The organism is Devosia equisanguinis (assembly GCF_900631955.1).
GTDB lineage: Bacteria > Pseudomonadota > Alphaproteobacteria > Rhizobiales > Devosiaceae > Devosia > Devosia equisanguinis.
Window position 1 is genome coordinate 57672 of the sequence record NZ_UZWD01000035.1, and the last position, 56003, is coordinate 113674.

The 56003-nt window shown below is 63.1% G+C and carries 54 protein-coding genes and 1 tRNA gene (2 of these 55 cut by a window edge); 28 read left to right on the forward strand and 27 right to left on the reverse strand.

What is annotated here, in order from left to right; all coding sequences use genetic code 11:
• Positions 1 to 528 carry the final stretch of a ribosome biogenesis GTPase Der gene (gene der / locus DEVEQU_RS14205; protein WP_126151261.1) on the forward strand. 942 nt of this gene lie to the left of the window's left edge, so 528 of the gene's 1470 nt are visible here — the last part of the coding sequence; the start codon falls outside the window, past its left edge; its stop codon occupies positions 526 to 528.
• A 132-nt stretch (positions 529 to 660) separates the two neighbouring features.
• Positions 661 to 1947, forward strand: coding sequence for a hemolysin family protein (locus DEVEQU_RS14210; protein WP_126151262.1), 1287 nt, complete (start codon positions 661 to 663; stop codon positions 1945 to 1947).
• Positions 1948 to 2387: 440 nt separating this feature from the next.
• Here DEVEQU_RS14210 and DEVEQU_RS14215 read toward each other — a convergent pair whose 3' ends face one another.
• The 12 genes from DEVEQU_RS14215 to DEVEQU_RS14270 all read right to left on the reverse strand — a co-directional run bounded on the left by DEVEQU_RS14215 (position 2388) and on the right by DEVEQU_RS14270 (position 14484).
• A complete protein-coding gene (locus DEVEQU_RS14215) occupies positions 2388 to 2981 on the reverse strand; it encodes a GNAT family N-acetyltransferase (RefSeq protein WP_126151263.1) in 594 nt (197 codons plus the stop codon).
• A 2-nt stretch (positions 2982 to 2983) separates the two neighbouring features.
• The gene (locus tag DEVEQU_RS14220; protein ID WP_126151264.1) at positions 2984 to 3718 is read right to left on the reverse strand and encodes an SDR family NAD(P)-dependent oxidoreductase; all 735 of its coding nucleotides are present in this window, start codon (positions 3716 to 3718) and stop codon (positions 2984 to 2986) included.
• On the reverse strand, positions 3718 to 5208 hold the full coding sequence (purF, locus tag DEVEQU_RS14225; protein ID WP_386849521.1) for an amidophosphoribosyltransferase: 1491 nt from the start codon (positions 5206 to 5208) through the stop codon (positions 3718 to 3720). The genes DEVEQU_RS14220 and purF overlap by 1 nt, the downstream gene beginning before the upstream one ends.
• A gap of 147 nt (positions 5209 to 5355) precedes the next feature.
• Positions 5356 to 5982, reverse strand: a complete 627-nt coding sequence (locus tag DEVEQU_RS14230) for a CvpA family protein (RefSeq protein ID WP_126151266.1) — start codon at positions 5980 to 5982, stop codon at positions 5356 to 5358.
• Between the two features lie 111 nt (positions 5983 to 6093).
• Positions 6094 to 7494 carry a DNA repair protein RadA gene (gene radA / locus DEVEQU_RS14235; RefSeq protein ID WP_126151267.1) on the reverse strand — a complete coding sequence of 467 codons (1401 nt, stop codon included), beginning with the start codon at positions 7492 to 7494 and terminating at the stop codon, positions 6094 to 6096.
• Positions 7495 to 7509: 15 nt separating this feature from the next.
• Positions 7510 to 8094 (reverse strand): DUF1697 domain-containing protein, encoded by a 585-nt coding sequence (locus tag DEVEQU_RS14240; RefSeq protein ID WP_126151268.1) that lies wholly within the window; start codon positions 8092 to 8094, stop codon positions 7510 to 7512.
• Between the two features lie 379 nt (positions 8095 to 8473).
• Entirely contained in the window at positions 8474 to 9601 is a 1128-nt protein-coding gene (alr, locus tag DEVEQU_RS14245; RefSeq protein WP_126151269.1) for an alanine racemase, read from the reverse strand.
• 2 nt (positions 9602 to 9603) lie between these two features.
• Positions 9604 to 11088: a replicative DNA helicase gene (locus DEVEQU_RS14250; protein ID WP_126151270.1), complete on the reverse strand. Its 1485-nt coding sequence runs from the start codon at positions 11086 to 11088 to the stop codon at positions 9604 to 9606.
• A gap of 233 nt (positions 11089 to 11321) precedes the next feature.
• Positions 11322 to 11888 carry a 50S ribosomal protein L9 gene (rplI, locus tag DEVEQU_RS14255; RefSeq protein WP_126151271.1) on the reverse strand — a complete coding sequence of 189 codons (567 nt, stop codon included), beginning with the start codon at positions 11886 to 11888 and terminating at the stop codon, positions 11322 to 11324.
• A 193-nt stretch (positions 11889 to 12081) separates the two neighbouring features.
• Positions 12082 to 12336: a 30S ribosomal protein S18 gene (gene rpsR, locus DEVEQU_RS14260; RefSeq protein WP_067450285.1), complete on the reverse strand. Its 255-nt coding sequence runs from the start codon at positions 12334 to 12336 to the stop codon at positions 12082 to 12084.
• An 18-nt stretch (positions 12337 to 12354) separates the two neighbouring features.
• Entirely contained in the window at positions 12355 to 12759 is a 405-nt protein-coding gene (gene rpsF / locus DEVEQU_RS14265) for a 30S ribosomal protein S6 (protein ID WP_126151272.1), read from the reverse strand.
• Between the two features lie 240 nt (positions 12760 to 12999).
• The gene (locus DEVEQU_RS14270; RefSeq protein WP_164550416.1) at positions 13000 to 14484 is read right to left on the reverse strand and encodes a sensor domain-containing diguanylate cyclase; all 1485 of its coding nucleotides are present in this window, start codon (positions 14482 to 14484) and stop codon (positions 13000 to 13002) included.
• A gap of 168 nt (positions 14485 to 14652) precedes the next feature.
• Between DEVEQU_RS14270 and fabD the strand changes: the two genes are divergently transcribed.
• The 8 genes from fabD (at position 14653) to DEVEQU_RS14310 (ending at position 22341) form a co-directional block, all read left to right on the forward strand.
• On the forward strand, positions 14653 to 15603 hold the full coding sequence (gene fabD / locus DEVEQU_RS14275) for an ACP S-malonyltransferase (RefSeq protein WP_126151274.1): 951 nt from the start codon (positions 14653 to 14655) through the stop codon (positions 15601 to 15603).
• 48 nt (positions 15604 to 15651) lie between these two features.
• Positions 15652 to 16389 (forward strand): 3-oxoacyl-[acyl-carrier-protein] reductase, encoded by a 738-nt coding sequence (gene fabG, locus DEVEQU_RS14280; RefSeq protein ID WP_126151275.1) that lies wholly within the window; start codon positions 15652 to 15654, stop codon positions 16387 to 16389.
• 218 nt (positions 16390 to 16607) lie between these two features.
• Positions 16608 to 16844 (forward strand): acyl carrier protein, encoded by a 237-nt coding sequence (locus DEVEQU_RS14285; RefSeq protein WP_046103861.1) that lies wholly within the window; start codon positions 16608 to 16610, stop codon positions 16842 to 16844.
• Between the two features lie 28 nt (positions 16845 to 16872).
• On the forward strand, positions 16873 to 18135 hold the full coding sequence (gene fabF, locus DEVEQU_RS14290; RefSeq protein WP_126151312.1) for a beta-ketoacyl-ACP synthase II: 1263 nt from the start codon (positions 16873 to 16875) through the stop codon (positions 18133 to 18135).
• 159 nt (positions 18136 to 18294) lie between these two features.
• Positions 18295 to 19410, forward strand: coding sequence for an endolytic transglycosylase MltG (gene mltG, locus DEVEQU_RS14295; protein WP_126151276.1), 1116 nt, complete (start codon positions 18295 to 18297; stop codon positions 19408 to 19410).
• Positions 19407 to 20297, forward strand: coding sequence for a YicC/YloC family endoribonuclease (locus tag DEVEQU_RS14300; RefSeq protein WP_223214237.1), 891 nt, complete (start codon positions 19407 to 19409; stop codon positions 20295 to 20297). Before mltG ends, DEVEQU_RS14300 begins: the two co-directional genes overlap by 4 nt.
• Positions 20298 to 20306: 9 nt before the next feature.
• Entirely contained in the window at positions 20307 to 20945 is a 639-nt protein-coding gene (gmk, locus tag DEVEQU_RS14305) for a guanylate kinase (RefSeq protein ID WP_223214238.1), read from the forward strand.
• Between the two features lie 166 nt (positions 20946 to 21111).
• Positions 21112 to 22341 carry an MFS transporter gene (locus DEVEQU_RS14310; RefSeq protein WP_126151277.1) on the forward strand — a complete coding sequence of 410 codons (1230 nt, stop codon included), beginning with the start codon at positions 21112 to 21114 and terminating at the stop codon, positions 22339 to 22341.
• 32 nt (positions 22342 to 22373) lie between these two features.
• Here the strand turns inward: DEVEQU_RS14310 and rsmA are convergent, their stop codons facing one another.
• From rsmA to DEVEQU_RS14335, 5 genes are all read right to left on the reverse strand, one after another.
• Entirely contained in the window at positions 22374 to 23216 is an 843-nt protein-coding gene (gene rsmA, locus DEVEQU_RS14315) for a 16S rRNA (adenine(1518)-N(6)/adenine(1519)-N(6))-dimethyltransferase RsmA (protein WP_126151278.1), read from the reverse strand.
• Complete coding sequence (gene pdxA / locus DEVEQU_RS14320; protein ID WP_126151279.1) at positions 23213 to 24214, reverse strand: 4-hydroxythreonine-4-phosphate dehydrogenase PdxA; 1002 nt, start codon at positions 24212 to 24214, stop codon at positions 23213 to 23215. The genes rsmA and pdxA overlap by 4 nt, the downstream gene beginning before the upstream one ends.
• A 94-nt stretch (positions 24215 to 24308) precedes the next feature.
• A complete protein-coding gene (locus DEVEQU_RS14325; RefSeq protein WP_126151280.1) occupies positions 24309 to 25205 on the reverse strand; it encodes a peptidylprolyl isomerase in 897 nt (298 codons plus the stop codon).
• Positions 25206 to 25305: 100 nt separating this feature from the next.
• A complete protein-coding gene (locus DEVEQU_RS14330) occupies positions 25306 to 26376 on the reverse strand; it encodes an LptF/LptG family permease (RefSeq protein ID WP_126151281.1) in 1071 nt (356 codons plus the stop codon).
• Complete coding sequence (locus tag DEVEQU_RS14335) at positions 26373 to 27440, reverse strand: LptF/LptG family permease (RefSeq protein ID WP_126151282.1); 1068 nt, start codon at positions 27438 to 27440, stop codon at positions 26373 to 26375. Before DEVEQU_RS14335 ends, DEVEQU_RS14330 begins: the two co-directional genes overlap by 4 nt.
• A 146-nt stretch (positions 27441 to 27586) precedes the next feature.
• Here DEVEQU_RS14335 and DEVEQU_RS14340 point away from each other — a divergent pair, with 146 nt between their 5' ends.
• On the forward strand, positions 27587 to 28033 hold the full coding sequence (locus DEVEQU_RS14340) for a DNA polymerase III subunit chi (protein WP_126151315.1): 447 nt from the start codon (positions 27587 to 27589) through the stop codon (positions 28031 to 28033).
• Positions 28030 to 28647, forward strand: a complete 618-nt coding sequence (locus DEVEQU_RS14345) for a YitT family protein (protein ID WP_126151283.1) — start codon at positions 28030 to 28032, stop codon at positions 28645 to 28647. The genes DEVEQU_RS14340 and DEVEQU_RS14345 overlap by 4 nt, the downstream gene beginning before the upstream one ends.
• A 78-nt stretch (positions 28648 to 28725) precedes the next feature.
• Here DEVEQU_RS14345 and DEVEQU_RS14350 read toward each other — a convergent pair whose 3' ends face one another.
• The 4 genes from DEVEQU_RS14350 to DEVEQU_RS14365 form a co-directional block, all read right to left on the reverse strand.
• On the reverse strand, positions 28726 to 29547 hold the full coding sequence (locus DEVEQU_RS14350; protein WP_126151284.1) for a DUF4344 domain-containing metallopeptidase: 822 nt from the start codon (positions 29545 to 29547) through the stop codon (positions 28726 to 28728).
• Between the two features lie 31 nt (positions 29548 to 29578).
• Positions 29579 to 30442, reverse strand: a complete 864-nt coding sequence (locus DEVEQU_RS14355; RefSeq protein ID WP_164550417.1) for a DUF4344 domain-containing metallopeptidase — start codon at positions 30440 to 30442, stop codon at positions 29579 to 29581.
• 74 nt (positions 30443 to 30516) lie between these two features.
• Complete coding sequence (locus tag DEVEQU_RS14360) at positions 30517 to 30939, reverse strand: cupin domain-containing protein (RefSeq protein ID WP_206437856.1); 423 nt, start codon at positions 30937 to 30939, stop codon at positions 30517 to 30519.
• Between the two features lie 5 nt (positions 30940 to 30944).
• Positions 30945 to 32822, reverse strand: a complete 1878-nt coding sequence (locus DEVEQU_RS14365; protein ID WP_126151287.1) for an ABC-F family ATP-binding cassette domain-containing protein — start codon at positions 32820 to 32822, stop codon at positions 30945 to 30947.
• Positions 32823 to 33016: 194 nt separating this feature from the next.
• Between DEVEQU_RS14365 and DEVEQU_RS14370 the strand changes: the two genes are divergently transcribed.
• The 4 genes from DEVEQU_RS14370 (at position 33017) to DEVEQU_RS14385 (ending at position 37488) form a co-directional block, all read left to right on the forward strand.
• Positions 33017 to 33433 (forward strand): hypothetical protein, encoded by a 417-nt coding sequence (locus tag DEVEQU_RS14370; protein WP_126151288.1) that lies wholly within the window; start codon positions 33017 to 33019, stop codon positions 33431 to 33433.
• 178 nt (positions 33434 to 33611) lie between these two features.
• On the forward strand, positions 33612 to 34796 hold the full coding sequence (locus DEVEQU_RS14375; protein WP_126151289.1) for a GGDEF domain-containing protein: 1185 nt from the start codon (positions 33612 to 33614) through the stop codon (positions 34794 to 34796).
• Between the two features lie 93 nt (positions 34797 to 34889).
• Positions 34890 to 35312 carry a nucleoside-diphosphate kinase gene (ndk, locus tag DEVEQU_RS14380; protein WP_126151290.1) on the forward strand — a complete coding sequence of 141 codons (423 nt, stop codon included), beginning with the start codon at positions 34890 to 34892 and terminating at the stop codon, positions 35310 to 35312.
• A 235-nt stretch (positions 35313 to 35547) separates the two neighbouring features.
• Positions 35548 to 37488 (forward strand): DEAD/DEAH box helicase, encoded by a 1941-nt coding sequence (locus tag DEVEQU_RS14385; protein ID WP_126151316.1) that lies wholly within the window; start codon positions 35548 to 35550, stop codon positions 37486 to 37488.
• Between the two features lie 57 nt (positions 37489 to 37545).
• On the opposite strand, the gene DEVEQU_RS14390 is transcribed toward DEVEQU_RS14385, so the two are convergent.
• Positions 37546 to 38157, reverse strand: coding sequence for a MarR family winged helix-turn-helix transcriptional regulator (locus DEVEQU_RS14390; protein WP_126151291.1), 612 nt, complete (start codon positions 38155 to 38157; stop codon positions 37546 to 37548).
• Between the two features lie 140 nt (positions 38158 to 38297).
• Here DEVEQU_RS14390 and DEVEQU_RS14395 point away from each other — a divergent pair, with 140 nt between their 5' ends.
• On the forward strand, positions 38298 to 39881 hold the full coding sequence (locus DEVEQU_RS14395; protein WP_126151292.1) for an MDR family MFS transporter: 1584 nt from the start codon (positions 38298 to 38300) through the stop codon (positions 39879 to 39881).
• A 52-nt stretch (positions 39882 to 39933) separates the two neighbouring features.
• Here DEVEQU_RS14395 and DEVEQU_RS14400 read toward each other — a convergent pair whose 3' ends face one another.
• Complete coding sequence (locus DEVEQU_RS14400) at positions 39934 to 41805, reverse strand: flotillin family protein (protein ID WP_206437854.1); 1872 nt, start codon at positions 41803 to 41805, stop codon at positions 39934 to 39936.
• Complete coding sequence (locus DEVEQU_RS14405; protein WP_164550418.1) at positions 41805 to 42443, reverse strand: YqiJ family protein; 639 nt, start codon at positions 42441 to 42443, stop codon at positions 41805 to 41807. Before DEVEQU_RS14405 ends, DEVEQU_RS14400 begins: the two co-directional genes overlap by 1 nt.
• Before the next feature lie 348 nt (positions 42444 to 42791).
• On the opposite strand from DEVEQU_RS14405, the gene DEVEQU_RS14410 reads away from it, so the two are divergent.
• Both DEVEQU_RS14410 and DEVEQU_RS14415 read left to right on the forward strand, forming a co-directional pair.
• Complete coding sequence (locus tag DEVEQU_RS14410; RefSeq protein ID WP_126151294.1) at positions 42792 to 43412, forward strand: hypothetical protein; 621 nt, start codon at positions 42792 to 42794, stop codon at positions 43410 to 43412.
• Between the two features lie 203 nt (positions 43413 to 43615).
• Complete coding sequence (locus tag DEVEQU_RS14415) at positions 43616 to 45706, forward strand: molybdopterin-containing oxidoreductase family protein (RefSeq protein WP_126151295.1); 2091 nt, start codon at positions 43616 to 43618, stop codon at positions 45704 to 45706.
• Between the two features lie 83 nt (positions 45707 to 45789).
• On the opposite strand, the gene DEVEQU_RS14420 is transcribed toward DEVEQU_RS14415, so the two are convergent.
• Positions 45790 to 46560, reverse strand: a complete 771-nt coding sequence (locus DEVEQU_RS14420; protein WP_223214239.1) for a sulfite exporter TauE/SafE family protein — start codon at positions 46558 to 46560, stop codon at positions 45790 to 45792.
• Between the two features lie 277 nt (positions 46561 to 46837).
• On the opposite strand from DEVEQU_RS14420, the gene DEVEQU_RS14425 reads away from it, so the two are divergent.
• Together DEVEQU_RS14425 and DEVEQU_RS14430 are read left to right on the forward strand one after the other, a co-directional pair.
• A complete protein-coding gene (locus tag DEVEQU_RS14425; protein WP_126151296.1) occupies positions 46838 to 47278 on the forward strand; it encodes a glyoxalase superfamily protein in 441 nt (146 codons plus the stop codon).
• 133 nt (positions 47279 to 47411) lie between these two features.
• Positions 47412 to 48050 carry a glutathione S-transferase N-terminal domain-containing protein gene (locus DEVEQU_RS14430; protein ID WP_126151297.1) on the forward strand — a complete coding sequence of 213 codons (639 nt, stop codon included), beginning with the start codon at positions 47412 to 47414 and terminating at the stop codon, positions 48048 to 48050.
• A gap of 36 nt (positions 48051 to 48086) precedes the next feature.
• Here DEVEQU_RS14430 and DEVEQU_RS14435 read toward each other — a convergent pair whose 3' ends face one another.
• Positions 48087 to 48584 (reverse strand): DUF2147 domain-containing protein, encoded by a 498-nt coding sequence (locus DEVEQU_RS14435; protein WP_126151298.1) that lies wholly within the window; start codon positions 48582 to 48584, stop codon positions 48087 to 48089.
• Between the two features lie 221 nt (positions 48585 to 48805).
• Here DEVEQU_RS14435 and DEVEQU_RS14440 point away from each other — a divergent pair.
• Both DEVEQU_RS14440 and DEVEQU_RS14445 read left to right on the forward strand, forming a co-directional pair.
• A tRNA-Ser gene (locus DEVEQU_RS14440) sits at positions 48806 to 48895 on the forward strand.
• Positions 48896 to 49032: 137 nt separating this feature from the next.
• Positions 49033 to 49320 (forward strand): PRC-barrel domain-containing protein, encoded by a 288-nt coding sequence (locus DEVEQU_RS14445; RefSeq protein ID WP_126151299.1) that lies wholly within the window; start codon positions 49033 to 49035, stop codon positions 49318 to 49320.
• An 89-nt stretch (positions 49321 to 49409) separates the two neighbouring features.
• On the opposite strand, the gene DEVEQU_RS14450 is transcribed toward DEVEQU_RS14445, so the two are convergent.
• A complete protein-coding gene (locus tag DEVEQU_RS14450; RefSeq protein WP_126151300.1) occupies positions 49410 to 50303 on the reverse strand; it encodes an N-acetylmuramic acid 6-phosphate etherase in 894 nt (297 codons plus the stop codon).
• Between the two features lie 225 nt (positions 50304 to 50528).
• Here DEVEQU_RS14450 and DEVEQU_RS14455 point away from each other — a divergent pair, with 225 nt between their 5' ends.
• The 5 genes from DEVEQU_RS14455 to DEVEQU_RS14475 all read left to right on the forward strand — a co-directional run.
• Positions 50529 to 51317 carry a GntR family transcriptional regulator gene (locus DEVEQU_RS14455; RefSeq protein WP_126151301.1) on the forward strand — a complete coding sequence of 263 codons (789 nt, stop codon included), beginning with the start codon at positions 50529 to 50531 and terminating at the stop codon, positions 51315 to 51317.
• Positions 51314 to 52342, forward strand: a complete 1029-nt coding sequence (locus tag DEVEQU_RS14460; protein WP_126151302.1) for an SIS domain-containing protein — start codon at positions 51314 to 51316, stop codon at positions 52340 to 52342. The genes DEVEQU_RS14455 and DEVEQU_RS14460 overlap by 4 nt, the downstream gene beginning before the upstream one ends.
• Positions 52339 to 53499 (forward strand): N-acetylglucosamine-6-phosphate deacetylase, encoded by a 1161-nt coding sequence (nagA, locus tag DEVEQU_RS14465; RefSeq protein ID WP_126151303.1) that lies wholly within the window; start codon positions 52339 to 52341, stop codon positions 53497 to 53499. Before DEVEQU_RS14460 ends, nagA begins: the two co-directional genes overlap by 4 nt.
• Before the next feature lie 460 nt (positions 53500 to 53959).
• Positions 53960 to 55402 carry a porin family protein gene (locus DEVEQU_RS14470; RefSeq protein WP_126151304.1) on the forward strand — a complete coding sequence of 481 codons (1443 nt, stop codon included), beginning with the start codon at positions 53960 to 53962 and terminating at the stop codon, positions 55400 to 55402.
• A gap of 231 nt (positions 55403 to 55633) precedes the next feature.
• Positions 55634 to 56003, forward strand: the 5' portion of a protein-coding gene (locus DEVEQU_RS14475; protein WP_164550419.1) for an OmpA family protein. The gene runs 1058 nt beyond the window's last position; only the first 370 of its 1428 coding nucleotides appear in the window; its start codon is at positions 55634 to 55636; the stop codon falls past the right edge of the window.

Genomic DNA, 56003 nt, shown 5'->3' on the forward strand with positions numbered 1-56003 from the left:
GACCTGGCGCTGGCCGATCTGGTCGAGCGCGAGGGCAGGGCCATGGTCATCGCCCTCAACAAGTGGGACCTGATCGAGGACAAGAACAAGGCGCTGTCCGAGCTGCGCGAGGCCTGCGAGCGCCTCTTGCCGCAGCTGCGGGGCATCCCGCTGGTGACCCTGTCGGGCCTCACCGGCAAGAATATCGACCGGTTGATGGACGCCATCTTCGCCATCGAGCGCAGCTGGAACGCCCACGTTTCCACCGCCCGCCTCAATCGCTGGCTGGCCGGCATGCTCGAGAGCCATCCGCCTCCGGCCGTTTCCGGCCGCCGGCTCAAGATGCGCTACATGACGCAGGCCAAGACCCGTCCGCCCAGCTTCATCATCTTTGCCTCGCGCCCCGATGCCGTGCCGGCCTCGTATCAGCGCTACCTCGTCAACGGCCTGCGCGAAGCCTTCGACCTGCCGGGCACGCCCATTCGCCTGTGGATTCGCGGTAATACCAAGAACCCCTACGACGACAAAAACGCGCGCCGCATCGGTTGATCTCGGGGGAGGGGCGGTGCGCAGGCGCTGTCCCTTCATCCTTATGGTCTCTTTACGTGTTTCCGCTTTGCCCTATAGTGCGCGCCACTGAAACACCCGCCATGGGTTGCGGCGTGTAATTGAAGCACTTTGGTGTTAGAAGAAATCCTTATCGTCGTCGTTCTGATTATCGTGAACGGCGCCTTGGCCATGTCCGAACTGGCCGTTGTTTCCTCCCGTCCCGCGCGCCTCAAGGCGCTGGCCGATCAAGGCAATAAAGGGGCGGCCACGGCCATCAAACTGGCCGAAGACCCGGGCAAATTCCTGTCCTCCGTGCAGATTGGCATCACCCTGGTCGGCATCCTGTCGGGCGCCTTCTCCGGCGCCACTCTGGGTGCGCGCCTCAGCGAGGGTCTGAAAAGCATTGGTGTTCCCGTCAACATCGCCGATGTCGGCGGCGTGGGCCTGGTGGTCGTGGTCATCACCTATTGCTCGCTGATTTTGGGCGAACTCGTGCCCAAGCAGATCGCCTTGCGCAATCCGGAAGCCGTCGCCTCCCGCGTGGCCCAGCCCATGGCCATTCTTGCGCTCATCGGTACCCCGATCGTCTGGTTCCTCGATATCTCGGGCAAGCTGGTGCTGCGCCTGCTCGGCCAGACCGGCCAGAGCGAAGAGTCGGTGACCGAAGAAGAAGTGCGCACCATCATTGCCGAAGCCACGACAGCCGGCGTGCTGGAAACCGGCGAGCATTCGATGATCTCCGGCGTCATGCGCCTCGCCGATCGTTCGGCACGCGGCATCATGACCCCGCGTCTCGACGTCGAGGTCATCGACGTTCAGGACAGTTTTGTGGACAACCTGCGCATCATCCTCAACAGCACCCATTCGCGCCTGCTGGTGCAGGATGGGGACGCGGATTCCATTCTCGGTGTGCTGGCGCTTTCCGACCTGCTGCCCGATCTTGCGGCTGGCCAGCAGCCTGACCTGCGCAAGTTGGTCAAGCCGGTGCCTGTTGTCATGGAGCATTCCGACGCGCTGGACGTGATGGAATCCATCCGCAAGTCCAAGGTGCAGATGGCGCTGGTGGTCGACGAATACGGTCATTTCGAAGGCATCGTGACTTTCGGCGACGTGCTTGAAGTCATCACCGGCGTCTACAACGAAGAACCGGGCGACGATCCTGTCGTGGTGCAGCGCAAGGATGGCTCCTGGCTGGTCGCCGGCTGGATGCCGGTCGACGATCTCAGCGAGCGCTTCAAGATCAGCATCCCCAAGGACGCGCGTTACGAGACCCTGGCCGGCTTCATCCTGGCCAATCTCAACCACCTGCCGGCCGTGGGCGAAACCTTCGACCGCGAGGGCTGGCGCTTCGAAGTCGTCGACCTCGACGGTCACCGCATCGACAAGGTGCTGGTATCCTCCCTGGTCGTCCCGAGCTGATCGTGACCTAGTCGCCTGTCGACGCTCCCCTTTCGGGGAGCGTTTTTGTATGGGGCAGGGCGCGTTATCGCCCTCCTGGCCTTCCCAAGCTCGGCGGGCGCGAATTGGAGCTGCCTGATGGCACACCGCCTCCGCCCCCACCGTTCCGCCCTCGGGCTCGTTGCACGTGTCGCGTCGAAACCGAGATCATTGCAACTTTGAGGTGGACTCTGGGCGCTCCCCCCAAGGGGACGTGTTCATTTGATCGCGTTGGGAGGCACGGAGCCCTCGGCTCCTGCTCTCCCTCCCCCTTCTACAGGGGGAGGCTAGGTGGGGGTACCGCGGGTTCAGCAAACCCCCATGAACGAACGGATTCCCGGATAGTTCAGCACCCCCACCCCGGCCCTCCTCATCAAGGGCGAGGGAGCGATGGAGCCGCATCAACCAGAACGTGAACCGCCCTAAATATCCATCCCGAACCAGGCCGTGGTCCCCACCACCTGCTGTTCGATGAACCCGCCGCTTTTCCAGAAGGCGATACCGCCGCTATTGCCTGAATTGGCGCCGAGATGGATGCCCGGCACGCCGGCGGCACGGGCCTCCTCCACCCAGCGCTGCAACAGCCGTGTGCCGACTTTCTGCCCGCGGAGGCGCGGCAACAGGTTCATGTGGATATGGGCGGGAAAGCGCGCCACCAGCTCGGCTGGTGTCCTGTGTGGCTTGATGATGGCGGCGACGCGGCGGCTATCGGCCTCTGTCAGGTCCTCAACCGCTGCATATTGCGCGCGCAACGCCGGCCACCACTGGTCTTCGAGCTTTTGGGCAAAGCGGTCGGTGTCATAGGTGCCCACGATATAGCCGGCCACGCCCAGATCGTCTTCGGCCACCAGCACCTGATCGGGCTCGATAACCGCGTAAGGCGCGGCATAGAGATGCCCGATCAACTTGGGATGGTTGTGCAGCGGCGACGCATCGCGACCGGAATCGCCGGTCACGAGGCAGATATGGTAAAGCGCCTCGAGGTCGTCGGACCGGTAGGGGCGCAGCTCCACCATGGTCAGAGGTCGCCGAACTTGCCGCTGGGCATGTCGAAGAGCCGCCCGTTTTCGGTGAGCGTGGGGCTCAACAGGTCGATCAGCTTCGGCGCGATCTCGGTCGGCTGCGGCAGGGTTTCCGGGTCTTCCCCCGGCATGGCCTTGGCCCGCATCGCCGTGCGCACGGCACCGGGATAGAAGATGTTGGCGCGGGCCTTGCTCTGCTCCAACTCGCCGGCATAAGACTTCACCAGCGCATCCAGCGCCGCCTTGCTGGCGGCGTAGAGCCCCCAGAACGGGCGTGCCGAGCGGGCAGCAGACGACGACACGAAGACCGCGCGTCCGGCCTCGGACTGGCGCAGCAGCAGGTCGAGCGAGCGCAGCAGGCGGTAATTCGCCGTGACGTTCACAGCCATGACCTTGTCGAACTCGTCGGGCTTGATGTGGCTGACCGGGCTGAGCACGCCCAAAAGGCCAGCATTGGCAACGAGCCCATCGAGATGTCCCCAACGCTCATAGATCGCGGCGCCGACGCGGTCGATGGCGTCGCCGTCGCGCAGGTCCAGCGGTACCAGCGTTGCGCTGGAGCCGAGCTCCTGAATGGCGTCGTCGAGTTCCTCGAGACCGCCGACCGTGCGGGCGACAGCCACCACATGGGCGCCGCGACGTGCGGCTTCCAGCGCCGCCGCATAGCCAATGCCGCGCGACGCGCCGGTGATCAATACGACCTTGCCGGCCAGTTCCTTGTTTTCAGCCATCAGCCCGCTTCCCTCAGCATCGAAATCTGCTTGGGGTCGTTCATGGTCCGGCCATTGAGGTCGGTCAACTGTGTCGGATAGTCGCCGGTGAAATAGTGGTCGGTAAACTGCGGCGCCTTGGGATCGCGCTTCTTGCCGCCCACCGCTTCGTAGAGCCCGTCAATGGACAGGAACTGCAGCGAATCCGCGCCGATGAACCGGCACATGGCCTCGATATCGGCATATTGGTTGGCCAGCAGCTTGTCGGGATCAGGCGTGTCGATGCCGTAATAATCGGAGTGGAAGATCATCGGGCTGGCGACGCGGATATGCACTTCCGTCGCGCCGGCATCGCGGATCATCTGCACGATCTTGAGCGAAGTGGTGCCGCGCACGATGGAATCGTCGATCAGCACCACGCGCTTGCCGGCGATCTCGGCCCGGTTGGCCGAATGCTTGAGGCGCACGCCGAAGGCGCGGATCTGCTGGGTTGGCTCGATGAAGGTCCGGCCCACATAGTGGTTGCGGATAATGCCCAGCTCGAACGGGATGCCGCTCTGCTGCGCAAAGCCGATAGCCGCGGGCGTGCCGCCGTCGGGCACCGGCACCACCACATCGGCTTCGACCGGGGCTTCCTTGGCCAGGTTGATGCCGGCATTCTTGCGCGCCTTGTAGACGCTGCGGCCGGCCACCATGCTGTCGGGGCGGGCGAAATAGACATATTCGAACAGGCATGGCCGCTCGGGCACCTTGCGGGCCGGCTTACGGGCATCGATCGAAATCGAGCCGTCCGGCTGGATTTCGCAGATGATCACTTCGCCATTTTCGACATCGCGCACATATTTGGCGCCGATAATGTCGAGGGCGCAGGTTTCCGAACAGAAGATAGGCTTGCCGTCAAGCTCGCCCATCACCAGTGGGCGGATGCCCACCGGGTCGCGCGCCGCGATCAGCTTGGTGCGCGTCATTGCCAGCATGGCATAGCCGCCTTCCATCTGGCGCAGCGCGTCGATGAAGCGGTCGCTGGTCGAGGAATGGCGCGAGCGGGCGATCAGGTGCAGCACCACCTCGGTATCCGACGTGGACTGGCAGATGGCGCCGGTGGCGATGATCTGGCGGCGCAGCGTCAGCCCATTGGTAAAATTGCCATTATGGGCAATGGCGATGCCCCCGTCTTCGAGTTCGGCGAATAGCGGCTGCACATTGCGCAGCGCCACTTCGCCGGTGGTCGAATAGCGGGTATGGCCGATGGCGATGGTCCCGGGCAGCTTGGCCAGCACGGCGGGGTCCGTATAATGGTCGCCCACCAGCCCCATATGCTTTTCCTGGTAGAACTGGCGGCCGTCAAAGCTGACAATCCCGGCTGCTTCCTGGCCGCGATGCTGCAGCGCATGCAAGCCGAGAGCGGTCAGTGTCGAGGCGTCGGTGTGCCCCAAAATGCCGAACACGCCGCACTCTTCATGCAGCGTGTCCCCAGAGAGATCGAAATCGTCATCGCTCGGATGGGTCACCTGGGTCTCCATGCCAAAAATCATGTCCGCTGGGGCGGCGGGCCTATCGCCTGGCCGATTGCCAACGCCAATAGCGCAAAATCCTGTCGGCCACCACGGATAAGTGTGTCCGGCAGACTTGAACGGGGCGCAAGCTCCCGTCCGAGATCAGCTTCGTGTTTGCACTTCGTCGACCGGATCGGTCGGATCGACGGTGCCGTCGAGCGTCGGGTCGACGCCATCGAGACCGGCAGCCGGAGCCTGTGGATCCTCGGTCAGATTGGCGCCGCCGCCCTTGATGACTTCGGTGACCTTCTGCTCCAGCCCATCGGGCAACATCGAGATCAGCGTCTCGCCCATGCTGCGCAGCTGCGGCAGCGACTGCGAATTGCGCGCCCAGTCCGGCAGGTTGCTGCCCAGCAGCCACAGGCCGAAAATGGTGATGACAATGGCAATCAGCACGCCGCGCAGCACGCCGAAGACGAAGCCCAGCGTCCGGTCGATCGGCCCGATGCGGCTATCGACGACAAAGTCGGCGATGCGCATGGTCAAAAGGTGCAGCACGATGAGGGCGACGATGAAGGTCACCACCACGGTGGCGATATTGGCCACCAGCTCCTCGGCGATATATTGCTGCGCGATTTCGGGGTGGTAGAGATACATATAGACGGCGATCGCGGCCGAGCCGGCCCAGGTGGCCAGCGACAGCACTTCGCGGGTGAGGCCCCGCGCCGTCGCCAGGATCGCTGAAATCAGCACCAGTACGCCCACACCAACGTCAAATGCAGTCAGCATATATCTTCGCCTAGTTTTACTTGCGCCCCGGCCTTGAGGGGACCATTAGCCGCTTTGATCGCCCCTGCCAAGGGCAGCGGTCGCGCTTGCATGAAAACTCTTTGTTAACTTTTACCACCCTTCCGGCTCTGGCATGGGCTTCTTGCCATTGGCGGCGATGCGGCTGACCATGTCGCTGAGCTGGGCATATTCGGTGACCTCGAGCCCCGGCGCCTTGTCGGCCGCCCCCAGCCGCCCCGTCGCCACCGAACGGAAGCCCAGCTTCTGCGCCTCGCGCAGCCGCAGCGCCCCATGCACCACCGGCCTGACGCCGCCGGCCAGCGAAATCTCGCCGAAATAGACCGCTTCCGCCGGCAGGGGCGAACCGGTCAGCGAAGAGATCAAAGCCGCCGCAACCGCCAGATCGGCCGCTGGCTCGTTGATTTTGAGACCGCCCGCCACATTGAGATAGATGTCATTGGCCCCGATGCGCACGCCGCAGCGCGTTTCCAGCACCGCAAGCACCATGGAGAGGCGCGAGGAATCCCAGCCCACCACGGCGCGGCGGGGCGTGCCGAGTGGCGAGGGCGCCACCAGCGCCTGGATTTCGATCAGCAGCGGCCGCGTGCCTTCCATGCCGGCAAAGACGGCGGAGCCCGCTGCGTCCTTGTCACGCTGGTCGAGAAACAGGGCAGAGGGGTTGGCGACCTGTTCCAGCCCGCGCTCGGTCATGGCAAAGACGCCGATCTCGTCGGTGGCGCCATAACGATTCTTCACCCCGCGCAGGATGCGGAAAGTGTGGCTGCTGTCGCCCTCGAAATAGAGCACAGCATCCACCATGTGCTCGACCACGCGCGGCCCGGCGATCTGGCCGTCCTTGGTGACATGCCCCACCAGCACCACCGCCGCGCCGCTCTTCTTGGCCATACGCGTCAGCGCCTGCGCTGAAGTGCGCACCTGCGTCACCGTGCCCGGTGCCGAGTCCACTCGGTCGGTCCACAGCGTCTGGATCGAATCGATGATGACGAGATCAGGCGGGGGCCCGCTTTCCAGCGTGGCGAGAATGATCTCGACATTGGTTTCGGCCGCCAGCAGCACGCCGGCCTCGCCCAGGCCCAGCCGCTGCGCCCTCAGGCGCACCTGCGCCACGGCTTCTTCGCCCGACACATAGATGACCCGCTTCCCCTTGGCCGCCAGCGCCGCCGCCGATTGCAGCAGCAGCGTCGACTTGCCGATGCCGGGATCGCCACCCACCAGGAGTGCAGAGCCCTTCACAAACCCGCCACCGGTGACCCGGTCAAGTTCGGCGAGCCCGGTCACCACGCGCGCGGCGCTTTCGGTCTCCCCCGATAGCGGCACCAGATTGGCCGGCCGCCCATTGGACTTGGCGGCTTTCGGCCCCGCGCCCACGCCGGAATCCACGATCTCCTCGACCATGGAATTCCACTCGCCGCAGGCATCGCACCGGCCCTGCCAGCGTGTCGAGACAGCGCCGCAGGACTGACAGATGAATTGCGATCGATTCTTGGCCATGGGTCGTTTCGTTCTCTATTCGTCGCCGCTGGCGGCATTGGTGTTCTGGCGGGTCGCTCGGTCCCGCGCCTTGGCGGCGACCTTGCGCATGCTGCTCCAGCTGCGCGCAGTGTTGAGGCCGCAATGCTTGTCGATGAGCCGGATCAACCGCGAGGACTTCGCCACATCCCGGGTGAAGTCGACAATCAGATGGTCCGAGACCACATGTGTCTTCTCCGGGCCGTCATGGTCGCCAAGCCAGGCAAAGTCCAGCTTGTCCGAGGCGAAGAAGAACACAGCGGTTTCTGCCGGACGATCCTTGGCCGCAGCGGCGATCGGATCAGCCGCGATCAGCGTCTCCAGCAGGGCAGGGCGCCGCACGATCGGGGCAACATTCTCTCCCAGCCCGAACCCGCGCAGCACCACGCGCATCGCCTGTCGGGTGGCAGTCGCATCCCCTGCGAAATCGGCCACCATATTCCCGGTGTTGAGCACTGTTTCCGGCGCCATGAACCCCGCCGCTTCAGCAGCCTCCCGCCACTGCGCCATCCCCATCAGCCGATGCGTCGCCGGCCCAATGGCGCGCAGCAGGATGACATAGGGGTGGGCTTGATGAGGCAAAAGTAGGATCTCTCAGCACGATGCCGGACGCTATCACCGTGCCTGTTTCGCATCAAGAACAAAAAGAGAACTTTGTTGTGGATACATTCTGGAATGACCCGAACTGACCTGTGGGTAAGAGGGTTCTGCCTCGACAGGCACAACGATCACTGGTCCGCCCTCGGGCTCGACCCGAGGGCCTGTCAGCGCGCCACCAGAGTGGCACTGACGCGCGTGGGGCTTGGCCCTCGGGTCGAGCCCGAGGGCGGTGTGGTGGGTGGGACGCCGCCTGCCCGCGAGATAGAGCGAGGAACCAACAGCACTCTCTGCGCCATGGTTCGTCACCTCTGCTCCGCCCCCTGTTTCAGGACGAGGCCGGGTGGGGGGCTAGACAGCACCCCTATTCCGGCAGCCGTCCGTCCCCGACATAGTTCCGGTTATACCGCCCCTTGAGGCTGGTGAGCATCTCATAGCCAATGGTGCCCGCGGCGTCGGCCTGGTCGTCCACGCTCACATGCGGCCCGAACACCTCCGCGCCCTCGCCCGGCATCGGCAGGTCCGATCCCAGTTCGGTCACGTCGATGACGGAAATATCCATGGAGATGCGGCCCACCACCGGGCAGAGCTTGCCGCGGATATAGACCTTGCCACCCGGCCGCTGATTGGTGCCCGAGAGCGAGCGGAAGAAACCATCGGCATAGCCATGGGCGATGATGGCCAGCTTGGAATTGCGGTTGAGCGTATAGGTGGCGCCATAACCCACCGATTCTCCGGTCCGCCCCTCGGTCACCTGCAGGATCGGCACATGCAGCGTTACCACTGTGCCCATGGGGTTCTTCCGGCCCGCCACGGCGCGGCCGCCATAAAGGGCAATCCCGGGCCGTACCATCTGGAAATGATAGTCGCGCCCGGTCATCAGGGCGGCCGAATTGGCCAGTGACGCGGGGATGCCGGGAAACTGCGCCATAACCGAACCGAACAGCGCCAGCTGGGTACGGTTCTTTTCGTGGCTTGGCTGATCGGCACAGGCCAGGTGGCTCATCACCATTTGCGGGGCATAGCCCAGCCGCTCAATGCGCTCGCGCACCAGCGCCGCCTCGTTGAGGCGGAAGCCCAGCCGGTTGATGCCGGTGTCGAAATGGAAGGCGCTGGGATAGGCCTCATTGCGCTCGATGCACTTGCCCAGCCATTCCTCCAGCATCGCCATCGAGCCGATGACCGGCATCAGGTTCTGGCGGATATAGAGATTTGCGGCGCCCGGATAGAGGCCGCCGAGAATGAAGATATGGGCATCGGGCAGGGCGGCGCGCACCGTCATGCCTTCGTCCGGCGTCGCCACGAAGAAGAAGCGGGCGCCCGCGGCGTGCAGCGCCTTGCTCGACATTTCGATACCGGTGCCATAGGCGTCGGCCTTCACCACGGCGGCAGTCAACGCGCCGGCGCTCACCTTGTCGAGGGCGCGCCAGTTGCGGGCCAAAGCGCCCAGATCGATGCTTAATTGCCCGCCAAGGCCAGAGGTCAGCGTCATGCCTATTCCATGCGTTCGGGCAGGTAGTCTGCCCGAGCAAGGTTACCAAAGCGGGTAAATTGCGCCTCGAAGCTGAGCTGCACCGTGCCGGTGGGACCGTGACGCTGCTTGGCGATGATCACTTCCGCCTTGCCGTGCACTTTCTCCATTTCCGCCTGCCAGGTCAGATGTTCGGGCGTACCCTCCTTGGGCTCCTTGTTCTTGAGATAGTATTCTTCGCGATACACGAACAGAACCACGTCCGCGTCCTGCTCGATAGAGCCCGATTCGCGAAGATCCGCCAGTTGCGGATGCTTGTCGTCGCGGGCTTCCACCTGGCGGGAGAGCTGGGACAGCGCGATGACGGGCACTTCCAGCTCCTTGGCCAGGGCCTTGAGCGTGGTGGTGATCTCGGTCAGTTCCTGCACGCGGTTCTGGCTCGAGGCTTTCGAGGAGCCGGACAACAGCTGCAAATAGTCGACGATCAAAAGGTCGAGCCCCTTCTGCCGCTTCAGCCGCCGCGCCCGCGCCGCCAGCTGCGCCACGCTGAGACCGCCGGTATCGTCGATATAGAGCGGCACCTTGCTCATGATGTTGGACACATCGACCAGCTTGGTAAACTGGCTGTCATGGATACGGCCGCGGCGAATGTCCGAGGAGGAAATTTCCGCCTGCTCGGCCAGAATACGCGTGGCCAGCTGTTCCGAACTCATTTCCAGGCTGAAAAAGCCGACAATGCCGCCATCGACGGTCTTGCTGTGTCCATCGGCGGTCACGTCGCCGCGCCAGGCTTTTGCGACATTATAGGCGATATTGGTGACGAGCGAGGTCTTGCCCATGGCGGGGCGGCCGGCCAGCACGATCAAGTCCGAGCGCTGCAATCCGCCCATCTGCCTGTCGAGGTCGTGCAGGGCCGTGGCGACGCCGGAAAGCCCGCCATCGCGCTGAAAGGCTTCGCCAGCCATCTGGATGGAGGCGGTCAGGGCGCTCGAAAAGCTCTGAAAGCCCCCGTCATAGCGACCCTTTTCGGCCAGCTGGAACAGCTCGCCCTCCACCTTTTCGATCTGCTTGACCGGCGTCATCTCGACATCCGATTCATAGGCGACCGACACCATTTCCTCACCCACGAGGATCAGGCTGCGGCGAATGGCCAGGTCATAGATCGCCTGCCCATAGTCGGCGGCGTTGATGACCGTAGTTGCCTCGGCGGCGAGGCGCGCCAGATATTGCGCCATGGTCAATTCGGGCAACAGTTGGTCGGGCAGGTGTGTCTTGATGGTGGTCGGGTCGGCCGATTTGCCGGCGCGGATGATTTTGCCGGCAATCTCGTAGATATTGCGATGCACCGGCTCGTAGAAATGTTCGGGCATCAGGAAGTCGGCGACGCGATAGAAGGCGTCGTTATTGATCAGGATCGCGCCCAGCAGTGCCTGTTCGGCTTCCACATTGTGGGGCGCGAGGCGGAAGGACTTTTCTTCGGCGATAGGCAGCCTAGCAATCTCGGCCATGACGGTTCCTGGGGTGTTAACCTTTCTTAATCACGCGACTCGGGCATGAGTCTTGGGCTAACGGCGCGCCGGTTAAGTTAGTGCGAATGGCGACTGTGATCACTGGGGACAACGGGGAATGTGATCGCCCGGGCTTGTGCCGCTTTCGCGCCGATTCTCTGTCCGTCTTGCCCTCGAAAAGCAAAAGGCCGGGCGCTGAGCCCGGCCTTTCGAATGCAGTTTGGCGTCGAAGACTACTCTTCGAAACGGTCGTCCTGGGCAGCGTCGGCCTGGCCGGCAGCGAAGTCGCCGCCTTCGTCAGCTTCGAACGTGTGCACGGTGACGTCTTCACCGGCAGCCTGACGCTCCGCTTCGTCACCCGAACGGGCGACGTTGACGGTGATCGAGACGGCAACGTCGGCATGCAGCGACAGCGACACGGTGTGGACGCCGACCGACTTGATGGCGTCGGGCAGGTCGACCTGGTTGCGCTGGATGGTGAAACCGTCATTGGCCAGGGCCTCGACGATGTCACGAGCAGCGACCGAACCATAGAGCTGGCCGGTTTCACCAGCCTGACGGATCAGCACGACGGCATGGCCGTTGAGACCTTCGGCAATGCCGGCAGCGGCGTTGCGGCGCTCTTCGTTGCGCTGCTCGATGTGAGCACGCTCGTTTTCGAAACGCTTGCGGTTGGCTTCCGTAGCGCGCAGGGCCTTGCCCTGGGGCAGAAGGAAGTTACGGGCAAAGCCGTCCTTGACGTTGACTTCGTCGCCGATCGTGCCGGTGCGGCCGATGCGCTCGAGCAGAATGACTTTCATGTCTTTTATCCTTTGGCTGTCCCGCCTCTGGGGCGGTTAGGAGCCGCGAACCATTCGCGACCCCAGCTTTGGTGGAGGCAAACTGGATGCCACCACCATCGTCACCACCCGGCTTGACCGGGTGGTCCATACTTCCGCGCCGCTGGATTGCCCGGTCAAGCCGGGCAATGACGGCAATCATGAAGTCTGTGTTTTACTGCACTGCGTAGGGCATCAGGCCGATGAAGCGGGCGCGCTTGATGGCACGAGCCAGTTCACGCTGCTTCTTGGCAGAAACGGCGGTGATGCGGCTCGGCACGATCTTGCCGCGCTCGGAGACGTAGCGGCTCAGCAGGCGCACGTCCTTGTAGTCGATCTTCGGCGCGCCTTCACCCGAGAACGGGCAGGTCTTGCGACGACGCTGGAACGGGCGTCGGGCCTGGGAAGTGGTAAGGTCTTTAATAGCCATTTTTACTCGTTCCTTATCTTAGAAGCGGCGCGGACGGCGTTCGCCGGAGAAGCCACCGCGGTCGCCACCGGGACGGCCACCGCCATCGCGGTCATCGCGATCGCGCTTCTGCATCATCGCGGACGGGCCTTCTTCCAGCTCGTCGACGCGCACGGTCATGAAGCGCAGGATGTCTTCATTGATGCGCATCTGGCGTTCCATCTCGGCAATGGCAGCAGCCGGAGCGTCGAGATTGAGCAGGGTGTAGTGCGCCTTGCGGTTCTTGCGGATGCGGTAGGAGAGACCCTTGAGACCCCAATATTCGTTCTTGGTCACCTTGCCGCCGCCCTGAGCCAGGATGTCGGTGAGGGCCGTGGTCAGTTCTTCGACCTGCTGCTGGGACACGTCCTGGCGCGCGAGGAAGATATGTTCGTAGAGGGCCATTGATGCGCCTTCCTTTCGAGTTTCACTCAGCAATGCCTGGCGCGGAGCCCCTTCGAAGCCGGAAAGGCGTCAAAGCAGTCTTGCAAAGAGCGGGAACACGGGAGGCCGGGTTCGAAGAACCCTATCTTTCCCAAAGCAAGGTTCGGAGAACCCCGTCTGCCAAAGGAAAAACCCTCCGTTCAGCCCCCGGCCAAACGAATTGCTGGCGTCGCTATAGGGGAACCGGCCCGGTCTGGCAAGTCACATTGTCCGTCTGATGACGTTGCGACGCCGCGGCGCTGATGGGTTTGTTTTCGGCGCTTCGGTAGGCCGGTGCGTGCAAGGAGCGGCGCTGACGACGAGGTTTCGCCCGCCATGTTTGGCGGCGTAGAGGGCCGCGTCGGTGACCGCAAGCAGTTCGGTCTGGTTGCAGCCAGACGTTCCCATGCCGACGCCGATGCTGACCGTGGCATGGATTGCTACCCCGTCCGGCGTCAGGATCGCGGTGGCGGCTATCGCCGAGCGCAAAGCCTCGGCTGTCGCAAGATTGGCCGCATCATCGGGTCGGGCGAGAATGGCGGCAAATTCTTCGCCGCCAAGGCGACCGATGATGGCCTGCTGCGGCAGCGCCTGACGCATCACCTCCGCCAGGGTCCGCAGCGCATTGTCGCCTGCGGCATGGCCAAAACTGTCATTGATCGCCTTGAAGTGGTCGACATCGAGCATCAGCAAGCCGAACGCGCCGTTTCGGCCGCTGACCTGCTGATTGAGACGGGTCAGGAAAGCGCCGCGATTGAGCACGCCGGTCAGCGGATCGTGGGCCGCCAGGTGCCGCAACTCGGTATTCATCCCGCGCCAGGCGCTGCTGATCGCCGAAACTGCAAAGGCGCCCATTGCCATCATGCCGATCGAAAGCCTGAAGGATGTGACTTCGGCCGGGGTCACCAATTCATAGGGCAGGCGGAAATAGCCCAGCGGTACCGCAATCAATATCCAGGTGCAGGTCGCCGCGGTCAGGATGGCACTGGCGAATGGCCGGAAAACGATGGCGCACCACAAAAGACCCGGCACCACATAGGTCGGTGCGCCCGGACCGCCAATGCCGCTCATCGACAGGATGAGTACGGAAAGGCATGCCAGTGCCCCATATTGGTGCAGCCTTTGCTGGCTGCTGCGGGACAGGAAGCGCAAGGAGCCGGAGGCGGCAGCCAGCACCAGTGGCAAATAGAGGGCGTAATTGACAAATTCCGCCGCCAGCCAGATGCCGAAAGCGCTCCCCGCCGGCATTCCAAACAGGATGGGGCCGCTGAGCCCGCCGGCCACTGCAGTGGTCACCGAAGCCACGGCAACGACGACAATGGTCATCACCACGTCTTCGGGCGATCCCAGCCGCAGCGGGGTCACGCCGCGCCATCGGGCGAGCGTGAAGCCGGCCGCAATGCCCACCAGATTGGCGCCATTGAGCAGGACAATGCTCAAAAGGCTCGAACCCGCATAAAGGTCGCCCAATCCATAACCGATGATCGCGCCGATCCAGACGAGCAGCCGATTGGCGCGCGGCCGCACCAGCAGCCAACCCAGCAGCAGCGCATTGGCAGGCCAGATGCTGGCCAACGAGAACAGAAAGCGCGAGTGAATGCCGACGAGGCAGGCCGCCAAAACCATGACGCACACGACAAAGGCTTCGACCAGCGGTATGTCGAGATCGATTTTCCAACGGTGGCCCTGACTTGGCCCTTTCAGCATCGTATCCGTTCTCCTCGCCAGAGCCTCGCGCACATCCCCTAAGAAAGTGTGCGTTTGGCCCATGGGGGTTTACGCGCCTTGACTCTGCCACAACCAGACTGCAAAGCCGCAGGTAAGCGTGCGCTCAGTTAACGAAGTGGCGCATTGAGGTCTTTAGAGGGGGCGCAGATGTCCGTTACAGCATTCACTTTCCCGGGGCAGGGCAGCCAGGCCGTGGGCATGGGCAAGGATCTTGCCGCCGCCTATGCCGAGGCTCGCCAGGTCTTTCAGGAAGTCGATGAAGCCTTGGGCGAGCGCCTGTCGGCCACTATGTTCGAAGGCCCCGAGGACATTCTGCGCCTCACCGAAAATGCCCAGCCGGCGCTGATGGCTGTCAGCATGGCCGTCATCCGCGTGCTCGAAGCGCGCGGTGTCTCCATCAAGGACCACGCCAAATTCGTCGCCGGCCACTCGCTGGGTGAATATTCCGCCCTCTGCGCCGCTGGCACTTTCACCATTGCCGATGCCGCCCGCCTGCTGCGTACCCGTGGCCAGGCCATGCAGAAAGCCGTCCCCGTCGGCCATGGCGCCATGGCTGCCCTTCTCGGCCTTGATGTCGAAACCGCGCGTCAGGTGGCGGCTGAAGCCGGGCAGGGCGAGGTCTGCGACGTTGCCAATGACAACGCGCCCGGCCAGGTCGTCGTATCCGGCGCAACCGGCGCCGTCGAACGCGCCGTCGAAATCGCCAAGACCAAGGGCGCCAAGCGCGCTCTTCTGCTGCCGGTCAGCGCCCCTTTCCACTGCTCCATGATGCAGCCGGCCGCAGACGCCATGGCCACTGCCCTCGCAGAAGTCAGCATGCAGGCGCCGGTGGTGCCGCTGGTCGCCAATGTGCTGGCTGCGCCGATTTCCGACCCGGCCGAAATCCGCCAGCGCCTCGTCGAACAGGTCACCGGCGTCGTCCGCTGGACCGAGAGTGTCTCCTGGCTCACCACGACCGGGGGCGTCACCAACCTGGTCGAACTCGGCTCCGGCAAGGTGTTGACTGGCCTCGCCAAACGCATTGCGCCCGAAGCCACTGCCCAGGCCATCGGCACTCCGGCCGATATCGATGCTTTCGTCGCCCAGCTCGGTGCTTGATTCACCATCTGAAGTGCTTGACTCTGTTTCTCTTCCAAGAGGCCCTAAATGTTTGATTTGACTGGTAAACGCGCACTCGTCACTGGCGCCAGCGGCGGTATTGGTCGCGAGATCGCCAAGGCCCTGGCCGCAGCAGGGGCCACTGTTGCGCTTTCGGGTACCCGCATTGGGGCGCTGGAAGATACGCAGAAGGAAATCGGCAAGGACTGCCCGATCCTGACCGCCAACCTTTCCAAGCTCGAGGAAGTCGACAAGCTGGTCCCGGCTGCCGAAGCGGCCATGGGCGGGCTCGACATTCTGGTCAACAATGCCGGCATGACCCGCGACAACCTCTTCATGCGTATGAAGGATGAAGAGTGGGACGAGGTCATCGCCGTCAACCTCACCGCCGCCTTCCATCTCAACCGCGCCGTGCTCCGCGGGATGATGAAGCAGCGCTGGGGCCGCATTATCGGCATCTCCTCGGTCGTGGGCGTGATGGGCAATCCGGGGCAGGGCAACTATGCCGCCTCCAAGGCTGGCCTCATCGGCATGAACAAGGCGCTGGCCCACGAAGTGGCCAGCCGCAACATCACCGTCAACTCCATTGCTCCCGGCTTCATCGCCTCGGCCATGACCGACGAGCTCAACGACAAGCAGCGCGAGTCGATCCTCTCCAGCGTGCCGGCCGGTCGTCTCGGCACGGCCCAGGAAATCGCCGCATCGGCCGTTTTCCTGGCCAGCGATGCAGCCGCCTACATCACCGGACACACGCTGAATGTGAACGGCGGCATGGCCATGATTTGACTTCCAAAGGCCAAAAGCCTTGGAAACCGGGCAGAACGCGGTTGGCTATTGCGTATGAAACGTGTTACGTCGCGCCGCGTTTACCCTTGCCGGTCTGCCTTGCAGGCGCCCATCGGGCCGCTTACACTGCCTCCGAGCAAGCCAACACAGCTTGAAGAATTGGCGATCCGCCAATAAGAAGCGAAACGAAACGTCGATTTCTAAAAGGGAAGTCAAATATGAGCGATGTCGCTGATCGGGTCCGCAAGATCGTTGTGGAACACCTCAATGTGGATGCCGAGAAGGTCACCGAAAAGGCCAGCTTCATCGACGATCTGGGTGCAGACTCGCTCGATCAGGTCGAACTGGTCATGGCTTTCGAGGAAGAATTCTCGGTCGAGATTCCCGATGACGCCGCCGAGTCCATCCAGACCTTCGGTGATGCCGTCGCTTTCCTGACCAAGGCCACCAGCTGATCTGGGGGCTAGGCCGCTGACCATGGAATTGCGCCGAGTCGTCGTCACCGGATTGGGACTTGTCACGCCTCTTGGGTGTGGCGTTGAGCCTACCTGGGCCAACATCCTTGCCGGTAAGAGTGGTGCCAAGCGTATCGACGACTTCCAAGTCGACGATATCGCGTGCCAGATCGCCCACCGCCTTCCATTGGGAGACTATGCCGATGGCAAATACAATCCCGATGAATGGATGGAGGTGAAGGAACAGCGCAAGGTCGATCCTTTCATCGTCTATGCCATGGCTGCGGCAACGCAGGCCATTCAGGATGCCGGCGTCGAACCCAAGACCCAGGAAGAACAGGAACGCACTGGCGTCCTGATTGGCTCTGGTATCGGCGGTGTCGGCGGCATCTATGATGCGTCGGTGACCCTGCACGAAAAGGGTCCGCGCCGCATCAGCCCGTTCTTCATCCCCGGCCGGCTGATCAACCTTGCCTCCGGGCAGGTGTCGATTCGCTTCGGCCTTAAGGGACCGAACCACTCCGTCGTCACTGCCTGTTCGACCGGTGCGCATGCTATTGGCGATGCGGCCCGTCTGATCGCGCTGGGTGATGCGGACGTGATGGTTGCAGGCGGTGCGGAAAGCTGCGTCAACCGGCTGTCTCTGGCCGGCTTCGCTGCTGCCCGTGCTCTGTCCACCGGCTTTAACGACAACCCCACCGCGGCTTCGCGTCCCTATGACAAGGATCGCGACGGTTTCGTGATGGGTGAAGGCGCCGGCATCGTCGTGCTCGAGGATTACGAGCGCGCCAAGGCCCGCGGCGCCAAGATTTATGGCGAAGTGATCGGTTATGGCCTGTCGGGCGATGCCTATCACATCACCGCCCCGTCGCCCGATGGCGATGGTGGTTTCCGCGCCATGAGCGCGGCGATCAAGCGCGCCGGCATTTCGGCCGCCGACATCGACTACATCAATGCCCACGGCACCTCGACGCCGCTTGGCGACGAGATCGAACTGGGCGCGGTGACCCGCGTTCTGGGCGATGCTGCCCCCAAGACGGTGATGAGCTCCACCAAGTCGGCCGTTGGCCATCTGTTGGGTGCTGCCGGTTCGGTCGAGGCCATCTTCTGCCTGCTCGCCATGCGCGACGGCATCGCGCCGCCGACGCTGAACCTCGATAATCCCTCGGTCCAGACCGAGATCAATCTTGTGCCGCACAAGCCGCTCAAGAAGGAAATCAATGTGGCCCTGTCCAACAGCTTCGGCTTTGGCGGAACCAATGCCACGCTGGTCATGCGCAAGGTCAGCTGATTTTTCCACCTTTTGTGAGGGGCACATCGCGTCAACGCGCGATGTGCCCCTTGTTTTTGTCGCGCGTCATGCAAACAATGCAGCCGCTTCGCCATAGTTTGGCGCAAAAGATAATGAAACAAGGCCGCAACAAGGCCTTTTGCGAGTGAAGCCGATACCATGAACGACCGCAGGACACGCCGCCGCCGCCGCTCGGGCAACGCCTTGATCGACGTCTTGAACGGCATGTTGACACTGCTGGTCATCGGTCTCGTCGTCGTGGGCGGCGGCTTCTTCTACGTCGCTTCGCAGTATTACGGCGCCGGTCCGGTCCAGGAAGAACGCATCTTCCGCGTCGAATCCGGCAACACCCTGACCACCACCGCCAATCGCCTCGAGGAGCAGGGCTTTATCTCCAACGCGCTGATTTTCAGCCAGTTCGGCGGCAGGGTCGAGAAGAACACCGTGGTCAAGGCCGGCGATTTCAGCATTCCCGCCCAGGCCAGCATGTCCGACATTTTGCGCGAGCTGACCGAGGGCAACCCGATCCGCTACGCCGTCACGATTCCCGAAGGCTGGACCGCCTGGCAGGTGCTGCGCCGCCTTGCCGACGATGACCGGCTGACCGGCGAAATCACCACTCTGCCACCGGAAGGCTCGATCCTGCCCGGAAGCTATGATTACACTCCCGGCGATACCCGCCAGTCGGTGCTCGACAAGATGCAACTGGCCATGACCCAGGCGCTTGCCACCGTGTGGGAGGGCCGTGTCGCCGACCTGCCGCTCAAGTCACCAGCCGAGTTGCTGATTCTGGCGTCCATCGTCGAGAAGGAAACCGGCGTCGCCTCCGAGCGTCCCGAAGTCGCTGCCGTCTTCGTCAATCGCCTGCGCACCGGCATGCGCCTGCAGTCCGACCCGACAATCATCTATGGCATTACCCTGGGTCAGAGCACGCTCGATCGCGGCATTCGCCGCTCGGAAATCGAGCAGAAGACAGCCTACAACACCTATCAGATCGACGGCCTGCCGCCGACGCCCATCGCCAATCCGGGCATCGAGGCCCTGCGCGCCGTCGCCAATCCCGACACCCACAAATATCTCTACTTCGTGGCCAAGGGCGCAACCCCGAGCGAGGGTCACGTCTTTGCCGAGACCTATGCCGAGCACCAGACCAATGTGGCCCGCTATCGTGCCATAGCCGCCGAGGCTGCGGCACAGGCGGAGGCCGAGGCCGAGCAGGCCCGCCAGGCGCTTGAGGCCGAGCAGGCCGAAGAAGCCCAAGACAGCGCACAGTGAGCAGCTCCATTGCCAGCATGACCGGTTACGCCCGCGCCGAACGCGCGGACGGGCCGCAGAGTGTCCGCCTTGAGATCCGCTCTGTAAACGGCCGCAATCTCGACATGCGGTTACGCCTGCCGCCCGGTTTCGATGCGCTGGATATTCCGCTGCGCCAGGAAGTCTCCCGGGCCCTGTCGCGCGGGTCGGTCAATCTCGTCGTCACCGTCGAGCGCAACAGCGTTGGCGGCAGCGTGAGGGTCAATCCTGCAGCGCTGGAGACGGTGCTCGCGGCCATGGAAACACTTTCCGCCCGCATCTCCCCCAGCACCCCGCCGGCGCTCGAAAACATCCTCGCCTTGCCCGGCGTGCTGGTCCTCGACCAGCCGACCCTGTCTGATGATGAGGACGGCATCGCCGCCCTGGTCATGACCTGTGCCGCCGAAGCCATCGAGTACCTCTGCGCCATGCGTGTTGAAGAGGGCAGGGCCACCGCCATGATTCTCAACCGTGTGCTCGACAGCATCGAGGCATTGGTTTCAGACGCCCAGGATCATCCGGCGCGCGCGCGCGAGCACGTCGAAGCGCGGCTGCGCGCCCAATTGGCCAATCTTGTCGCCGATGCCGGCCTGCCGCCGGACCGGCTGGCCCAGGAGGCGCTGCTGCTCGCCACCAAAGCCGACATCCAGGAAGAGCTCGATCGCCTCCGCGCCCATATCACGGCGGCCCGCAAGCTCATTGCCGATGGCGGGCCGGTCGGCCGCCGCCTCGACTTCCTCGCCCAGGAATTCAATCGCGAAGCCAATACGCTCTGCGCCAAGGCGAACGCAGTGGAGCTCACCGCGATCGGTCTTGACCTCAAGGCGGCGATCGATCAACTACGCGAGCAGGTTCAGAACATCGAATAGAGTGCTCAGATGGAATTTCAGCGCCGCGGCGTGATGCTGGTGATTGCTTCCCCTTCCGGCGCCGGAAAGTCATCGATTTCGCGCTCTCTGTTCCAGCAGGACCCCAATATCCGTCTGTCCGTGTCGGTGACCACGCGCGCGCGGCGCAGCGATGAGGTGGAGGGCACGCACTATTATTTCGTTGATGTACCCACCTTTAACCGCATGAAGGCCGAGGGCGGCCTGCTTGAATCGGCCGAGGTGCACGGCAATTTCTACGGCACCCCGCGTGCCAAGGTCGAAGAGCAACTCGCCGCCGGCAAGGATATCCTGTTCGACGTGGACTATCAGGGCACGCTGCAGCTCTATGAAAAATGCCGCGCCGACATGGTGACCGTGTTCATCCTGCCGCCCACTATCGAAGAGCTCCGCGCCCGGCTCGAGCGCCGCGCCCAGGACAGCGTCGGTACCATCGAAAAGCGCCTGCGCAATGCCCGGATCGAGCTCGATCACGCCGGCGAGTATGACTATGTCATCATCAATCGCGATCTCGAGCAGTCGGTGCAGAACGTCCGGTCAATCCTCGCCTCGGCCCGGCTAAAGCGCGAGCGCCAGCTGGATTTGACCAGCTTTGTCAAAGACTTGCAGCAGCAGATCGATTCTCTTTGAGAGAGTGAAGTGCAGTTATTCCAAGGCCCCCGATCGTCACCCTCGGGCTTGCCTCGAGGGACCTACACTTTGCGAGGCCGCAGGACGTAAAGGCCCCTCGGCTCAAGCCCGAGGGTGACAAAGTAGGCGCGGAAATGATCGTGCTTGTCGGCTTTCGGTGCCAGTCATGACCAGCCTTGCCATTCGGCGCGGCACGCCGGCATTTATTCGCGCCAATGTGGCCTTCTTCCTTTCGGCCTTCTCCGTTTTTGCTTCGCTCTACTCCGTGCAGCCGCTGCTGCCCATGTTCGCGCAATATTGGGTGCGCGATGCTGGCACCGCCTCTCTTGCCCTGTCCGCAACCACGGCGACCATGGCGCTTGCGCTTATCCCCGCGAGCCTCCTGGCCGATCGTCTCGGCCGTCGCACGCTCATTGTCGGTGCCTTGCTGCTCACCGCCATTCTCGGCTGTCTGCTGCCATTCACCCAGGTGTGGTGGCAACTCATCACGCTGAGGACGCTCATGGGCATCAGCCTGGCCGGTGTCCCAGCCGTGGCCATGGTCTATCTCTCTGAGGAAATGGATGCTGACGCCCTTGGCTATTCCATGGGGCTCTATATCGGCGGCACCGCCATTGGCGGCATGGCCGGTCGCGTCATTTCTGGCGTGCTGTCGGACTTTCTCGGCTGGCGGCTGGGCACCGGCATTCTCGCCGGGTTGATCCTTGTCGCGGCGATTGCCGTGGCCGTGCTGCTGCCGCAACCACGCCAATTGCTGCGCGATCCCATCCGCCTCGGTGAATTGTGGCGGCGATGTCTCGCCAGCTTTTCCGATGCCGCACTGCCATGGCTGTTTGCTAGCTCATTTCTGCTGATGGGCGGTTTCGTGACGCTCTACAATTATGCCGGTTTCCGGCTCGCCTTGCCGCCCTTTGCGCTGAGCCACTCGGCCGTCGCCGCGATCTTTCTGGTCTATTTGCTGGGCAGCGCCAGCTCGACCTGGGCCGGGGCCTTGTCGCAGCGTCTCGGTCGTCGAAAGGTCTTCTGGGCACTGGTGGCCATGCAGGGTGTCGGCGTCGTCATCACCGCCGTACCCTCGACCCCCGTTGTTATTGCCGGTCTTGGTGTCGCGACTATGGGCTTCTTCGCTGCCCACGGCGTCGCCAGCGCCTGGGTCACCCGCCGCGCCCGCATCGGCAAGGCGCAGGCCTCCGCCATCTACCTCGTCGCCTACTATCTTGGTGCTTCGATCCTCGGCACATTGGGCGGCTTTGCCTGGACCCGATGGGGCTGGCCCGGCGTCATGCTGGTATCGGGCGGCGCCGCGTTTCTGGCCTTGCTGGCAGCGATACGGCTGGTCTTCATCGCGCCGCTCTCAATGCCCGAAAGCACACCTGAGCCAACTTCGATGGATTAGCTCTGTGGGGGCCCGGGTCCTTCGAGAAGATCTTATCGCAGGTCCGGTAGCGCCCGCGCCATGGCGAGAAAGGCCGCGATCGGCAATTCCTCTGCCCGCTCGTCGCCCTTGAGGCCTGCGGCGGCCAACAGACCCTCCACCGGCACGCCCAGCGCCTTGAGCGATTGGCGCACCATCTTGCGGCGCTGTCCGAAGGCAGCCTTTGTCACCTGTTCGACCAGCTTGACCGGCAGGTCCGGTTCAACCGGTTTGGGCACCAGATGCACCACGGCCGAGGTGACATTCGGTGGCGGCACAAAGGCCTGGCGGCCGACATTGAAGGCGATCCGCGCCTCGGTGCGCCAGCCGGCGAGCACACCAAGCCGGCCATAGGCGTCGTCTCCGGGCTTGGCAACGATACGCTCGGCCACCTCGCGCTGGAACATCAGCGTCAGGCTTTCAAAGAAGGGCGGCCAGGGCTCCATGGTGAGCCAGCCGGTCAGCAGCGGCGTGCCGATATTATAGGGCAGGTTGGCAATGATCCGCGTCGGTCCTTCCGCCAGCAGCCGATAATCCATCTCCATGGCGTCGCCCGAGATCACCGTAAGGCGATTGGGATGGGCCTCGGCAATTTCGGCCAGCGCCGGAAGCGCACGCGCATCGCGCTCGATGGCAACCACCTCACGTGCGCCTTCGGCCAGGAGCGCCCGGGTCAGCCCGCCGGGCCCCGGCCCCACCTCGATGACGCGCACACCTTCCAGCGAACCCCCGACCCGGGCGATGCGAGCAGTCAGATTGAGGTCGAACAGGAAATTCTGCCCCAGCTCCTTCTTGGCCCGGAGGCCATGGGCAGCAATGACTTCACGCAGCGGCGGCAGGGAATCGATCTGGCTCATGTGGTGGTTTCAGTCATTCTGTCGGCCAGGGCGATGGCCGCGGCAAAGCTGGTGGCCGATGCCGTGCCCTTGCCGGCATGGTCAAAGGCGGTTCCGTGGTCGGGCGAGGTGCGCACTATGGGAAGGCCCAGCGTGACATTGACACCGGCGTCAAAGGCCACGGTCTTGATCGGGATCAGCGCCTGGTCGTGATACATGGCCAGCACCGCGTCATAGCTGCGCCAGTGTGGCGGGAAAAACAGCGTATCGGCAGGCAGCGGCCCGACGGCATCGATTCCATCGGCCCGGGCCTTTTCGATAGCGGGTGCGATCACGTCGATATCCTCCCGCCCGATGGCCCCGCCTTCACCCGCATGCGGATTGAGGCCAGCCACGGCAATGCGCGGATCGGCGATGCTGAAGCGCCGCCGCAGATCATAATCCATGACGCGCAGCGTGTGGTGGATCAGCTCGGCCGTCATCAGCCCCGGCACGTCCTTGAGCGGCACGTGGATAGTCAGCGGCACGGTGCGCAGATCCTCATGCGCCAGCATCATCACCGGCAGCGGCACGACGTCGTCTTCGGCACAAAGCGCAGCCAGGAACTCCGTATGGCCGGGAAAAGCAAAGCCGGTGTGATAGAGCGCGCCCTTGTGGATCGGCGCCGTCACCAGCCCTCGACACTCTCCGCGCTGAATGGCGGCTACCGCCTCGGCAATGGCTGCGACCACCACGGCGCCGGCGGCGTCATGCGGCTGGCCCGGCTGGTCGGGCACGTCGCCCGCAATGTCCCAAACGGGGAGGGCGCGCGCGAAGATTGCCGCCGCATTAGCCGCAGTAGCGGCTTCGATGGCGATGTCGAGCCCCAGCCGCGCCGCGCGCGACCGCAGGAAGTCGATATTGCCGAAAACGATGAAGGGCGGCAGGGCGCGTTCACCGCGGCGGGCGAACAGCATCAGGATGATGTCGGGTCCGACGCCCGCTGGCTCACCCATGCTGATCGCCAGCGGTTTGGTCATTTCGGCCCTCGGGCGGACGGAGGGATGTGCATAACACGAGGCTCCGGCCGCATCAGTCAGTCTCAGGCGTTGTCGCCGTGTCCGCAAGACCGGATCAGTTGTAGATGATCTTGGCGTTCTTGCGCAGCGTTGCCAGATATTCCTCGGTCTTGCCCTTGAGCGCGCTATTGCCGGCTTCGGCTTCCAGTTCGCTCTTCACGAAGGTCAGGTCCTGCGCCTGCACCTTTTCGCAGATCGCCAGCATCGAGACGCCGGAATCGACCACGCGCGGCTTGGTGATGCCACCGACATTCAGACCGGCCAGTTCCTTGGCGATCGGGTCGGGCAACTGGGTTGCATGGCGACGGCCGACATCGATCACGGCGGCGTCGGTATAGGTCAGCGAGAGGTCGACGGCGGTATCGCAGCCGGCAAAGCTCGAACGATAGCGATTGGCCTGGCCGGTGCGGGCGCCCGAGCCCTGGCCCACAAAGATGATCTCTTTGAGGATGTAGTCGAAATTCTGGTAGTCAGCGATCTTGCTGGCGGCGCGCTGGTCGAGTTCGGCGTCCGAAATCTGCACCTGCGACATCACCGCGCCTTCGACCACCGCGTTCCAGGCAATTGCGGCACGGAGGCGATCCTTGAGCGTATCGGTGTTGATACCGCCCTGGCGCAGCATATCGGCCAGCTTGTCCTGGCTGACCTTGAGATTGCGCGCAATCTGCAGAAACGCCTCATCGACCTGCGCATTGGACACGTTGACGCCCAGGCGCTTGGCCTCTGCCATCTGAATGGCCTCAGTGATCAGCTGCTCCATGGCGCCGTTACGTCCGGTATTGTTGCCTTCCAGGCGGAACAGGCGCAACCGCTGGTCGACCTGCACGTCGGAAATCTGCACGCCGTTGACAGTAACGACAGTGGCGGCGAACGAGGGCGCGACGGCAGTAAACGCCATGGCCAGGCCGAGGATCGCGGCGCCTGCAACGCGCCGAAGAGAAGCAAAGGTCATGTTTGTGTCCGCTTTCTGCAACCCGCCTTCAATGAGGCGTCTGGTCTGCGCTGTCAATTGCTGGATGAATACGGCCAAAATCCGGACCCTCACGACTTGGTCAGGTCCATCCGTCCTCTTTGTAGAGCATGATGGTTATTCCCACGAAAATGGCGATCAGCGCTGGCGCGACTGCAGCGAAAACCGGGTCAAGCACGCCGGTGGCCCCGGCGCGGTCGGCCATTTCGGTGATCACGAAAACGATGAAGCCCAGCACCATGCCATAGAGCACCGACGGCCCCAGCTGGGCATTGCGACGGTACCCGGCGGTGAAGGCAAAGGCGATGAACAGCGAGCCGGTGAGCACCAGCGGCAGCGCCATCAGCTTGACCAGCCGCATCGTGCTGGCCGCGCGGATCGAGGGATCGGCCACCCCGCGCTGCAACATGTCGACCAGCTCGAAAAAGGTCGTGTCCTCGGTGGAGGCCAGCTTGAGGTTGATTTCGCTGGGTGTCGAGCGGGTGGGAAGGGCGAAATTCAGCACGGTGCGCGCCGGCTGGTCGGGGGAGCGGGCGATGGCGACGGGAAACACCCATTGTCCGGTTTCGAGCCGCGCTTCGCTGGCCTCGAGCCTCGGAATGTCGCTAGCGCCCAGCTGGAACACCGTCACCTCGCCCAGCACCGCGCCGCCGGCCGACATGCTGCGCGCCAGCATCACGTAATGGGCGCCGTCGCCTTCCTGCTCCAGCCAGATTTCGTCTGCCGGCGTCAGCAGCACCGCCTGGCCGGGCGGGGTCGGGGAGAGCTCGCGATTGACCCTCGTGCTGATCGTCTCGGCGCCCAGCGCGATGACGAAACTGATCACCATTAGCGCCAGGGTCGGCGCCCTTACGGTGCGCCACAGCGAAATGCCGCTGGCCTTGATGACAGTCAGTTCGTGGCGGGCCTTGAGGTCGACGAAGCCGATAATGGCGCCGAGCAGCACCGTCACTGGCAGGGTCTTGATGGTCCAGCGCACCGCGCTCATCGCCACCATCAGGATGGCGAGGCCGATACCCTTTTCCTGCGCCACATAGTTGAAGCGCCAGGTGTCGAGCGATTCCACCAGCGCGATCAGCCCGTAGAAAATGAAGACGGTGGCGCCGATGCGGGTGGCGAGGCGGTTGAGAACGAGCCAGTCGATGCGGGTCATGCCGGCTCCTCGATAATAGGGCGCGGCCACAGCCGCACGGCCAGGACGACGCCGGATATGAGGATCAGGATCACCGCGCCGGTGCCCATGCCGAGGGGGCTATATGCACTGAGCCCGCGTTCGGCGAAACCACAGAGCATGACGATGGCTTCGAGCGGCAGCCGCACCCGCGTGCGCCGTCCCGACGGAAAGCCGGCCAGCGCCAGGGCCAGGAGACATATCGCGATCACCCGCAAGCCCTCGGCGGAACGATCGAGCAAACGCTTGGTGATTTCGGGTGTCCAATCCCCGGTCTCCATCGCCTGGCGCACCATCTGGAAGCTGTCGGTCTCTGACAACGGATCGCCGGCCGCAAGAGGCTGGCTCAGGCTATCGACGCTGATGTCATAACGCGCGAAGCGCACTTCCGAATAGCGCCCATCGGCCTCCACATATTGCAGCGCGCCATTATAGAGCTCGATCACATAAAACGCGCCGTCACTCGACACCCGGGCCCTTTCGGCTACATAGGTGCGCCGCGTCTCCGGATTGCGTCGGTCGTCGGCAAAAAACTCGATGACTTCACCCCCGGCGCGACGGCCGCCGATCAACAGCACCACGCCCGGCGTCACCTGCGTGAACCGGTCGGGCTTCAGCGTCGAACTCACGAGATCGGCCGCGATCTCGGCCGCCAGCGTGTTCACCCGCTTATTGGCCAGCGGCTCGACCACATGGGCCAGCAACAGCACCGCGGCGACGGCCAACCCTCCGACAACGAGGCTCGCGCGCCACAGATCGCCCAAGCCGCCGCTGATGTGGATGATGTGCATTTCATGGCTGGTCTGCAGCGCCGAGAGCGCCCGGACCATGCCGATGCCGATACAGATGTAGAAGAAGGACAGCAGCAGTGGTGGCATGGTGAACAGCGCCTGCACCGCCAGTGTGTCAAATCCCTGGCCCTTGACCGACACCACCTCGAACGAGCGTAGGCAATTGACCAGCCAGAGCAGGAAGCAGACGATTCCCGTCAGGATGAGGGCATCGGTTGCAAACAGCCGCGCCAGATAGGTGGTGAGCTTCCTCATCGAAACCGGGTCGTTCTGTCCATGGTCGAGCGTGGTCGGTGGTGCGCACCATGAGCGAATCCGTGGTGCGACACAATCGCTCCCTGCATAGCCGCCAGCGCAGCGATTGTCTGGCAGAGATCATGGCGAACCGATATGGTGAGACCATGGCCGAAATTCTGTTCTATCATCTCGAAACCCGTCCGCTTGAGGTCGTCGTGCCCCAATTGCTCGAAAAGACGCTCGAGCGGGGCTGGCGTGCCGTGGTGGAGGTGGGCTCACTCGAACGGGCCGAAGCGCTCGACGCGCATCTCTGGACCTATCGCGACGACAGCTTTCTCGCCCACGGCCTGGCCGGCGAGGAGACCGACGCCCATCAGCCGATCTTGCTGACCACCGAGAACGACAATCCCAATGGCGCCGCCGTGCGCTTCTTTGTCGACCGGGCGGTGCCGAAATCCGGCGAGGGCTATGAGCGGCTGGTTTACCTATTTTCCGGCCTCGACCCAGACGCCGTGGCCGAAGCGCGCGAAGCCTGGCGGCAATTGCGCGACGGCAATGCGGTCACCTATTGGCAGCAGACTCCCGAAGGCCGTTGGGTGAAAAAGGCATGACCCCCGACCTCTCTTCGCCCAGCCGCCACAAATTCCACGAGGATGTTTTCGCCATCCTCATCGGTACCACTTTGGTGGCCTTGGGAATCGCGCTTTATGGCCACGCCCAGCTTACCACCGGCAGCACGGCCGGTCTGGCGCTGCTGGTGCAATATGCCACCGGCATTCCCTTCGGCTGGGTCTTCTTCGCCATCAACCTGCCGTTTTATATCCTCGCTGTGCTGCGCATGGGCTGGCCCTTTGCTCTCAAAACCATGGTCAGCGTCGCGCTGGTCTCGTGGATGGCCACCCAGATCCCGGCATGGGTACAGATTTCCCATATCGAGCCGCTGTTCGCAGCGCTGGTGGGCGGCGGGCTCATGGGCCTCGGCATTCTGTCGCTGTTCCGCCACAAGGCCAGCGTCGGCGGCATCAATATCCTGGCGCTCTACCTGCAGGAGAATTTCGGCATTCGCGCCGGCTACTTTCAGCTCGGTGTGGATGCAGTGATCCTGGTGGCCGCCTTCTTCATCCTGCCGCTTGACCGCGTGGTCTATTCCATCCTCGGCGCGCTGGTCCTCAACCTCATCATCGCGCTCAATCACCGGCCCGGCCGCTATGTCGGCTTCAGCTGACCGGGCGGTGACTGCGGTGTCCAGACCCGCCTATTCGGCGGTGTCCAGACCCGCCTATTCGGCGGTGTCCAGACCCGCCTATTCGGCGGTGTCCGACCAGCCGACAATGTCGTAGAGATAGAGGTAGTAGAGGTCCTCGGCCAATTCGTAGCAATAGGTCACTTCGCTGTCGCTGGGAGAGTAGTAGGCATTGGCCTCACCGCATTGCGCGGCGCGGAAGGTGACGGGGCCGGGGAGGACGTAATTGCTCATCACCAGTTCGGCCGCATGCTCCATGATGCCGCGCGCCTTGAGCTCCTCGGCGAACATCTCATAGTCGCCGGCATCCTCGTAAATGACCTCGATCGGCGCGCCTTCGTCCTTGTCCACCGCATGAGGCGCCAGCAGGGTTTCCCACGATGTGGCCGCCTGCTCGTAGGTGTAAGAACAGGCTTCCTGCTGGTCGGTGTCCATCTCGTAATTGTCGGCGGTTTCGCCAAAGGCGTCAGGGTCCTTGCCCACCATCAGGCACACCATGTTGTAGGCGCGCTGAATGTCGAGGCTGTGGTCGGTATAGTAGGAAAAATCCTCGAGGCTCGACCCCGTGGAATTGACCGCGTTGAAGTACCAACCGTCGGCGCTGTCGACCAGGGCGTTATAGCTGTCCTCGTCACTATCGTCGGTGAGAAGCCAGATGGTGGCGAGCGTATCCACCGCATCCTCTTCCTTGCCCAGTACTGGCAGGCCGAGCTCACCCACCAGCATGTGTCCGATCTCGTGATACATGGTGAAGGCAGCGTCGTGCATGGCGAAGTCCATGGCCTGTGCCAGAATTTCGTCATCGCTCTCCTGTGCGTAGGCGCCCCCCGCCAACCCGCACACGCAAATCGTCGCCGCCAATGCTGCACGCAGTGCCGTCATGATGTCCCCCGGGGCCCTCGTCCCCACAAAACTAGATTTCGCCGGACTTTTCCTTGCCCGCGCCGGTCGGTCGCGTCACCGGAGCCGCCGGTTCGGGCAGTTCGTCGACATAGAGCTGCATGTAGTCCTGCATCAGCTCGTAGCAGAAGATGATCTCAACCGTGTCGGCGTAGTAGAAGGCATTGGCCTCGCCACAGCGCCGCGCATTGAAGCGCACCGGGCGAGGAATATTGTAGCTCTGGCGGATTTCCTCGGCCACCTGGTCGAAGATACCGCTCGAGCGGAAGGCGTCGGCCGCCAGCTTCAGCTTGCCGCCGGCATCGTGATAGGTCACCGTCACCTGCGCACCATCGCCGGATTTGCTGCTGCCCGGCTTGAGCAGGCCGCGCAGGCTGCGGTCGATCAGGCTGTAGTCGAGATCGCAGGTGTCCTGTCGGTCGCGGTCGAGCGCATATTGGTTGGCGATGGGCCGGAAGGCATTCTGGTCGCTGCCCACCATCAGGCACACGATCTGGTAGGCGCGCTGCTTGTCGAGACTATGCGCGGCGGCATAATCGCTTTCGACCCCACCGCTGTCATAGGCCACGCCCGACAGCATCCAGCCCTGCGCCGCATCGGCCAGCACCTGGTCGGTGTCCGAGGTCCGCTTGTTGAGCAAGACCCAGGTGGCGAGATTGTCCGCCGCATCTTCTTCCTTGCCCAAAACTGGTAATTGCAGCTGATGCACCAGAAGGTGGGCCACCTCGTGATAGAGCACGAAAAGGCTGTTGTTACGGGCAAAACGGACTGTGTCGGCGCGCTGTTGCTTGTTCAGCCCCGACATGTCCTGCGCTATCGCCGGGGCAGAAAGGGGAGCCAGAAGCGCCAGAACCAAAAGTAAGACAACGCGACGCATTCGGGGCCATCCAGCCGAAACTGCCCCCAGAAAACGGCAAGTGCCGCGCGCTGTCAATGTCAGACGCATCCCGGTCAAACCGCTTTCGGTGACCAGCCCTTCTCAGCCAACTCGAAGCCCGAGAATTCAAAACCCGGTGCTACCGTACAGCCCACCAGCGTCCAGGCGCCCAGCGAGCGGGCGGACTGCCAGCCGAGATGCGGCACCACCACCTGCGGCCGCTCCCCCTTGCCGAGCTCGGGACCCAGAATATGCTCGTCAATGCCGACGCCGCCCGAAATCGACAGCGCAATCGGCGCCCCGGCATACCAGTGCCAGACCTCGACCGCATCGACCCGGTGCCATTGTGACACCTCGCCCTCTTCCAGCAGATAATAGATGCAGGTGGAGCGCGCTCGCCCGTCGACGCTCTCGGCGTCCTTGAAAGTCTGCACGAACCAGCCGCCCTCGGGATGGCGTTCCATCCCAAGAGTGGCAATGATGTCCTTGGCCGTCATCTCGCTCATGCCCGTTCCGCCTCTTCGAGTTCGGCGCTTAGCGCCAGCCAGCTTTCTTCGGTCTGCTCCAGATCGGTGGCAAAGCGCGCCTTGTCCTTGCCCAGCGTGATCAGCCGATCCGCCGGGCCGTTATAGACCTTGGGGTCGGCCAACTGCGCCTCGATCTTTTCGATTTCCTTGGCCAGCCGCGACATCTTGGTCTCGGCGTCCTTGATCGAGGCCTTGAGCGGGGCCAATTCGGCGCGGCGCGCCGCTGCCTCCTGCTTGGTCAGCTTGCGCTCGGCCCGGGCCTCCGATGGCCCGCCCTTGCTGTCCCGGTCCTTGGACGAGGTGATGTTGCGCTGATAGCTGTCGAGATCCTCGTCCAGTTCGCGAATGGTCCCGTTCTCGGCGATCCACAGCGTGTCGCAGGTGGCTTCGATCAGGTGCCGGTCGTGGGAGATGATCAGCACCGCGCCCTGATATTCGTTGAGCGCATAGACCAGCGCATCGCGGCTATCGATGTCGAGATGGTTGGTCGGCTCGTCGAGGATCATCATCGAGGGTCCGGCAAAGGTGATGAGCCCCATCAATAGCCGCGCCCGCTCGCCACCCGACAGGTTCTGGGCCTTGGTGTCCATGCGGCTGGTGGTCAGCCCCATTTGTGCCAGCCGGCTCCGGCGCTTTGCCTCGTTGTCGAGCGGCATCAGCGCCGTGACATGCTCCAGCGGCGTCTGCTCGGGCTTGAGCTTGTCCATCTGGTGCTGGGCGAAATGAGCGATCTCAAGCTTTTTGTTGATCTTGAGCGCACCATCGAGCACCGGGATGTCGCCGGCCAGCAGCTTGGCGAAGGTGGACTTGCCATTGCCATTGACGCCGATCAGCGCGATGCGGGCATCCGGGTCGATGCGCTGGGTGACATTGCGCAGGATCACCTTGTCGCCATAGCCGGTCGACACTTTGTCGAGCGTGATCATCGGCGTCGGCAGGTCCACCTTGGGCTGCTGGAACTGGAACGGGGCCGCATATTCGTCGAACATCGCCTCGGGGGGCTTCAGCTTTTCGATCATCTTGACGCGCGCCTGGGCCTGCTTGGCCTTGGTGGCCTTGGCCTTGAAGCGGTCGACGAATTTCTGCAGATGCGCGATCTGCTCCAGCGTCTTTTCGCGGCTCTTGTTGTTGAGCTCCATCTGCATGCGACGGGTCTGCTCGAACGTGTCGTAATTGCCCTTGTAGAAGGTCAATTTGCGATGCTCGAGATGCACGATCGAATTGACCGCCTTGTTCAGCAGGTCACGATCGTGGCTGATGAGGAAAACTGTGTAAGGGTAGGTGGCAAGGTATTTTTCCAGCCACAACGTGCCTTCAAGATCGAGATAGTTGGTCGGCTCGTCGAGCAGCAGCAGGTCCGGCCGGCTGAACAGCACCGCCGCTAGGGCGACGCGCATGCGCCAGCCACCCGAAAGTTCGCGCGTCGGCGCATTCTGGCGATCCTGCTCGAAGCCCAGGCCCTTGAGAATGGACGAGGCCCTCGCCTCGGCGGTATGCGCATCGATATCAGCGAGACGGGTATAGATTTCCCCGATCCGGTTGGGGTCGGTCGCCGTCTCGGCTTCGATCATCAGCGCCGTGCGTTCCTTGTCGGCGGACAGCACCACATCGAGCACCGTCTCGTCGCCAGCAGGAGCTTCCTGCGCCACGGCGCCGATGCGTGCCTTCTTGTTGACCTCGATCGAACCCGAATCCGCGCCGATATGACCCTGGATCAGGTGAAACAGCGTGGTCTTGCCGGTGCCGTTCTTGCCGACGAAGCCGGCTTTGACATTGTCGGGCAGCACAAGATTGGCGTCTTCAAGCAACACGCGCCCCTGAATGCGATAGGTGAGATTATTGATGGTCAGCATGGCAGTGGCTCAATCCGCTGGCGTCGACCCCGCGCGCGCCGGATGGGGCAGGGGACGCATGAAACTCTTGCCGCACGACTTAGGGGCTCGCTGCGGATAAGGCAACCGCGCGTCACGCCGAGGACGCTTTTGGGCGCATCCATCTCCACGCTTTCCGCGTTTGGGTGTCGACCCCATTGTCTGGAGAAATTCTCATGCTTTCCAACCGCTTCGCCGCTCTTGCCCTTGCCGCCACCGTGCTGACCATGCCTGCATTGGCCGAAGATAAGACCAAGGACGCGCCCGCTGCCCCCTCCGCCGAGCAGACGCTTCGCCTCAAGGACCTCGATGCAACCCGCATCAACCCCAATCAGATTACCATCGAATTCGAGTATGATGGCGGCGCCTGCGAGCAGGTCGGACCTGCCGAAGTCGGTGAACTGGTCGATGGCACGCTGTCGGTGACCTTCCCGACCATCTCGACCGCTGAAGTCTGCACCATGCAGGTGGTGGAGATCGAAGTCGAACAGACCATCCAGGCCGAACACATCGTCTCCAAGGTTGACGTGACGCTCAACGCGCCTGACGGCAAGACCATCGCCAGCGGCACCACCGATGTCGATCACGACTAAGCCATTCCGCAGCACCCAAAAGCCTGCTCCGTTCAAATCTGCGGGGCCAGGCCTTCTTGCGAGCACCGTCATTACACAACCTTAAGCATGCTGTGGCAGAAACGGAGGCGATGCGGCCCTGGATCGGCCGCACCGGCGTCACCTGTCCCGGCGGCCCGGCACCCGCGAGATTTGTCACATGTTCGCCGCGACCCTTCCTATCCTGGTCAACATTTTCGTGGCCGGGATGTTCGTCGCCAGCTTCCTTACCATCGCCCAGCTCAATCCCGGCTTTGCCAATATTCGTTGGATCGCACTGAGCTATGCATTCGGCCTGCTGACGCCGCTGGCAGAACTGCTCTTGCCCCTTTCCCCTTGGCCCGCGCCGTTCATGATCGTCAGCTATGGGGGCATGCTGATCGGCCTTGTGCTGATGGCCCCGGCACTGTCGCTGCTTTATAGCCGCCAGCCTTATTGGGGGTGGGCCTTCGGCATCATCGCCTCCGGCATTGCCCTGCGCGTGCTGATCTGGGGCGGACAGCGCAATGAGTTCTGGTACGAGCTGCTCTATCAGCTGCCCTACGCAGCGGCCGCCTTCTTATGCGCCGCCACCATACTCCGCCATGGTCGCAAGACTGGCCTCGACACCGCGGCCGCTTCGCTTTTTGCCGTCATCGGCGTGCATTTCCTCCTCAAGCCTCCGGCTGCCGTCTATTTCGGCTCCGGCGCCTCCGCTCTGGACTATTCCAAAACCACCTATGCGCTCATCTCTCAGGCCAGCTCAGGCGTCCTGCTCATCGGTGCGGGGCTGCTGGTGCTGGTGAATGCGCTGCAAATGGTGGTCCTGCGGGACCGCAACGACGCTATGTCAGACCCTCTGACCGGCCTGTTGAACCGACGCGGCCTGCATGCGGCCTTCCAGAAATTGACCGCTCAACGCAGTGGGCTGAGTGCCACCATCGCCATTCTCGACATCGATCATTTCAAGGCGATCAACGATGCCTTCGGCCATGCCATCGGCGATGAAGTCCTGCGCAGCGTGGCTGAGTGCCTTGAGGGCAACCGGCCGGCCAATGCCACGATTGCCAGGATCGGCGGCGAGGAATTCGTGCTGTTGACGCCCTGGCAGGAGGAAAGTCTGGCGCGACTGGCCTGCGAAAGCCTGCGCATGGCCGTGCGACAGCTTTCCCTGCGGAAAGTCGACAGTGTCGCCGTCAGCATCGGCTTTACCCCTGTGGCGCCCGGGGAGGACCTGTCGCAGGCCCTGGCCCGCGCAGATCGGGCCCTTTATGCCGCCAAGGCGGGCGGACGCGACCGCTGCGTCTTCGAACCCTTGGATGGGTCGCTCCAGTCCGGCCGGGCCACGTTGCGCCTGGTGCAGTGACCGGGGCACAGTCTGCGCGCCCCGTCTTGCGTCCGACACAAGTGCCCGCTAAAAGGCCCCACCTTTCCCAAGCAAGAACTAGGACTGACCGCCATGGCGATCGAACGCACCTTCTCCATCATCAAGCCCGATGCCGTCCGCCGCAACCTGATCGGCAAGATCCTCACCAAGTTCGAGGAAGCTGGCCTGACCCCGATCGCCCTCAAGAAGATCCACATGACCCGCGCCCAGGCCGAAGGCTTTTACGCGGTCCACAAGGAACGCCCCTTCTTCGGTGAACTCGTTGAGCAGATGATTGCTTCGCCGGTCGTGGTCCAGGTCCTGGAAGGCGAAGGCGCCATCCTCAAGAACCGCGAAATCATGGGCGCCACCAACCCGGCCAACGCGGCCGAAGGTACCATCCGCAAGGAATTCGCTCTGTCCGTCGGCGAAAACTCCGTGCACGGTTCGGATGCTCCCGAAACCGCCGCTGAAGAAATCAAGTTCTTCTTCAGCGATGACGAACTCGTCGGCTAATATCCGGCAAAGAAACAAACTCGGTTGTCACCCCGGCACCGGCCGGGGCCTATCCTGAGATCGGGCCGCCCGCCGGGCGGCCTTTTTGCTTGTTCGTGCTATAGTACCGAACGTTGACCGGTCCGCCGCCATGATGGCCAGGACCCCATTGATGGAACACCCCATTATTGTCGGAGCTTCCCGCATTGCGCCGGGGCACGGCACCCATGGTGTATCCCGCTCCGAAAGAACAACATTGTCACTGCCTGAAACCATTTCCCCCCCCATCGCCCGTGCCCTCCAGGCCAAGGGCTATGAAACCCTGACCCCGGTCCAGTCGGCCGTCATCGAAGACAACACGGCCGGCCGCGACCTGCTGGTCTCCGCCCAGACCGGCTCGGGCAAGACCGTCGCCTTCGGCATGGCCATCGCCCCCACGCTGCTTGGCGACGACCGCATCCTGCCGCCGCCCGGTGCGCCGCTGGCGCTGGTCATTGCCCCGACGCGCGAACTGGCTATGCAGGTGCAGCGCGAGCTGACCTGGCTCTATGCCGAAACCGGGGCCCAGACCGCCCAGGGCGTTGGCGGCATGGATCAGCGCACCGAGCGCCGCGCCCTTGAACGCGGTGCCCATATCGTGGTCGGCACCCCCGGCCGCCTGCGCGATCACATTACACGGGGTGCACTCGACATGTCGGCCCTGCGGGCTGTCGTGCTCGACGAAGCCGACGAAATGCTTGATCTCGGCTTCCGCGAAGATCTCGAATTCATCCTCGCCGCCGCACCGGAAGATCGCCGCACCCTGCTTTTCTCCGCCACCGTGCCCAAGCAGATTGCCGAACTGGCCAAGACCTTCCAGAAAAATGCCCTGCGCATTACCGCCGCCAGCTCCGGCGAGCAGCATGCCGACATCGAGTACAAGCTCATGTCCGTGCCGGCCGCCGAACGTGAGAATGCGGTCATCAACACTTTGCTCTGGTACGACAGCACCAATACCATCGTCTTCGCCTCCACCCGCGAAGCGGTGAAGCATCTCTCGGCGCGCCTGCACAATCGCGGCTTCGAGGTCGTGACCCTCTCCGGCGAACTGAGCCAGGCCGAGCGCACCAGCGCCCTGCAATCCATGCGCGATGGCCGCGCCCGCATCTGCGTCGCCACCGACGTGGCCGCGCGCGGCATCGACCTGCCCAATCTCGATCTCGTCATCCACGCTGACCTGCCGATGAATGCCGAGACCCTGCTGCACCGTTCGGGCCGCACCGGCCGGGCAGGGCGCAAGGGCACCTGCGTCGTCATCGCCCCGGCCCACCGCAAGCGCGTCGCGCTTTCGATCCTGCGTACCGCTAAGATCGAAGCCGAATTGATTGCTCCGCCCTCGGCCGAGGCAATCGACGCGCGCTATCGCGAATCCATCCTCGCCAGCCCGCTCCTGACCGAGCCGGTCACCGATGACGAGCAGCCCAGCGTCGCCAGCCTGATCGAAAAGTGGCCGGCCGAGGCTTTGGCAGCCGCCTATCTGCGCATGCAGCTTGCGGCGCGCCCGGTGCCCGAAGAGGTCACGGCCATCGCCGAAGACACCGGTGATCGCACGCCGCGCTCCCGCGATGCCTTTGTCGGCGGCTCCTGGTTCAAGGTGTCTATTGGCCGCAAGCAGCGCGCCGAACCGCGCTGGTTGCTGCCGATGATCTGCAAGGCCGGTGGGGTCACCAAATCTGCGGTCGGTTCCATCCGCATCTTCGATACCGAAACCCATTTTGAGGTCGCGGCCGACAAGGTGGACTCTTTCCTCCGCTCGGTCGGCAAGAACGGGACCGGTGAGAAGGGCGTCTATATTTCCGCAATCGACGGGCCCGGCGAGCGTCCTGATCGTCAGGAACGCCCGCAGTCCAAGCGCCGTCCGCCCGGCCCGCCGGAAAAATACGATCCAAGCAAGCCGCGCCCGGAAAGGGCCGACCGCAAGGAACGCTATCCCAAGCCGAAGTCCGACGACTTCGACACCTTTATGGAAACGCCCCGCCCGGTTCGCGAGGCCAAGCCAGCCAGGGCGGAAAAGCCCTTCGTCGCCAAGGATAAGCCGGTCTCCAAGGACAAGGGCAAGCCGCAATGGTCCAAGCCCGTCGCCGAAGGCGAAGCTCGTCCGCCCAAGAAGAAGGCGGCCAAGCCCAAGGACCACAAGAAGCCCCGCGCCGCCGATTGATCGGCACAGAAAATCGCCCTGCCATATCGAGGCAGGGCGATTGCTTTTATTTGGTCTCTAAACCTCTTCGGGTACCTTGCCCGCCATGGCAATCGCCTCGACGAGTTGGTCGATCTCAGGCCCGTGGCGGTCGGTCACCGCATCGATCCCGTCGGTCCAGCGTGAGAATCGCTTGAGCAGTGGCACGAAGGCGGCGATGTCTTCGGGTGACCAGGTGCCGAGAAAGTCTCCCAGGATCAGGTATTTGTAGGCGCGGACCGCATCGACCACGGCCTCACCCTGCGCCGTGAGTTCGATAATGGTACGCCGCGCATCGGCTTGGCTCACCGCCCGCCGCGCAAAACCGCGATCCACCATTTCGCTGACAAGCCGGCTGGCGCGCGAGGGGTCGATAGCAAGCCGATCGGCCACCGTCCCCACCATGGTTTCCCCCTGGCTATCACCGAATTCGGGGGCGGGCCCGGCAATCGCCGACAGTACGTCCAATTGCGCCAGGTCGATGTCGATCTTGAGATCGATCAGCGCCCGGTTGCCCAATTCCCGCTTCATCGCCCGGCGGCGCCAATGCTGCAGCATGCCATCGATATCCATGACCGCTGCGGTCGTCTCGGCAGTGACGCCGGCGCGCTGGAGCAGGGCATTGATTTCGGTTTTGGTGCTCAGAGGCATGGCAGCCCTCGTCGTTTTGCATGCTTACGACAAATGCATGCTATTGACATGTAATTGCTGAGGGCACATGTATGCCCCCACATTAGAATATGCAAGGGCCGACGCCGGACGCCGACCCTCTGTTTTTGAGGATTGCCCCAATGTCTCAACCCACGCAACCGGCCGCCGAGCCGCAGGATCAGTCCGTGCGGCTGGTTATCGGCGCCGTCGCGGTCACGCTGCTCCTGGCCTCGCTCGGCCAGACCATTGTATCTACTGCACTCCCCACCATTGTCGGCCAGTTGGGCGGGCTTGATCACCTCACCTGGGTGGTGATCGCCTATCTCCTGAGCTCCACCGTCGTCGCCCCGATCTATGGCAAGCTCGGCGACCTCTATGGCCGCAAGATCGTGCTGCAGGCGGCCATCGTCATCTTCCTTATTGGCGCCGTGCTCTCGGCAATGGCGACATCAATGACCTTCCTCATCATTGCTCGTGCCATACAAGGCCTCGGCGGCGGCGGCCTGATGGTCGTGGCCATGACCGTGGTTGCCGACATCATCCCACCGCGCCAGCGCGGCAAGATCCAGGGCCTGTTCGGGGCCGTCTTCGGCGTGGCGACGGTGATCGGGCCGCTGGCCGGCGGCTTCATCGTCGAACACCTGTCCTGGCAGTGGATTTTTCTCATCAACCTGCCATTGGGGCTGTTGGCGCTGGCCGTGATCGGCTTCGCGCTCAAGCCCCGCGCCGAACGGGTGAAGCACTCCATCGACTATGCCGGCTTCGTCCTGCTTTCGGGTGGCCTCACCGCCTTCGTGCTCGCCACGTCGCTGGGAGGCAATACCTGGCCCTGGTTCTCGGTCGAGATCATCGGCCTCATCGTCCTGGCCGTGGTCGCGCTCGGCGCTTTCCTCTGGGTCGAATCCCGCGCCGCCGAGCCCGTGCTGCCGCTGACCCTGTTCCGCAACAACACCTTTGCCGTCACCAGCGCCGTCGGCTTCCTGGTGGGCATGGCCATGTTCGGCTCCATCACCTTCCTGCCCATGTATCTGCAGCTCGCCAAGGGCATATCGCCCACCGATTCGGCTTTGCAACTGGTGCCGATGATGATGGGCCTGATCGGTGCCTCCATGGCCTCGGGCTTCATCATGACCCGCACCGGCCGATACAAACTCTTGCCGACCATAGCCACGGCGGTGCTCACCCTTGGCCTGCTGCTGCTTGCCAATATGCAGCTCGATACGCCGTCCTGGCAGGTCGCGCTCTACATGTTCCTGGTGGGTGCGGGCATCGGTCCGGTGAACAGCGTCAGCGTCACCGCTACGCAAAACGCGGTGGCCCGAGAGATCGTGGGTGCCGCAACGGCCGGCGCGACTCTGTTCCGCCAGATCGGTGGCTCCATCGGTGTCTCGATCTTCGGCGCCATCTTCACCACAGGCCTCGCGTCACGCCTCGGCGATATCATGCCGGCCGGCCATGGCAGCGGCACGTCCAGCTTCAGCGTCCAGGCCGTTGCGGCCCTGCCTGAACCCGTCCGCACCATGGTGCTCGAAGCCTTTGCCAGCGCCCTGCATCCGGTGTTCTTCACCGCCGCCGGCGCCGCCATCCTGGCCTTCGGCCTCAGCTTCCTGCTCGAGGAACGCACCCTGGCCAACACCCTTCGCCAGGAACCCGAGGCCGAAATCGACGCCGAAGAATCCGCCACCGCTGCCATGGTTGGCGCACCGGCCACGGCGACGCGCTAGTCCCTCCTTCTCCTCCCCCTGACTCAGGGGGAGGCCGGGTGGGGGCCTCTACCTACTTCCGCCCTTTCGGCGCCGCCGGATTTGCTTGCGTCACCGAACTCGCCAAGCCGTCCAATGTCCCGCCGCTCAGCCCCAATTCGCTCATCAGTGCATCGATGAGCGGCGCCTGGCTGCGATAGCGCAACGCCGCGGCAACCGCCTGATCGGCGAGGCCACCACTGCCCGGGCCACTGGCGCCGTCGCCACCGCCCGCAGCATTGCCGCCCGCGCCGTTCAGCCCATCGACATGCAGGATCTTGATGCCATCGATGTTCTGCATCGGCTTGACGCTCTCGGCGATGATCTGCGGCAGTGCCTCGATCAGCTTGATCCGAACCTGCATGGCGATCTGCTCGGGGCTAAGCGTATTGCTGGCCTCGTTGATATTGCGCTTGCCTTCCGCCTCGACCTGATAGGTTGCCGCTAGCGCTTCCGCCTTGAGCTTTTCGGCTTCCGCCTGACCGGAGGCGCGCAATTTTGCCTGCTCGGCATCGGCCTGTGCCGCAATGCGCAGGGCCTCGGCGCGGTCGGAAGCCACGGCTTTTTCGGCCTCGGCCGCCACGGTCACCGAAATCGCCTGCTGCTCGGCTGCCTTGCGCGCCTCGATCAGCTGAATGGCCTTTTCGCGCTCGGCCACGGCGGTCTGGCGGGCCGTGCTCACCTCTTCGGCGGCCTTGGCGGCAACGGCGCGCGCCTCGTCGGCTGCAGCATCGGCCTGAGACTTTTCCTTGCTCTTGATCGAAACGGCGATATCGCGCGCCTGTTCCGCCAGCGCGATCTGCTTGGCCTTTTCCACTGCTGCTGCTTCCACCGCCAGGGCCGTGGCGATCTCGCGCTCCTTCACCACCTGCTCGGCGGCGATATCGGCCTGGCGCACCTGCTGGGCAGCGCGGATGCGGGCTTCTTCCGCCTCGCGCTCGCGCTCCGACTGCTGCTGCTTGATCAATGCGGATTGCTCGGCCAGCCGGATCTGGATTTCGCGCTCCTGCTCGAGCCGGGCAAATTCCTTGTCGCGGGCGATCTGGTACTTTTGCGCTTCCGCCTCGAGGTTCTTGCGCTCGATCAGCACCTGCGTTTCCTGCTCGATATCGTTGCGGGTCTTGCGCCGCTCCTCGATCGCCTGCGTCAGCTTGGTCAGGCCCTCGGCGTCGAAGGCATTGTCGGGGTTGAAGAATTCGCGATTGGTCTGGTCGAGCCCGGTGAGCGACACCGATTCCAGTTCCAGCCCGTTCTTGAGAATGTCTTCCGAAACCGCTGCCTGCACCTTCTGCACGAAGTTCACCCGCTGTTCGTGCAACTCCTCCATCGCCATTTCGGCGGCCACTGCGCGCAGCGCGTCGACGAATTTGCCTTCCACCAGTTCCTTGAGCGCTGCCGGCTCCATGGTGCGCCGGCCCAGCGTCTGGGCGGCATTGGCGATGGATTCCACCACCGGCTGCACCCGCACATAGAATTCGGCCTGCACATCGACGCGCATGCGGTCCTTGGTGATCAGTGCCTGGTCTGCCGCGCGCCGCACTTCCAAGCGGAGCGTGTTCATATTGACCGGGATCTGTTCATGCAGCACGGGAAACACCAGCGCGCCGCCATTCATGATCACCTTCTGCCCGCCAAAGCCCGTGCGCACGAAGCTCACTTCCTTGGAGGACCTGCGGTAGAGCCGCGAGAAGATCAGGCCAATGGCGAACAAAGCCACCAGGATCACGGCGATCGTGATCAGGATATCATAGATGGGCTGGGACATGGCGGGTAACTCCTGGTTTTGGGTCACGGCGTCGAATGAGGTTTGCCCGCCATCCTCGATCGGCGGCTGGGGCAGGGCGGTGGTGGCATCCGGCGGCTGGATCGTGTCACCCGCCGGCTTGGTCTTGACCTTGTCGACCATCAGTCCACCGGTTTTAGCCGGGTGATGACACGGAAAATGCTGCCTTCCTGGCGCACGATCACCACTTCGGAGCCTTCCGGCAAGGTCTGGTCGACATCCTGCGGCTCCACCAGCACATAATGGGTTTTACCGTGAATATCGGTGAGCTTGGCTTCCGCCGGCCGCCCGATGCTAGCTGAGCCACGAAACACGGTGGCAACTCGACCGATAAACTCGGTGGTGCTGACCGCATCGGTTTCTTCCTTGGGCACAATGCGCGCCAGCGCATGCCCGATATGGTGGGTCGCAACCAGGCCGGCGGCCGCCGCAGGCAGGCTGGCGATCCAGGGATTGAGCGTGAAGTCGAACAGCCGGCGCAGCACTTCCTGCTCGGCAAAGCCAATCAACCCAAAGCTGGTCAGAAAGACGATCAGCACCACCAGCGCCGGCAGGCGGCCGAATGAAATCCAGCTCAGGAATTCGCTGAGAGGACCGAGCTCGAAATCGGGAGAGTCGGCGTCGAGATCCGGCAGGCTGTTGTCCACCGCAGCGCCAGGGCTGATGCCGATCACCAGGCCGGCGAGCTCAACCGCCGCCAGGGCCAAAGTCAGCCCCAGCGCCACCGCAAAGGGCGCGGTATCGCCGGCAAAAAACTCCATGCTTTCCCTCCCGAGAGGCAGGTCCTGGCCGGGGCAACCGGGCGGGCCGGTCACACTATCGGGCCAGCGCGCGCCTGGGGTCAAGCATTTGTGAAGCTCGCAGGCTCTAGCGGGCGGCATCGGCAAGCTCATTCCACAAGGAAAATTCCCAATTTCGATCAAATGCTTATGCAAGTGCGTCGATTCATTTTGCCAAGCCTTTTGACTCATCGCATGACGCCATTTCGTCCCGTCTTCGGACGCTCCCGACTTTGGCGAAATTGTGAATGGCGAAAATCCCGCCTTCGCGTAGGCTTATGCGTGAACCTGCCGATTTGCGTCGCGGCCCTCATTGCGGAGAAGACAAGCGTGCCCTTGCGTTGGCAGGAAGTGGCTCTGCCACTCATGACGATCACGATGCTGATCATCCTCAAATATATTCCGGCGACGGCCCATTTGCCGCTGTCGCGCGCTGCCGGCGTCGTTGCCTTTGGCTATGCGGCCTTCCTCGCGCTCCGGCTGGTACAGTCCGAGGACGGCATCATGGTCGAAGGCGGTTGGGCCGAATTGCGCCCCTCGCTGGTCGAATATTTCGCCTGCTATGGCTCCGCCGCCCTCGCCGCCATCCTGCTCTTCGCCGTCATCGTCATGGGCAGCGCGGCTGATACGACCCAGCTTGTGGCAACCTATATCGCAGTCCTGTTCCTCGCCGCCGGTTCGGTGGGGATCGGCGTCGCGGGCCTTTTCACTCAAACCCGCTGGGATAATCGTCAGGTGCGCCACCGCTCTGCTGCCGGGCGTGAAACCACCATCGACTGGTCCGATGTCCGCGCCGTTCGCCCCAATTGGCGTGGCATCACCATTTCAGGCACCACCGGCCGCATCACCTTCTCCCAGTTCCACGGCGGCGCCTCCCAACTCGCCAAGCACGCCGCCACCCGCGCCAAGCGCAACGCTGAGACCGCGACCAAGGCCTTCGCGGCCTCGTGATGGGTCTGGCCCCACCTGTCCTTCCCCTGGAGAAGCGGGATGAGAAGAGGCGGGGCGCAAACTTGGCAGCATGCTCGATCGGTCCCTCCCCCTTCTTCAGGGGAGGTTAGGTGGGGGTATTTCCCAGCCCCATCACCCCGCTTTATCCCTTCCATCACCACAATCCGTTTGCCGCCATGAGCCGGCTCATCTAGCGTCCTTCCATGAACGCCCCAGCCCCCGCCCGCACCATCCGCTCCGTCTGTCCGCATGACTGTCCATCGGTCTGCGCGCTCGATGTCGATATTCTCCCCGATAACAGCATCGGTCGGGTGCGCGGCGCCAAGGACGATCCTTACACCGCCGGCGTCATCTGCGAAAAAGTCGCCCGCTATGCCGAGCGCATCCACCACCCAGACCGCCTGATGCACCCCATGCGACGCGTCGGTCCCAAAGGGGCAGGGCAGTGGGAGGCCATTTCCTGGGACGAGGCGCTGGGCGAGATCGCCGCCCGCTTCCTCTCGGTGGAAGCCGAGCATGGGCCCGAGTCCGTCTGGCCCTATTTCTATGCCGGAACCATGGGCCATGTGCATCGCGACGGCATTGAGCGCCTGCGCGCCGTGCGTGGCTATTCCCACCAATACGACACGATCTGCATCGGCCTTTCCTGGCCTGGCTATATTGCCGGCACCGGCCTGCTCGGTGGCGTCAATCCCGAGCAGATGGCCGAGAGTGACTGCGTCGTCATCTGGGGCACCAATGCGGTGCATACCCAGGTCAATGTCATGACTCACGCCATGCGCGGCCGCAAACAGCGCGGTGCGAAAATCGTGGTCATCGACATCTATCGCAACGCGACCATGGAACAGGCCGATATGGGCCTCGTCCTCCGCCCCGGCACCGATGGCGCGCTCGCGGTGGCGGTCATGCATGTGCTGCTGCGCGATGGCCTCGCCGATCGTGAATATATGGCCAAATTCACCGACTTCGGCCCCGATTTTGAATCACATCTTCAAACCCGCACACCCGAATGGGCTGCCGAAATCACCGGCCTCAGCGTCGCGGAAATCGAAGCCTTCGCCCATCTCGTCGGCAAGACACCAAAAACCTTCTTCCGCCTCGGCTATGGCTTTTCGCGCCAGCGCAACGGTTCCACCGCCGTTCACGCCGCCCTGTGCATTCCGGCCATGACCGGCGCCTGGCAGCATCGCGGCGGCGGCGCCTTCCATTCCAATTCCGGCACCTGGCAATTGGATAAATCGCGCGTCGAAGGCACGCATCTGCAAAAGGGCACTCCGCGGGTGCTCGACATGTCCGAAATCGGTCCGATCCTCACCGGCGATGCCAAGGCGCTGCAGGGCGGCAAGCCGGTCCACGCCATGATCGTGCAGAACACCAATCCTGCTGTCGTGGCCCCCAATCAGCGCCTGGTGCGCGAAGGCCTCTTGCGCGAGGACCTGTTCCTCGTCGTGCATGAGCAGTTCATGACCGAAACGGCTGAACTGGCCGATATCGTGCTTCCGGCCACCATGTTCCTAGAGCACAACGACTACTACACCCGTGGCGGTCACACCCGCGTGCTTTATGGCCCCAAAGTGGTCGATGCGCCGGGCGATACCCGCTCCAACCACGAGGTCATCAACGCCATTGCTCTGCGGCTGGGCAGCGACGATCCGAGTTTTCATGTTTCCGATCGCGACGTCGTGGCCGACACCTTCGCGCGCTCGAACTACCCGGCTCTCGAAGAGGTTGAAAAGACTGGCTATATCGACCGCGAGCGTCCCGACGATATCTCCCGTTTCGCCCATGGCTTCGGCTGGCCCGATCGCCGCTTCCGTTTCGAGCCTGATTGGCAGGAAGTGGCCGACAAGAAGGGATATCGCTGGTCCTGCCATCCCGCCGATATGCCGCGCTTTGCCGACCATTGGGCGGTGAACGAGCCGACTGATGCCGAGCACCCCTTCAAGCTCGCCACCTCTCCGGCCCGCGCCTTCCTCAACTCATCCTTCAACCAGACCCCAGGCAGCCTCAAGCGCGAGGGCGAACCGTCGGTTTTCATCCATCCAGAAGACGCTGCTCGTTTCGGTGTCGTCGAAGGCGATGCCGTGCTGGTCGGCAATCGCCGCGGTGAAGTTGAACTCACCGCCCGTATCCACACCGGCCTCTGCACCGGCGTGCTCATCGCAGAGGGTCTGCATCGCAACAAGGCGCACCGGCGCGGCCAGGGTATCAACACCCTCACCAATTCCGACCCCGCGCCCCCCTTCGGCGGCGCCGCATTCCACGATGCGGCGGTGTGGGTGCGAAAAGTCTGAAACGCTCGACGTCCCCTTGCCCAACCACCGGCCGTCACCTCGGGTCAAGCCCGGGGGTGACGATCGAGCAATAGGCGGATCACTTAGGCAAAATACGCCGACCAGAAGAAGTACGCAGTCATCCCGATGCCGTAGACGATGACGCCCACGCGGATCCAGTTGCGCGGTATGTGTTGGGCCAGCCGCGCCGCGACATAGCCGCCAATGGTCACGCCCACCAGCGCAATCGAGCCGTGATACCAGTCGATGCGGCTGTTGAAGGCGAAGCGCACCACGGCCACCAGTGCCACGATGGACGACACATAGAGCTTCAACCCGTTCATGGCGTGAATGTCGGTCATGCCGGCCAGCGCCAGAAACGCCAGCAGCAGAATGCCCAGCCCGGCATTGAAGAACCCGCCATAGACACAGACAGCCGCCAGCAGCGCCAGCAACAGCGCTGCACCGACCATTTGCATGCCCTTCGCGCCGCTATTACGCGCCTTGACCGCGGCATTGAGCTGGTTGCCGAAGATGAACAGGGTCACCGCAAACGCCATCAACCACGGCACCACCTTGGAAAACTGCTCTTCGGACACCACCAGCAGCAGTTCGGCGCCCAGATAGCCGAACACTGCAGCGATGATGCCGTACAGGATCAGCTTGTCCTTGTGCGGCGCCATTGCCTTCCAATAGCCCACGGCGCCGCTGGCATAGCCGGGCAGGGCGGCATAGGTGTTCGAGGCATTGGCCAGGATCGGCGGCACGCCGGAGAACAAAAGCGCCGGAAATACGATGAACGAGCCACCACCGGCGAGCGAATTGACCGCGCCGCCCAATAGACCGGCCACCAACAGCAGAATTTCCGTCATCATCAGCCCTCTTGCCTCTGTTCCTCCTACCTGCAACGCCTGCAATGTCCCAACACAATTGTCTGATCCGCCCATCACTGCGATTGATCGCGCCTCCCTTGACTTGAGGGCGACCGAGGCGCATCTAAGCCATGGTTGCTGGCACCGGCCGCCCGCGGATCGCGTGATCCATGGTGAAGTCCAGCATTGCTTTTTGCTACCTTCGGTTATTCCTCCCAAGGCGCATCGTGGCAATGCGGGCTCCCATGCAGAAAGTCGCCTCCCCTCGGAGAGACCGATCATGTCTTATTCACTCGATACCCCCTCCGCCCAGACTCTGAAGTCAGAGGCCAAGAGCCTGCGTCAGGATCGTGCCCGCGCCGGGCAGATGCTGACCCATAGCGCGGCCCTTGAAGAGGTGGCGCGCGCCCATGGTTTTCGCGATTGGAACACCGCCCGCGCCGCTTTGCCGGAACGCGTCGCCGTGCCCTTCCAGGTGGGCATGCGCGTCAAGGGCTTCTATCTCGAGCAGCCCTTTACCGGCCTCGTGCTGGGCGTGCAGCTGGCGCACAACATGCAGAACTACACGCTCACCATTCATTTCGATGAGCCGGTGAACGTCACGCCCAACTTCATGTTCGCCGCCCTGCGCCAGCGCGTGGTGACCACTGTGGACATCCACGGCGTCTCGCCCGCCCTGCGCGGCAACGGCCAGCCGCAGATGCGTGTCCTGCGCGCCTAGCGGATGGCACCGCAATCTTCCTTCCCGTCTCCCGGCGGGAAGGAAGCATTGGGCCATTCACCGCGTGCCACACCTTGTCTTTCATCGGCAGCTGCCGATATACCTTGAGCACTGAAACCAAGGATGGCTCGCCATGACGACGCAAACCAAGCCGATCGAGGCCTATTCGCTGCCGACCCCGAACGGACAGAAAGTTCACGTTATGCTCGAAGAGCTGGGCGTGCCGTGGACCTATCATCGCATCGACATTTCCAAGGGCGAGCAGTTCAAGCCCGAATTCCTGGCCATCTCGCCGAACAACAAGATTCCCGCCATCGTCGATCCCGAAGGTCCGGGCGGCGCCCCGATCTCAGTGTTTGAATCCGGCGCCATCCTCAAATATCTCGCCCAGAAGTTCGGCAAGTTCTATCCGACCGACACCCGCGCCCAGGTCAAGGTCGATGAATGGCTGTTCTGGCAGGTGGGTGGCTTCGGTCCCATGCTGGGCCAGAACAACCACTTCTCGGTCTATGCGCCGGAAAAGATTCCTTACGCTATCAAGCGCTATAGCGAGGAAACCCTGCGGCTGTTCAAGGTCCTCGACACCCAGCTCAAGGACAAGGACTTCATCGCCGGCGACATTTCCATTGCCGATTTCGCCGCCATCGGCTGGGCTCAGTCCTGGGAGCGTTATGGCGCCACCAAGGCCGACTACCCCCATGTCCACGCCTGGTTGGAGCGCATGGCTGCTCGTCCCGCCACCGTGCGCGGCCTCGAATACGGCAAGGCCTGATCATTTGCAGCACGGTCCGGCCATCCGGGCCGTGCGCTACTCCGCCGGCTCCAGCACTTCCTCGGGCGGCACCCGCACCCATTCTTCGCCGCGGCAGATAGTGTTGAACAACACGCAGCCATTGAGCCTGATGCGCTCGGCGCTCAGCAGTTCGACATAGCCCGAATAGGTATTGCCGTCCTCGGGGTTATAGATTTCCCCATCGAGGATGTAAGGCTGGCTGCCCGGCCGCAGCGTCAGAATTTGCAGGCCCAGCATCGGCCGGTCGCGCAGGGCAGGGTCCTTGTTGCGAAAGTCGAAGAAGTCCTCCGGCCGCATCGCCGCCGCTGCTTCGGCCTCGGCACCGCTCAGCAGTCCCTCCGGCACCACGATGCGCGACAACACCCCGCAATAGCCGGTTTCGCAGGCGCTGATCGTCACCTCCGACCGCAACAGCGTGCGCCAGACGCCGACGACGGGATCAGCCATTTGCGCCGACGCGCTGCCAATCGACAGCATCATCGTCCCCACCACCCCCGCAAAAATCTCTTTCACGAGACTGTCTCCCCGCCCGCAAGACTCGGCCGTGCTTCATGCCCCACAGCTTGCACATTTCCACTGTCGGTCAAAGCCAGCATGATCGTGACATCGAGGCGGCCGAGGTTTAGGGGCGGCATAAAGACAATTCGGCCAGAAATCTGCGGCTGGGGAAATTGCGGGGACCCGGCATAAAGCCCTTGCAATGACGCTATCGGTGCCTGTATCAGACACTTGCCGGAGAGGTGGCCGAGTGGTCGAAGGCACACCCCTGCTAAGGGTGCAGATCGGGAACGGTCTCGAGGGTTCGAATCCCTTCCTCTCCGCCACTTTCCAGACATTGCGCGCTGCAACCGCCGATAACCTTGGCCTGGTTTGATTTTGTTCCGTTGATGACCGAAATTTGAACGCGGAACTTTCCTGTCCGCACTGGGTTAACTCCTTATAACCATGAGGAGATTACCAAATGGATCATGTAAACCACGTTCGTCTCAGCCCAGCTGAACTCACTCCGTCCATCCTTGAAGGCGCTTCTGTTTACGGCGCCGATGACCACAAGGTCGGCAAGGTCGACCATGTCCACGGCATGGATTCTGTCATCATTGATGTCGGCGGTTTCCTGGGTATTGGTGCCAAGCCTGTGGCCGTGCCGTTGAGTGATCTGGATTTCATGCGTGACGAGAACGGCGACGTTCATGCCGTCACGGCTTGGACGAAGGATCAGCTCGAGCAGATGCCCGAGCATAAGCACTAATACTGCTTGATACGCTTTCAAATACGTCCGGCATCGCGCCGGGCGTATTTGTTTTGCGGAGCCGCGCGCGGCAGGCGATGGTTCGTCTGTCAGCCCAATTCCATCAGCGCGGGGCGCAGCTTGCCGGCGTGGCGGGATAGCAGTTCCGTCGCCCTTTCAATGCTTTCGCATCCCGCCGCGATCAGCACCGCCGGCTTGACCGCGCCATCGCTGACATCGAGCGCCCGCTCGGCCTCTTCGGCATCGACGCCGGTAATGGCCATGACGATTCCCCTGGCGCGTTCGCGCAGCTTGGCATTGTCGGCGATCACATTGACCATATAGCCGTCATGCACGTGCCCCAGATGAATCGCCATCAGGGTCGAGATCAGGTTGAGCGCGATCTTTTGCGCCGTTGCCGCGCCCATGCGGGTGGAGCCGGCGATCACTTCGGGCGGGGTGGGCAGATGCACGCTCACATCGGTCACCGAAAACAGCGTGGCGCCGGCATTATTGGCGATGCCGATGCTGCGCGCCCCAGCGTCCCGGGCCGTGCGCGCCGCTGCCAGCGGGTAGGGGGTATTGCCACTGGCCGAAACCGCAATCAGGCAGTCGCGCGACGTCGGCTGCAGCTTTGCCACCGCCGCACGCGCGGCCTCCCCATCGTCTTCCGGCCCGCCCTGCATATGGATGAGCGAGCCCATGCCACCGGCCAGCAGCACCACGATCTGTGCCGGGTCGATGGCATAGGTGCCCGGCAGTTCCAGCGCGTCCGCCAGCGCCATCAGGCCAGAACTGCCTGCTGCCGCATAGATCAGCCGGCCGCCTGAGGCGATGGCATCCGCTGCCAGCTGCGCCGCTGCCGCCAGTTGCGGCAGGCTGTCCGCGACACTGACTGCCGCCTCGGCCTGTGCCCGCGACAGGACCGACAGGATGTCGGCGTCCGGGCGCTGATCCAGCCCCGCGCCATCGGGGTGGCGGCGTTCGGTCTGTCGTGTGGCCATCTCGCTCTCCTCTGCGACGATAATGCCAAAAAAATACCACTTGTCCAGCTGCCGCACAGCAGCCATAACCATCCGCTATAAAAGGCCGTTAGCGAACAAGGCGATGCCCGATTTTGCGGAGCCCACGCTGTTTGCACTTGGCGGATGGTATTTTATTGGTATTGTCTTTTGCGCAGGGCCCGGCCGGTTTTCGGCGGGGCCTGTCTTGGATTTGAGAGGGTTTGAGTGGCGGACGCGTCCGGAAATCTGTTCACAGACGGCCCAGTCGTGCTGCCCCTGGGCGGCCCGCTCTATCTCCAGCTCAAGCGCTGGATCGAAGATGCCATAAAACGCGGCGCAATCAATCCCGGCGATGCGCTGCCCTCCGAGCGTGACCTGGCCATCAAGACCGATGTCTCGCGCGTCACCGTGCGCAAGGCGGTGCAGCAACTGGTGCAGGATGGCGTACTGGTGCAACGCCACGGCTCCGGCACCTTTGTGGCCCAGCAGGCGCAGCGGGTCGAGCAATCGCTCTCCCAACTGACCTCCTTCACCGAAGATATGGCGCGGCGCGGCATGGCGGTACGGGCCGAATGGCTCGATCGCGGCCTTTACCATCCCTCGACCGAGGAAACGGTGATCCTCGGCCTCGGCGCCGGCGAACAGGTGACGCGCATCGCCCGCCTTCGGCTCTCCGAAGATACGCCTTTGGCCATTGAGCGTGCCAGCCTGTCCTCCTCCATCCTGCCCGATCCCGACCTGATCGGCGATTCTCTCTATAAGCATCTCGAAAAGTCCGGCAATCGCCCTGTTCGCGCCATTCAGCGCATTCGCGCCGCCAATCTCAGCGATGCCGATGCGCATCTGCTTCTGGTGCCGGTGGGGTCGGCGGGCCTGTTCATAGAGCGCATCTCCTATCTGCCGTCCGGCCGCGCCATCGAGTTCACCCGCTCCATCTATCGGGGCGATACCTATGATTTCGTCGCCGAGCTGCGCCTGGGCGACGCTGCACCCGCAGGAGCCGGCAAACCATGACCGCCATGACCCATATGCGCCTCGAAATCGAGGAGATTCCCGAAGTCGTGGCGCGCTTCCTTTCTGCGTCATCCCCGGTGCTGGGCGAGGCCGCCGCCCGGCTGCGCACCGAAGATCCGGCCATGGTCATCACCATCGCGCGCGGCTCTTCGGATCACGCCTCGGCCTATCTCAAATATGCCATCGAGCTGACAATGGGCCTGCCGGTGGCCTCGGTCGGGCCCTCTATCGCTTCCATCTATGGACGGGATCTGCGCCTCTCCCGCGCCGTGGCGCTGGCCATTTCGCAGTCCGGCAAGAGCCCCGATATCGTCGGCATGGCCCAGTCGGCCCGGCGCAGCGGTGCCACAACCCTGGCCATCACCAATACCGCCGGCTCGCCGCTGGCCCAATCGAGCGATTTCACCATTGAACTGCATGCCGGCATCGAAAAGAGCGTCGCCGCCACCAAGACCTTCGTGACCTCGGTGGTCGCGGGTCTGGCCTTGTTGGCGCACTGGAGCGGCGACGTCGAGCTGCAGCGCGCCGTCGCCGCCTTGCCCGAGCGCCTGGCCGGGGCGGTTGCCTGCGATTGGTCTGAGATGATCCCGGTGCTCGATGGGCATGACGCCCTTTATGTGCTGGGGCGCGGTCCAGGTTTCGCCATTGCCAACGAGGCGGCGCTGAAATTCAAGGAGACCTGCGGCATCCAGGGCGAGTCCTACAGCGCCGCTGAAGTCATGCATGGGCCGGTGTCCATCGTCAACCCCGGCTATCCGGTGCTCGGGCTTGCCGCTCGCGACGCCGCCGAAAAGTCGGTGGCGGACATGGCGCACAAGCTGGCCGGGCAGGGGGCGAGTGCTTTTCTGACCAGCGACCTGGGAGGCGCCGCGCGACGCCTGCCCTTTGCCGCCACCGGTCACCCGATCACCGACCCCTTGGCGCTTGTGGTGTCCTTCTATGGCTTCGTTGAGGCTTTGGCCCGCCATCGCGGCCTTAATCCCGACGAGCCGCCAATGCTCAAGAAAGTCACGGAAACATTATGAGCCAGCTTCTCGCCTTCACCGGAGCCCGAATTTTTGACGGCAATGCCTGGCATGATGGTTCGGCACTGCTGGTCGAATTCGGCTATGTCGCCGGCATCGTGTCGACCGACGCCCTCCCGGACAATGCCGAGCGCCACGCGCTCGATGGCGGCATGCTCGTCCCCGGCTTCATCGACCTGCAGGTCAATGGCGGCGGCGGCGTGCTGTTCAACAATGCGCCGACTGTGGAATCCATCCGCACGATATGCGCCGCGCATGCCCAGTTCGGCACCACCGCTCTGCTGCCGACGCTGATCACCGACACCGCCGCGGTCAATATCGAGGCCATCGCTGCCGGCGTGGAAGCCTGGAAGCAGCGCGTGCCGGGCTTCCTGGGCCTCCATCTCGAAGGTCCACACCTGTCTTTGGCGCGCAAGGGCACGCACGACCCCGCTTTGATCCGCCCGATGGATGCTGCCGATCTGGCCCGCACCGTCGCGGCAGCGCATGACCTGCCCAATCTACTCTGCACCGTCGCCGCCGAAACGGTGACGCCCCAGCAGGTGGCGGCCCTTGCCGGGGCCGGTGCCGTCGTCAGCATCGGCCATTCCGATGCCAGCTACGACGTCACCAACGCCGCCTTTGCCGCCGGGGCCACAATGGCGACGCATCTGTTTAATGCTATGAGCCAATTGGGCAATCGCGAACCCGGCGTGGTCGGCGCCGTACTGTCCAATCCCAATGTCTTTGCCGGGCTGATTGCCGACGGCATTCACGTTCACCCCGCCGCCATTGCTGCCGCCTTGCGCGCCAAGGTCGGACCCGGACGCATCTTCCTGGTCACCGATGCCATGTCGCAGACCGGTACCGACCTCAAAACGCTTACCCTCAACGGCCGCACCATCACTCGTGCCGATGGCGCGCTGCGACTGGCCGACGGTACCCTTGCCGGCGCCGACCTCGATATGATCGATGCCATCACCTTTATGGTCGATCACATCGGTCTCGATTTCGAGGAAGTCATCCGGATGGCCTCCCTCTACCCTGCCGAGGCGATGGGCATTGCCGACACTTATGGCCATCTGGGCCGTTCGGCGGTGGCCAATTTCGTGCATCTTTCCAATGAGCGCGCCGTGCGCTCCACCTGGATCGGAGGCGAGGCCGTCTGGTCTGCCTGATTGCTTTCATTCGCTATTTGCAAGCGTCCCCGCCTTCGCGAGGCGGGGACTTTTTTAATGCGGTTCACCGCAATTGTGTCAGCGCTCCGCCCAGACTGTGTCCGGTCGCCATATCAGGGGCGCTGGTCCACCACCTGCGATTGGTAACCGGCTTCTTTCTGAAAACGTCTTGTTTTAGAGGCCTTTAACTTATTGTTAGGGGTGCTTAACACTTGGTTTCAATCTGTGTGCTGAATCTGCAACATCCGCATGGCAACCAGATTGTGGCAGCCTCGAAAGCCGGTTTCGGCGATTGCGTCCTGTTTTTGCATGCGTAGAGTGGGTCTTGCGAATCCATGCATGGGATCGTTTGTCGGTCGCAACGCGACGGCAACACACAGCACCACGAACAGTGTGGTCGCGTTTCGACAAACCGCTGGGTAACCGGCACCAAAAAATGACTGACTTTGGAGGTCAATTAATGAAACTCAAGAGCCTTATCCTCGGTTCTGTTGCTGCCGCTGGTCTCTCGACCGCTGGCTTCGCTGCCGATCTTGGCGTTCTCACCTCGCTGGACGTCTGCGACGCTCTCGGTCTTTCGGGCCTGACCATCTCGTCCGACACCAACTGCCTGCAGATCTCGGGCGAAGTGAAGTATGAGTTCCAGTGGGGCGACTACGCTGCCAACTGGAATGGCGGTACCAACCCTGCTTGGATCAACAGCCATGCCGGTGGCCGTAACGTCATGGACAACGACAGCGTCGTCGTCGGCGGCGTGACCTATGACAACGACTGGCGCTCCAAGGTCGAAACCTGGCTGAAGTTCGTCGGCACCGCCGACAGCGATTTCGGTCCGGCTTCCGCCACCATCAAGCTGAAGTCCCTGACCGACACCGTCTTCACCAACGAAGGCTACAACGCTGCTGGCGTTTATGTCGGTTCGACCGTTGGCGGCGACGCCACCACGAACGGTGCTGGCTCGAACGGCGCTTGGATCGTTGACGAAGCTTTCGTCTCCGTCGGCGACACCACCGTGATCATGGCTGGTAAGAAGGGCTCCGTTGCCAACTTCGGCGATGACGAACCGTTCAACTGGCTCGGCCTGTTCAACTCTGACGCCGTCGATAAGGGCGTCATGTTTGCCAAGAACCATCCGAAGACCGGTGGTCATGTTATCCAGGTCGTTTCCGATCTCGGTAACGGCGTTGGCGTGAAGCTCGGCCTCGAAAACCTCGAAGGTTCGACCTCTGACGCCTTCAACGGCATCCCGGCTCGCAATGGTGGTCAGGCTGCTGGTACCCTCGTCGGCGTTCTCGAATACGCTGGTGAAGGCATCACCGCTCACGTCACCGGTCTTGCTGGTGGTGTGCTCGACGGCGTTGTCGAGGACTGGGCTGTCCATGCTGGCGTGACCGGCACCTTCGACGCCTTCAAGGTCCGCGCTGCCGGTGCTTTCTCGAGCCACGCTGCGAACACCAACTACTGGAACGTTCTGGGTTCGGCTCAGGCCACCTTCGACATGTTCACCATCGCCCTGTCGGGTGAAGCTGCCGGTGGCCAGGTCGGCGGCGTTGCTCTCGCTAACCAGGTTGGCGTCGGCGGCTCCATCGGCGCAACCGTCACCGAAGGCGTGAGCATCAACCTCGGTGGTCGTTGGTACGACGAAAACACCGCGATTGCTAACACCGAAGGCTACCAGGTCGCCGCTCAGCTCGTCGCTGCTGTGACCGAAACCATCAAGATCACCGGTGAAATCGGCGTCTACGGCACCAACAAGCCTGTTGCTGTCCAGCAGACCGACTTCTACGGCAAGGCCGAACTGGCCTGGGCTCCGGGTGGTGGTTTCACTTCGTCCATCGCTGGCGAAGCTCACCAGAACGGCGCTTACAAGGTTACCTTCAAGGCTGCCAAGGCCTTCCAGTAATCTCTGCCTCGCTTATGCGAACGGAAAGGCCCGGCTCATGCCGGGCCTTTCTGTATATGGGCCTCAGTTCGCCCGCGGCGTCGCGACAGGGCGCTCACACATGCATCTCTTGGCCGCGACGGCTGGTGAAGTGTGCGTGATCTTGGGGGCGGAGACGCGTTTTTCTTTGTGACGCCTGCCGAATTATCCTAGTTTCACCGCCGTGGCGGCAATTTCAGTGGATTGATGATGTTGAGGAATCTGCTCTTTTGGGTGGTGTCGGGCACGGCTGTTGGTTTGCTCGCCAGCACATCGGCCCTGGCACAGGTCGCGGTCGATACGAAACCGCCGGTTTTGCTGGCGCAGATCACCAGCGCTCCGCCCTCACGCTCGGATTCTTCGATCAGCCTTCCGCCCCCGCGCATTTCCGACTACTGGATGAGCATCAGCCTCCAGCCGGGCGGGGTATTGGTTTTTGATGGTTACGCGCCCGACGCTGCAACACGCGACCGCTTTGCTGAGGTGAGTGGGGCCGACGTCAACTGGCTCAAGCTCGGCAGCGGTGCTCCGGCTCAATACCAGCAAGCCACCGAACTCGGACTGACCCTGCTTTCGAAACTGT

Excerpts from the sequence above, each read along its gene's own strand:
- DEVEQU_RS14215 (WP_126151263.1), bottom strand. The coding sequence starts at position 2,981 with ATGGTGGAGCTGCGCCCCTACCGGTCCGACGACCTCGAGGCGCTTTAC.
- DEVEQU_RS14220 (WP_126151264.1), bottom strand. The coding sequence starts at position 3,718 with ATGGCTGAAAACAAGGAACTGGCCGGCAAGGTCGTATTGATCACCGGC.
- DEVEQU_RS14230 (WP_126151266.1), bottom strand. The coding sequence starts at position 5,982 with ATGCTGACTGCATTTGACGTTGGTGTGGGCGTACTGGTGCTGATTTCA.
- radA (WP_126151267.1), bottom strand. The coding sequence starts at position 7,494 with ATGGCCAAGAATCGATCGCAATTCATCTGTCAGTCCTGCGGCGCTGTC.
- alr (WP_126151269.1), bottom strand. The coding sequence starts at position 9,601 with ATGACGCTGACCTCTGGCCTTGGCGGGCAATTAAGCATCGATCTGGGC.
- DEVEQU_RS14250 (WP_126151270.1), bottom strand. The coding sequence starts at position 11,088 with ATGGCCGAGATTGCTAGGCTGCCTATCGCCGAAGAAAAGTCCTTCCGC.
- rplI (WP_126151271.1), bottom strand. The coding sequence starts at position 11,888 with ATGAAAGTCATTCTGCTCGAGCGCATCGGCCGCACCGGCACGATCGGC.
- rpsR (WP_067450285.1), bottom strand. The coding sequence starts at position 12,336 with ATGGCTATTAAAGACCTTACCACTTCCCAGGCCCGACGCCCGTTCCAG.
- rpsF (WP_126151272.1), bottom strand. The coding sequence starts at position 12,759 with ATGGCCCTCTACGAACATATCTTCCTCGCGCGCCAGGACGTGTCCCAG.
- DEVEQU_RS14270 (WP_164550416.1), bottom strand. The coding sequence starts at position 14,484 with ATGCTGAAAGGGCCAAGTCAGGGCCACCGTTGGAAAATCGATCTCGAC.
- fabD (WP_126151274.1), top strand. The coding sequence starts at position 14,653 with ATGTCCGTTACAGCATTCACTTTCCCGGGGCAGGGCAGCCAGGCCGTG.
- fabG (WP_126151275.1), top strand. The coding sequence starts at position 15,652 with ATGTTTGATTTGACTGGTAAACGCGCACTCGTCACTGGCGCCAGCGGC.
- DEVEQU_RS14285 (WP_046103861.1), top strand. The coding sequence starts at position 16,608 with ATGAGCGATGTCGCTGATCGGGTCCGCAAGATCGTTGTGGAACACCTC.
- mltG (WP_126151276.1), top strand. The coding sequence starts at position 18,295 with ATGAACGACCGCAGGACACGCCGCCGCCGCCGCTCGGGCAACGCCTTG.
- gmk (WP_223214238.1), top strand. The coding sequence starts at position 20,307 with ATGGAATTTCAGCGCCGCGGCGTGATGCTGGTGATTGCTTCCCCTTCC.
- DEVEQU_RS14310 (WP_126151277.1), top strand. The coding sequence starts at position 21,112 with ATGACCAGCCTTGCCATTCGGCGCGGCACGCCGGCATTTATTCGCGCC.
- rsmA (WP_126151278.1), bottom strand. The coding sequence starts at position 23,216 with ATGAGCCAGATCGATTCCCTGCCGCCGCTGCGTGAAGTCATTGCTGCC.
- pdxA (WP_126151279.1), bottom strand. The coding sequence starts at position 24,214 with ATGACCAAACCGCTGGCGATCAGCATGGGTGAGCCAGCGGGCGTCGGA.
- DEVEQU_RS14325 (WP_126151280.1), bottom strand. The coding sequence starts at position 25,205 with ATGACCTTTGCTTCTCTTCGGCGCGTTGCAGGCGCCGCGATCCTCGGC.
- DEVEQU_RS14330 (WP_126151281.1), bottom strand. The coding sequence starts at position 26,376 with ATGACCCGCATCGACTGGCTCGTTCTCAACCGCCTCGCCACCCGCATC.
- DEVEQU_RS14335 (WP_126151282.1), bottom strand. The coding sequence starts at position 27,440 with ATGAGGAAGCTCACCACCTATCTGGCGCGGCTGTTTGCAACCGATGCC.
- DEVEQU_RS14340 (WP_126151315.1), top strand. The coding sequence starts at position 27,587 with ATGGCCGAAATTCTGTTCTATCATCTCGAAACCCGTCCGCTTGAGGTC.
- DEVEQU_RS14345 (WP_126151283.1), top strand. The coding sequence starts at position 28,030 with ATGACCCCCGACCTCTCTTCGCCCAGCCGCCACAAATTCCACGAGGAT.
- DEVEQU_RS14350 (WP_126151284.1), bottom strand. The coding sequence starts at position 29,547 with ATGACGGCACTGCGTGCAGCATTGGCGGCGACGATTTGCGTGTGCGGG.
- DEVEQU_RS14355 (WP_164550417.1), bottom strand. The coding sequence starts at position 30,442 with ATGCGTCGCGTTGTCTTACTTTTGGTTCTGGCGCTTCTGGCTCCCCTT.
- DEVEQU_RS14360 (WP_206437856.1), bottom strand. The coding sequence starts at position 30,939 with ATGACGGCCAAGGACATCATTGCCACTCTTGGGATGGAACGCCATCCC.
- DEVEQU_RS14365 (WP_126151287.1), bottom strand. The coding sequence starts at position 32,822 with ATGCTGACCATCAATAATCTCACCTATCGCATTCAGGGGCGCGTGTTG.
- DEVEQU_RS14370 (WP_126151288.1), top strand. The coding sequence starts at position 33,017 with ATGCTTTCCAACCGCTTCGCCGCTCTTGCCCTTGCCGCCACCGTGCTG.
- DEVEQU_RS14375 (WP_126151289.1), top strand. The coding sequence starts at position 33,612 with ATGTTCGCCGCGACCCTTCCTATCCTGGTCAACATTTTCGTGGCCGGG.
- ndk (WP_126151290.1), top strand. The coding sequence starts at position 34,890 with ATGGCGATCGAACGCACCTTCTCCATCATCAAGCCCGATGCCGTCCGC.
- DEVEQU_RS14390 (WP_126151291.1), bottom strand. The coding sequence starts at position 38,157 with ATGCCTCTGAGCACCAAAACCGAAATCAATGCCCTGCTCCAGCGCGCC.
- DEVEQU_RS14395 (WP_126151292.1), top strand. The coding sequence starts at position 38,298 with ATGTCTCAACCCACGCAACCGGCCGCCGAGCCGCAGGATCAGTCCGTG.
- DEVEQU_RS14400 (WP_206437854.1), bottom strand. The coding sequence starts at position 41,805 with ATGGTCGACAAGGTCAAGACCAAGCCGGCGGGTGACACGATCCAGCCG.
- DEVEQU_RS14405 (WP_164550418.1), bottom strand. The coding sequence starts at position 42,443 with ATGGAGTTTTTTGCCGGCGATACCGCGCCCTTTGCGGTGGCGCTGGGG.
- DEVEQU_RS14415 (WP_126151295.1), top strand. The coding sequence starts at position 43,616 with ATGAACGCCCCAGCCCCCGCCCGCACCATCCGCTCCGTCTGTCCGCAT.
- DEVEQU_RS14420 (WP_223214239.1), bottom strand. The coding sequence starts at position 46,560 with ATGATGACGGAAATTCTGCTGTTGGTGGCCGGTCTATTGGGCGGCGCG.
- DEVEQU_RS14425 (WP_126151296.1), top strand. The coding sequence starts at position 46,838 with ATGTCTTATTCACTCGATACCCCCTCCGCCCAGACTCTGAAGTCAGAG.
- DEVEQU_RS14430 (WP_126151297.1), top strand. The coding sequence starts at position 47,412 with ATGACGACGCAAACCAAGCCGATCGAGGCCTATTCGCTGCCGACCCCG.
- DEVEQU_RS14445 (WP_126151299.1), top strand. The coding sequence starts at position 49,033 with ATGGATCATGTAAACCACGTTCGTCTCAGCCCAGCTGAACTCACTCCG.
- DEVEQU_RS14450 (WP_126151300.1), bottom strand. The coding sequence starts at position 50,303 with ATGGCCACACGACAGACCGAACGCCGCCACCCCGATGGCGCGGGGCTG.
- DEVEQU_RS14460 (WP_126151302.1), top strand. The coding sequence starts at position 51,314 with ATGACCGCCATGACCCATATGCGCCTCGAAATCGAGGAGATTCCCGAA.
- nagA (WP_126151303.1), top strand. The coding sequence starts at position 52,339 with ATGAGCCAGCTTCTCGCCTTCACCGGAGCCCGAATTTTTGACGGCAAT.
- DEVEQU_RS14470 (WP_126151304.1), top strand. The coding sequence starts at position 53,960 with ATGAAACTCAAGAGCCTTATCCTCGGTTCTGTTGCTGCCGCTGGTCTC.